Below are 57,671 nucleotides of genomic sequence, written 5' to 3'. Positions count from 1 at the left end.
ATGATGGCAATGGGGTGGGGGCTGTAGACCACCAGCTTATCAGCCTTGTCGGCAGGCGGAGGCAGACTCTCATTTTGGCTGCAGCCCACGAACAGGGCAAGGGCAAAGGCTATGCAAAGGGCAATAGAACCCACTCTGGCAACCATAGTGCATCCTCCCTTGGAAATGTTCAGATACAACACTTAGGAACTATCACGAAATAACTTATGCATCTTGCTTGCCCAAATTCCCATAGGCTGCGTTGTCGTCAGTCGACGTAGCACCGCTACGCCTCCTTCCTTCGCCTTGCCTATGAAAATTTGTTCTACGCCATCTGTACAACTTATTTCGTTCCAGTTCCTTACAACTGGAGTGATTCTAGATATAGGTTGAATTTTCCTTCTTTTAATATCTGTGAATACATGGGCTGTGCCATGACTATTCAAAAGAGCCCCAAGGTCTTGGTCACCAGTATCCACCCGAAAATGGTGAAGCAGGACAGCCCGGTGGTGAAGATGACGCAGTTGCCTGCCAGTTCCGCGTCGCTGCCCATCTGCTGGGCCATGGCAAAGCCCGCCACGGCGCAGGGGGTGGCGAAGATGGCCACCAGGGTCACAAAATCCACTCCCCTGAAGCCCAGGAAGGCGGCCAGGGTCAGCAGGATGGCGGGAGCTATGAGCAGGCGGGCAGCAGTGCAGAAGATGAGTTCCCAGCGGTGGTGGGCGGTAGTGCCCAGGCGGAAGCTGGCGCCCAGGATGATGAGGGCCACGGGAGTGGTGGCGGCGGCTACTTCTCCCAGAGGCTTCAGCACGGGAGCGGGCAGGTGCAGGTCTATGAGCCGCGCCAGCCCTGCGGCAATGGCGCCCAGAATCATGGGATTTTTCAGGATGCCCTTGCAGGTGGGCCAGAGGTCCAGCTTGCCGCCCCGGCAGGTTTCCAGTGCCACCACTGCCAGCACATTGTACATGGGCACGATGAAGGCAATCATCATGGTGGGCACTGCCAGTCCCTCGCTGCCGAAGATATTGCCTATCAGGGGAATGCCGTAGAGGACGAAGTTGCTGCGGAAAATGGCCTGGACTATGGCTCCCCGGCGGATAGGCACTTTCTTCTCAAAGGCATAGGCGGCGCCCATGCCCAGCAGGAAGAGAAAGAGCACACCCAGACAGCCGAAGACTATGAGCTTCGGTCTGAAAGCAGAGGCATAGTCAGCCATATAGAGGTTGTAGAACATCATGATGCAGAAGAAGACTTTGAAAACCATGCGGTTCACATGATTCAGCTCTTCTTCGGTGAGGAGTTTCAACTGCTTCACCATGGCCCCGATGCCAATGAGAATGAACATGGGCACCACGGCGCTTACGGCGATGAAAAAATTATCCAGCATAACAGCACTGCCTTTCTAGTAATCTCTCCCCATTATGCCACAGTCACCAAGCCTTGGAAAGGGCTGATTGACAGAGGGCTTTTCTAATTGCTAGAATAGAGGCAGGGATAGGTTTTTGATACGGGGAGGAAGAGATATGGGAGATATCAAGATTGTCTTTTCGGATATTGACGGCACTTTCCTGAACAAGGAAAGCCAGGTGACTTCCGGGACGGGGAAAGCTGCCAAAGCGCTGGTGGAAAAGCTGCCCTTTGTGCTGGTGTCGGCCAGGATGCCGGAGGCCATCTATCCCATTACGGAGGAAATCGGCATCAAGATACCCATTATCAGCTACAGCGGGGCTTTGGTGCTGACGGAAAAAGAGGAAATTCTCTATGACAAGCGCATGGAGGGGACGGACACGGGCATGGTGCTGGGGGTCATCCAGCGGGACTTCCCCCAGGTGACCCTGAATTATTACGCTGGCCGTCACTGGTATGTGGAGGGCATTGACGAGCGGGTGCAGACGGAAATGGATATCACCAGTGCCACCGCCGAAGTGCGGGATTTCGAGGAAATACTGCTGGCAGAGGAGATGCCCAACAAGATCCTGGTGATGGCTGACCCGGAGGACTGCGAGAGAATGGAAGCGGAGCTGTCGGAGAAATTCCCCTCCCTGCATATCGTGCGTTCCTCCGCCTTCCTGCTGGAAATCATGGACAAGAGCGTCAGCAAGGCCACGGGCATCAAGGTCATGCTGGAGCATTATGGAATTGCGGCAGAAGAATCCCTGGCCTTTGGGGACAATTACAACGATGTGGAAATGCTGGAGCTCTGTGGCAGGAGCGTAGCCATGGGCAATGCCCCGGAGGACATCAAGAAGCTGGCAGATGAAGTGACCCTCAGCAATGATGAAGACGGGCTGGCAGAGTATCTGGTGAAGAATGGGATTATCTGCTAAGGAACTGTTGCTAAGGAATTGTTGCTAAGGCGCTCGGGGCACAGGCATAGCAACGCTTCACTTGGAACTTTACCATAGAATCTAAGCTCCCACTGCGCTTTGCTCTGCGAAGCAGAGCGAAGCTTGCGCTCGCTAAGATCTATGGTAAAATTCCACACGTTCCGCTTATGCTATGCCTGTGCCCCGAGCTTGGTTTAGCTTTGACAGACACAAAATCCCCGCAGGGTGCAGTACCTTGCGGGGATTTTTTCAGGGCGTCATTCAATACTCGTAGAACATCTCTTGGATCCGGCTGCGGTCTGTGGTCTGCATGAGGGCCAGCTGCAGCAGGATGCGGCACTTCTGGGGATTCAGGGAATCCCCATTGAGGAAGCCTGCATCGCTATAGGACTGCTCGGCAGGAATGACCGTGCCGCTGCCTGCCCGGGTGCTGCGGACTACTACGATGCCTGCTTTGGAGGCCCGGGCCAAAGCCTCTTCTGCGTCCTGATGAATGCTGCCGTTGCCGGTGCCGGCGTAGACAATGCCTTGTGCGCCAGCTTTCACAGCAGCGTCAACGAAAAGGGCGTCATCATTGGCATGGCCGTAGATGATTTTCACATAAGGGAGCTTGGCGGCACTCATCACGTCAAACTCGGTGTTTCCTGCGTGCCGGCGGTCAACCGTGTTGTAGAAAGTGGGATGGCCGTCGTTCATGCAGCCTATGGGGCCCAGGGGGGACTTGAAAGTATCCACAGAAGTGGTATGTGTCTTGGTGACGTTGCGGGCGCTGTCAATCTGGTCATTGAGGCAGACCAGTACGCCCCGGTCATAAGCCTGGGGGCAGGCAGCCAGCCGCACAGCGTTCAAGAGGTTCATGGGGCCGTCAGCACTGATAGCCGTGGCGGGGCGCATGGCACCGGTGATGACCACTGGCTTCTTGCTGTGTACGGTGAGGTTCAGGAAGTAGGCTGTTTCTTCCAGAGTGTCGGTGCCGTGGGTGATGACGATGCCGTCCACATCTTCCCTGGCCAGTAGCTCGTTGGCGCGCCTGGCAAGTTTCAGCCAGACCTCATCGCTCATGTCCTTGCTGTCGAGAGCGGCAATCTGCTCGCCTGTGACCTGGGCGTAGTCCCTGATGGCGGGGACGGCCTCCAGGAGCACATCTATGCCAAGGGCGCCTGCCTTGTAGCCTGTGGTAGCGGTGCCCTCGGCTGCGTTGCCGGCAATGGTGCCGCCGGTAGCAAGTATCGTTACATTTGGTTTTTCAGCTGAGCCAGCCAATCTGCATCGTCCTTTCTGTAACTTATCATGTGATAGAGGATTCGTGGTGTTTGCATTGAATAAGAAAAGGGGGAGGTGTGAGTGTGTCCATTATAAACAAATTCATGCACGAGCACAAGCGCTGGCTGCAGGGGGGGCTGCTGCTCCTGCTGGCTGTGCCTGTGATATCATACGGATTCCTGGTTTTCCTGAGCTACCGTGCCGCTGACATCTTCAACTATGTGGCGGAGCATCGTCAGCTTTTCCCGGGCACGGTGACGGTGGAAAGCCTTTCTGCCACGCCTCTGGGAGATGTGAGCTTTGAGAACCTCAGCTGGACGAGCCCGGAGGGGGTGCTGCTGGCAGATATCCCCGTGGGAGAGTTCCATATCAAGCCCTGGGATGTACTTTTGCGGCATGTGGGCACTCGCAGCGTCACTTACGTCAGGACGGAAGGGGCCTATCTTCATCTGATTTTCGATGAAAATATGGAACTGACAGGCTTTCGTCCCCAGGGGGAGCCCAAGGCTGGAAAGAAGAAAAGGGAGCCGGGGCTTTCCATAGTGGGCATGGGGAGCGAGCGTCCCTTCAAGTGCCAGATCGAATTCAAGGGGGGCACCATCGAGATGGAGGCACCCGGCAATAAGAAGACTTCTCCCCGCCGTCACTTCGTCATTGGCCATGCTGACCTGACGGGGAAAATCAACACCAGAGGAAAGACAAATCTGAACCTTACTGGCGGCCAGTTCTCCGGCACGGTGGAGGCAGGGGCTTTTTACCTTACTGGCAATCTTGACTTTGCCCAGGAGGTGCCAACCTATGATTTCTTTTTGAAGCTTGCGGACTGCAACCCCGAGTCCCTGGATGTGGGCATGAAGCTGAAGGATTTTGCCTCTGTGGAGGGAAGGCTGCTGGGTCATTTGCCCCAGCCGGTCTTTGACGGCACCATCAGCTTCGATGAACTGAACCTGCCTGCGCTGAAATTCACTGAAGTGACGGGGGCTTGCCATTATGAAGCGGGCCGCTTCACCGCTCACGATGTGGGGGCAAAGATATTTGGCGGCACAGTGAAGGCTCAGGGCTACTTTGACCTGGAGGAAAAGGCCTGGGGGCTTGAGCTGCAGGGGGAGGGGCTCAAAGGCGGCGCCGCCGTCCGCAACTCAGCTCTCAGGTGCCGGGTGGCCCTGAACCTCAGGATGGAGGAAAACAAACTGCGGCAGACCAAGAGCGTCAGAGGAGATTTCCTTTCCGGGGCAGGCAGCTACCATCTGGTGCCCTTCAACAGTCTGGCAGGGAAGTTTGAGCAGGAAGGCAGGAGCAAGAAAATCACCTTCCGGGATGTGGTCATCAGTCTGGCTACCGGTGATGTGACCACGGATGCCTTTACCATAGAGAAAGGCAAGCTGACTTTGGGGCCCATCTACCTTCGAGAGGGAGATGAAAGTTTAAGGATTAGGTAATCTGGCAATGTCATAAAGAATGGCAAGAGGCCTTCCTTTTGGGAAGGCTTTTTTCTTGCTATAAACTTGCAAATGATAATTATTTGCATTATAATAGCAATGGGGTTAAAAGAGAATAAATTTCAATTAGCTTGCTTTCAGGTGGTGATGATTTGGGCAAAGAAGGGTTTGAGCACATCATGGGCTTTCACGCGGCGCCTCTTCTGACGGGGCTGCGTCCTGCCTGCCTGCTCTCTTTCCAAAAGAGCAGGTTTGAGGATTTTGAGGGATTGCTGGCTTCTTATCTGCCTTGTTTCCAATGCAAGGGCATTTCGGTCTTCCGGCTTTCTGAAGGGTCCGAGTTCGTGCTGCTGCTTTTTTACCGGGCGGCGCTATTGGAAAAAGTCATGCGGCAGCGGGCAGCTCAGGAGATCTTGCTGGAAATGGGCTATCGGGAAGGGGAGAGCCTGGCGGATATGCTGGAGTATCTTCGCTCCCGCATGCAGGTGAGAAAATCCTTTCCCCATGAGGTGGGACTTTTCCTGGGGTATCCCCCGGCTGATGTGAGAGGATTCATTGAGCATCGGGGGCAGGGCTTTGCCTGTGCCGGGTATTGGAAGGTTTACAGCAATGAGAAGCGGGCAAGGGAGCTTTTCAGGCTGTATTCCGAGTGCAGTCATGCCTTCTGCACCAGTTTGGAGAGGGGAGAACCTTTCCCTGAACTGGTGCAGGCAGTTTAGATTATATGGAGGTTATCTTATGAGCAAAATCGCAGTTGTTTACTGGTCCGGTACGGGCAACACAGAGCAGATGGCCAGAGCTGTCAAGGAAGGCGCCCAAAAGGCCGGCGCGGAGGCCAGCCTTTTCGAGGTGGAGCAGTTCGGCGTGGGGGAGATGGATTCTTTTGACGGCTTCGCCTTCGGCTGCCCTGCCATGGGGGATGAAGTATTGGAAGAAGGTTCCTTCGAGCCCTTCTTCGCTGAGGCGGAAGGGAAGCTCTCCGGCATTCCCGTGGCTCTCTTCGGTTCCTACGGCTGGGGCGGCGGTGCCTGGATGGAGTCCTGGGCCGAGCGCACCAAAAATGATGGGGCCAAGCTCATAGGTGAAGGGCTGGCCATAGAGAACGGGCCGACAGATGAAGGCCTGGCCCAGTGCGAGAAACTGGGGGCTGATTTGGTGGCCGCTGTTTGATTTTAAATGCACAAAAAATTCCTCGTTGAGTTGGTTCTCAACGAGGAATTTTTTACGTTAAAATCATATGGTGGAGACAAAGTGCTATGAAACACACCACGGCAGTGCCGAAGGTGAAGTATTCTACGCAGCGCACAGGGTAGGCGTAGTGCAGGGGGATGTCCAGGACTCTTGGCATATTACTGGCCAGCAGGGACACGGCAATGGAAACGTAGAGCATGATGGTGGTGACGGTAAGGTGGCCGATGCCCCCCAGGGCTCTGACGAGCAGGATGATGGCAAAGGCTATGAAAAAGTAGGCTATCTTATCTCCGTGTTTCTGCATGGTGTTCACTTCCTTTTGCATGATGTTTGTTTTGATTTTTGACTATTTCGCCATAGTTATAGGAAAATCCTTCCCATAAGAGGTATAATATCAAAATGGAATGAAAATACGGGAAGGTTGTGAGAGGTTGAGCTGGTCAGGCTGTTTTGGAAAGCTCCTGCTGTTGTTGGTCATGCTGCTGGTTTGTGCAGGTTGTGGCAGGGCGCCCATGGTACAGAAAAGCGAAATTGTCATGGATACGGTGGCCCAGCTCACGGCTGAGGGGACGGAGGCTGAGGCGGCGGTGCAGGAGAGCTTTGTCCGGTTGCAGGAGCTGGAGGGGATTCTCAGCAATTATGAAGAGGGCAGCGATGCGGCCCGGCTGCGGGATTCTGCTGGCAGCGGGGCGTGGGTGAAGGTGAGCCCGGAGATGTATCATTTATTGGAAATATCCCAAAGGTATTCGCAGCTGACAGATGGTGCCTGGGATATCACTGCGGCACCCCTTGTAAAGCTCTGGGGCATTGGCACGGACAAGGCCAGGGTGCCTGAGCCTTCCGAAATCGAACAGGCGCGCGGGAAGGTGGACTGGCACAAGCTGGAGCTTGATGGCAGGGACAGCGCCCGCCTGCTGGTGCCGGGCATGGAGCTTGATATGGGGGGCATTGCCAAGGGCTATGCTCTGGACGAGGTGCGGAAGATTTATGCGAAGCATGGTATAGAGAAAGGGCTTATCAACCTTGGCACAAGTTCCATCTATGGACTGGGAATGAATAAAGAGGGGCAGCCCTGGCGCATCGGCCTCAGGCACCCCCGCAGGGATGACCCCAAAGAATATTTGAAAGTGGAGGAGCTGTCTGATGAGGCCCTGTCCACCTCCGGGGATTACGAGCGCTATTTTGAAGAGGACGGCGTGCGCTATCACCATATCATAGACCCACGCACGGGCTATCCTGCCTGGTGCGGCAGGGAGGTGCCGGCAGGGGAACGGCCTGTGAGCATAGCGGTTATTATTGAGGGCAGGGATGAGGACTGCGGCGTGAAGTCGGATCTGCTGACTACCGCCTTGTTTGTGCTGGGAAAGGAGAAGGGGGCAGAGCTTTTAGAGTCGCTGCAGGCCGAAGGCGTGCGGGGCGAAATCGTGACAGAGGAGAATCTTTAGCTTTCCCTGAGGGGAAGGCTTTTTTTATGGTTCCCCTCGCTCAGCATGACTGATTTTAACAACTATTAAAAATTTTCTTTGAGCAAAAGGTTTTTTTCTCCCTAGCGCGAATAGTAAAGAAAACACTCTTTATACAAATGTGCTTCTATACTATATAGAGAGGGAGGGTATTATCTATGCGACTTAGGGAGAAATTCATTATCCTCACGGCTTTGTCCGGTCTTTTGGTAGCCATTGTCTCTGTTGTAGGCTACTGGAACGCCAGCACGAACCTGGAGGAAAGTGTGGAATCGGAATTGGCAGCTAATGTGGCGGCTCAGGTGAACCAGCTGGAAGGCTGGCTGTCTACTAAAGGCCAGGTGGCCACTGATGCAGCTAATCTGATGACGGCCGCCAAGGGAAATACGGCTATCATCGAATCAAGGGATTCCCTGGCACTGGCAGATGGGGACAAGGACATTCTGGAGTTGGGCATCGGCACGGAGACGGGGTTCTTCCAGGGCCGTCAGGCAGGCAATAAGACCGGGGAAATCGACCCCCGCACCCGCGGCTGGTACAAGCTGGGTCATGAAAAGGGCAAGCTGGCCTTTACTGAGGCTTATGTAGACAAGTTCACCAGCAAGCTGGTGACCTCTGCTGTCTGCCCCTTCCAGGTGAACGGCCAGTTTGGCGGCTCCATCTTCGTAGATATCCTGCTGGAGACTTTGGATACCCAGGTGAAGGATATCAACTATCGGGGCACGGGATATGCCACTATCATGGAACCCTCCGGCGTGATACTTGCCACCACGGGTTCGGCTGAAAAGATGAGCAATTACAAGGACCTGCCTGGCATAGGCGCGCACCTTGATGAGATGGTGAAAACCAAGAATGGTTACTTTGAAGCCGAGAATGTTGGCAATATGGGCGACCTTATCGTAGCTTATGCCACACTGGGAAATTCCGGCTGGATAGTGGCGCTGGAGGTGCCTTATGATGCTGTCATGGGCAACCTGGGCCGCATGAAGATTACCTACGCCATCCTTACTATCTTCGGCATACTTCTCATGGGCTTTATGTGTCGCAAGCTTTCCAATGAGATTACCATACCTGTGGCAGCCCTGGAGCACAATGCTGAGGAATTGGCCAAGGGCAATCTCCGGGTTGATGATATCCCGGTGACTTCTTCTGACGAAATCGGCACCCTCACCAATGCTTTCAATACCATGGGACACAATCTCCGTGACCTGATCAAGCATATGTCCCGCACCTCCGAGCAGGTGGCAGCTTCCTCAGAGGAGCTCACCGCCAGCGCCCATCAGTCAGCCGAGGCTTCTGTCCATGTGGCTGAGACCGTGGGCGAGGTGTCTGCGGGCATGAGCCAGCAGCTTAGCGACATCGACGGTGCCAAGCAGAATGTGGACATGGTGTTCCATGACATCACGGAAATGGCAGGCAAGGCCAGGACGGTGGCCGAGGCTTCCGTGCAGACCGCAGCTGCTGCCAAGACCGGTGCGGATATGATGGAAGGCGCCATCAAGAAGATGGGCACCATCGAGCAGGGGGTCATGGAAAGCGCCGAAGTGGTTAAGAAGCTGGGGGAGAACTCCCAGCAGATCGGCCAGATTGTGGAGGCTATTTCCTCCATCGCCGAGCAGACCAACCTGCTGTCCCTGAACGCCGCCATCGAGGCAGCCCGTGCCGGCGAGCATGGCCGTGGTTTCGCAGTTGTAGCTGAAGAGGTAAGGAAGCTGGCCGCTGAGTCTCAGACCTCCGCTGAGCAGATCAAGGAGCGCATCGCTTCCATCCAGACGGACACCGCCAAGGCCGTAGAGTCCATGCAGCGTGGTTCTGACGGAGTCAAGGAAGGCACCAAGGCCATCCGTGAGGTAGGCGCCCAGTTCTCCGATATCATGAGCATGGTGGAGAGCATCAACAGCCAGATGTCAGAAATCAACAATTCTGTGAAAGTTGTTTCTGACGGAGCGAATAACATTGTCAGTGCAGTTGATTCCATTGACAGTGTCAGCCGCAAGACGGCTGATAATACCCAGACAATATCTTCTGCAACCCAGGAGCAGTCTGCTTCCAATGAAGAGATTGCCGCCGCATCTCAGGCCCTGGCCAAGCTTGCAGGGGATATGCAGGAAGCTGTGGGCAAGTTCCAGGTGTGACGTAGGGGGAATTTCTTATGGGCTTCTTAAACAACATCAAGGTGGCGCAGAAGCTGGCACTGATAGGAGTGCTGGCTTTCATCGCCACGGTTATAGTGGGCATCTTGGGCTACGTATATCTGAAAGAAGGCCAGGAAGATCTGGAGAATCTTTACAGAGACAATACCATGAGCCTCTATCAGTTGGGAGAAGTGCGCTACAACGTCCGGTTCTCACAGATTCAGTGCTCGTTGCAGCCCTATACTATTCAGCCTGATCAGCGCAAGGACCGTATTGAGAAGTTCAACAAGGCTACTGCAGCTGCAGAGGCAGCCATGGCAGAGTATGAGAAACTCAATGCCACCCATCCCCGCCGGGCCGCCCTGGCAGCGGATGCGCGCAAGATTTTTGACCAGTATGTAGTAAACAGCAAGAAGCTGCTGGAAATGAACGCCTTTGCCGAGGGCGGGGATAACCGTGCCCCCATGAACTATTATCAGGAAAATGTCATGCCTTTGGCTGTGAAGATTTCCGATGACTTGGCACAGGCCCAGCAAATAGATCATGAGCGGGCTGAGGAAGCCCTGCTGAAGGGTGAGGATGACATGGCTTCGGCCATCCGCAACATGACCATTTGCTGTTTCCTCATCATTGTGGTGCTGACCTTCGCCGTGGTCATGGTCACCAGAAATATCATGGGGCCCCTGGGGCTGGTGGTGGCTGTCTGCGACAAGCTCTCCAGAGGTGACTTCCGCACCGGCGGTAAGATCGGCACCGATGGCCGCACTGACGAATTCGGCCACATGGAGCAGTGTGTGAAGTCCATGCGCATCACCGTCAACGACCTCATCAAAAAGGTGCTGCACACCACTGAGCAGCTGGCGGCTTCCTCACAGGAGCTCACTGCCAGCGCTCATCAGGCGGCGGAAGCCACGGAAATGGTGGCTCAGTCCGTCACCAACTCCGCCGGGGCAGTGCTGGAGCAGCAGCAGGATGTGGAGGACGCCATGGTCTCCATCGACCATGCCATGACTTCCATCAACAGGCTCAATGATACCGCCAAGGACGTGAACAACAATGTAGTGGAAGCCAACAAGCAGGCTCAGGCGGGCAGCGCCGCCATCGGCAGCGCCGTTTCCAAGATCGTCAGCGTAGAGGAGATCGTGAACAGCTCCACCGCTACCGTGGACAAGCTGGGGCAGCGCTCCCAGGAAATTGGCCAGATCGTGGAGACCATCTCCGGTATTTCCGACCAGACCAATCTGCTGGCTCTGAACGCCGCCATCGAGGCAGCCAGAGCAGGCGAGCATGGCCGTGGCTTTGCCGTGGTAGCTGATGAAGTGCGCAAGCTGGCTGAGGAATCCCAGGTAGCCGCCAAGCGCATCGCCGACCTTATCGGCGGCATCCAGAAGGATACCAGCTCTGCCGTGAGCTCCATGCAGCAGGGCAACGTGGCTGTCAAGGAAGGTACCCAGTCTGTAGGACAGCTGCAGGAATCCTTCGACAAGATCAAGGCATCGTCTGACATGGTAGCCCAGAAGGCCGACGCCATGGGCAAGGACCTGCAGGTCGTGTCCAGCGATACGGACAACATCCGCGCCCGCTCTGCCAAGATTTCCGAAAACAGCCGCAAGGTGGCTGCGGAAATGGAAAGCGTCTCGGCAGCCGCCGAGGAGCAGTCCGCTTCCGCCAGCGAAATCGCCACCGCCTCCGAGGCCCTGGCCCAGCTGGCCCACGGCCTGCAGACGGCAGTGGGAGCATTCAAGGTTTGATTGCCGACAAGTCAATATATGCACGCAAAAGGACGGCCCAAATTGGGCCGTCCTTTTAATTATCCAATGCCAGGGAAACCTTCGTCTCCTCAAAGGTCTTCATATTGTTCAGCGCGCTCAGGGACGCTTCCAGGATGTGCAGGGAGAGGCACCCCGTCAGTCCTCCGGGGGCCTTGATGCCCAGCTGCATGAGCCTTGGCTCAGGGTGCAGGACGTAGGGGCGGATGTCCGGGCAGAGCTGTTCGGTGTACCTGGCGATGATGTCTGTGGCGGGATCGCCGATGAACACCAGGCTGCTGTTGTGGGCGGCGGCCAGGATTGCTCCCATCAGGGCGGCAATGGTGCCGTGGTAGTCTGGGGGCGTGTGCTGCAGGAATTCGTCGGCGGCGTAGGCCAGCTTGCCGTTGCCTGTGAGGAGAGTTTCTGCAAAGGTCTCTGCGGCAGTGCCCAGAGGCTTCCCTTCAAGTTCTCCCATAGTCAGCACCAGGAGGGGCAGGTCGAAGGAGATTTCCTCGGCTTTTTCCCGGCCGAAGTTGAAATAGGCAGTGAGGGGCAGGCCTTCCATGAGTCTTGCCACTACCAGGTCAGACTCGAAGCTGCTGGCGAAGGTGTCGCTTAGGAAGGACTGGGCCTCGGAGAGGGGGCCGGGGGAAATCAGCAGAACCGAGGAGGGCGGGTCATAAGGGGGCAGCGGCTCCCTGACCGCACCGGCAAACTCGGCGGCCAGATCCTCAAGGCTCCCCAGGCTGTATCTGGGCTTAGCCAGGGTGTCCAGCCTGGCTTTGGCGGCCTCGAAGGTTTCCTTGTCCAGGTCCGGCATGGTCTTCAGGTAGAAGTCGAAGGTCTTGTCCGTCACTTCCGGGGCATCGCTGTCCATAAAGGAGATGTGCAACCCGCCTGCCCCCAGGGCAGTCTCATCTATGGGCAGTCCCGTCTCCTCGTCGCTGCCGCCGTCGTAATCCTCATCATCGAAATCCTCATTGACGGCTTCGCCCTGGGAGTTTATGGCCTCCTGATGTTCCTGGGCCCGCTTCAGCAGCAGCAGGGCAGTGCCCAGGAAGCGCAGCAGGATGGAGGAACCGCAGGCCTCCGACAGGTTCAGCCCCAAGGTCAGATAGGGCTTTAAGCCTAATTTTTCAAAAGCATGGCGATGGGATTTCTCCCCCCCCAGGTGGCTGGGGAGCAGGCAGGCGACTACGCGGGGGCAGATGCTCTGGGCCACCAGTGCGGCGGCGGCGGTGTTGGCCCCGTCCAAAATGGTGACCATTCTGAGGGCGGCTCCCCCCAGCATCAGGCCTGCCATGGCGCCGAATTCAAAGCCGCCTACCTTGGCCAGCACATCTATGGCCTTTGCTCCCCGGGGGGAGGCCTTTTCGCTGTTCCTGCCGATGAAGCCGTTGACCGTCAGAGCCGTCCTCACTGCCTGCTGTTTCCGTGCAAGGCGCTCCTCGGAAATGCGGGAGCCCCGGCCTGTGGCTTCCTCAGGTGTCAGGCCACAGAAGACGGCGGCCAGGCAGGCCTGGGCGGTGGTGTTGCTGATGCCCATTTCCCCGGGCAGGAGCACATTCTTTCCCTTGGCGTGGGCCAGCTGGGCCATTTTGATGCCATAAGCTACGGCCAGCATTGCCTGCTCCCTGCTCATGGCAGGGCCTTCGGTGAAGTTCTTGGTGCCACTATCCAGACGGCAGTCGATGATTCCCGGTAGCACAGGCTCTTCCGGCAGGTTCATGCCCATGTCTACAACGTAGAGCTTTGACCCTGCGTAGTCGGAAAAGGCATTGGCAGCGCCGCCCTTGGGCAGCAGGTAGTTCTGGGCCATCTGATAGGTGGTTTCGGGAGGATAGGCGCTGACCCCCTGCCGGGCAATGCCGTGGTCGGCGCAGAAGATGAAGGTGGCGGGCTTCAGTTCCTCAGCCTCGTCTTTGCCACGGGCGGTGAGGTATTCCAACAGCAGCTGCGGCAGGCGTCCCAAGGAGGGGAGCTCTCCCTCCAGTGACTTGTCCAGCTTATCTATGGCCTGCATGGCAGGTTCCATATCCTGAGAGAGAATTTTATCCAGGGTTTCCTGCAAGAGGGCTTCTGCCTCTGCATAGGTGAGCCCTGCTGATATTTCCTGCATGATGTCACTCATTTGCCAGCTCCTCCGGCGGCTTTCTTCCTGTATTCTTCAACCTGCTTCAGGGAAAGGCCGATGCGGCCCCGTTCCTCGTCTACCTTGATGATAACCGTGTCGATATTGTCGCCTACGGACAGCACGTCCAGAGGGTGCTTCACCCGGCGATGGCTCAGCTCGGAGATATGTATGAGACCTGCTTCGTGGAGGCCGATGTCCACAAAGGCGCCGAAGTCAGTGATATTGCGCACAGTGCCTCGCATGATGGTGCCCACCTTCAGGTCAGACAGCTTCACGATGGCCTGGCGGGTGAGAGGGGCAGGCAAATCTTCGCGTGGGTCACGCCCCGGGCGGGTCAGGGCTGCGAGAATGTCCTTGACGGTGGGCTCGCCTGCCTCGAATTTGGCAGCCAGCTTCTTCACGTCAGCCAGTTTGGCTTTGGCGGCAAGGAATTCCAGCTGTTCCTTTTTCAGGAGGTCGGCAGGAGAGAAGCCCAACTCACCCAGGATTTTCTCTGCCAGCTCATAGGACTCCGGATGGACGCTGGTGCTGTCCAGGGGATTCTTGGCGGCCTTGGGTGAAAGGCGCAGGAAGCCTGCACACTGGGTGAAAGCGGCAGGTCCCAGGCGGGGCACCTTCAGCAGCTGGCGGCGGGCGGTGAAACTGCCGTTCGCGTCCCTATAGGCTACGATATTCTTGGCCACGGCGGCAGAAATGCCTGCGATATGGGAAAGAAGGGCCGGGGAGGCGGTGTTCAGGTCTACGCCCACATGGTTCACTGCGTCCTCCACGGTGGCGTCCAAAGTGCCCTGCAGCTGCTTCTGGTTCACGTCATGCTGGTACTGGCCCACGCCGATGGCCTGGGGATCGATCTTCACCAATTCCGCCAGGGGGTCCTGCACCCGGCGGGCAATGGAGGCGGCACCGCGCACCTCCACCCCGTATTCCGGCAGCTCCTGGGCTGCCAGCTTGGAAGCGGAGTAAACGGAGGCCCCGGCCTCGTTGGTGATCAGGTAATTGACGTCAGTGAGCTTGTTGTCCGCAATCAATTTGGCGGCAAACTGCTCAGTTTCATAGCTGGCTGTGCCGTTGCCGATGGAAATGAGGTCTACGCCGTATTTCTTGATCCAGCCTAGAACCGTCTGGGCTGCCTTGGCTTTGGCGCCCTCGCTCTGGGTCACCTGGATGATGCCGTGGTCGAGAATCCTGCCGGTCTTGTCCACCACGGCGCACTTGCAGCCGTTGCGGAAGCCAGGGTCAAGGCCCAGCACTGTATGGCCGGCAAGGGGGGCCTGCAGGAGCAGCTGCTTCAGATTCACCCCGAAGAGCTTGATGGCCTGTGCTTCGGCCTCCTCGGTGAGGGCGGTGCGGATTTCTCTTTCTAAAGCGGGCAACAGCAAACGCTTGTAGCCGTCCTCGATGGCCTCATGGAGAGCTTCGTCAAAGGGAGAAGTGCGGCCCTTCTTCATGACCCGGCGTTCAATGCGGCGCACATTGGCTTCGTGGTCGGTGATGAGGGAAACTTTCAGGCAGTCCTTCTTCTCCCCCCGGTTGATGGCCAGCACGCGATGGGAGGGGAGAGTCCTTACAGGCTCGGAGAACTCGGCGTACATCTGGAAGGTCTTGGCTTCCTCAGGGTCGCCTTTGGGATTCGTCTCAGTGGCCAGCAGGGCGCTTTTCCAGAGGTGGTCGCGCATTTCCTGGCGCAGGGCGGCCTCCTCCATGACCTGCTCGGCCACGATGTCTTTGGCCCCTGCCAGTGCTTCCTCGGCGGTGGCGACTTCTTTTTCCTCGTCAATGAAGGCAGCTGCAGCCTCCAGTGCGGTGCCCTGCACGCCTTCCTGCTTCAGCATCATTTCTGCCAGGGGCGCCAGCCCCTTTTCCCTGGCCACCATGGCCCGGGTGCGCTTCTTTTGCTTATAGGGCAGGTACAGGTCCTCCAGTTCCTGCAGCTTGGCGGCCTTCTCGATGGCAGTCTTCAGCTCTGGGGTGAGCTTGCCCAGTTCCTCAATCTTGGTGAGGATTTCTTCCTGCCGCTTCACGAAGTTTCGCAGATAGGTCAGCCGTTCGGACAGCAGGCGCAGCTGCTCATCGTCAAGCCCTCCTGTGGCCTCCTTGCGGTAGCGGGCGATGAAGGGCACAGTATTGCCCTCATCCAGCAGGGTCATGGTATCTTCAATCTGCTTCGGGGTGACGGAAAGCTCCTTCGCCAGCACCGAGGGGATATCTTTTTCTAACATAATCTATACCAACTTTCTGTAGGTGGTTGTGAAAATACAAAGCATATTCTATATTTTACGTCATACTCTAACGCTTTGCCAGCTGAAAATGGAAGAAGTGGATTTTTGCATCATCTTCCAGGAGTGAGTTTTGGGAAAATACGGTACGGGCAGCGAAAGACAGGCTGGAGAATATTTTATTTCTTTATATAAATGGGGCCGATTGAAGCAGATTCTTCCTTGTGATAAAATAAAAAGGATTTTAAACAAGGATAAGGCAGAGGAAGGGAAGCAATGGAGAAGGTTCTGGCGGATGCACTGGCGGCTCTGGCGGGCAGGAAGGTCTATATTTATGGTGCCCAGCCCATAGCCTATGGGGCGAATCTGGCTCTGCGGTCGTTGGGGGTCAAGCCCGAGGCTTATGTGGTGACCAGCAGGCGGGGCAATCCTGATGCACTGGACGGTGTGGCCGTGAGGACCATCGATGAGGTGCCACGGGACAAGGAGGCAGCATTCCTGCTGTCTGTGCCGGAGTATCTGCACCCGGAGATCAAGGCGGAGCTGGCCGTACGGGAGTTCCAGCAGGTCGTGCCCATGGATTCGCAATTGGAATTTGCCCTGATGAAAAGTTATTACCGCACACGGGGCCTGAAATTTGCCGAAGACTATGCCCCGGCGGGCAAGGCAGAGCCGCTGGAGGTGGAAATCTATGTGGCCCGCTCAGGCGTGGACAAGGCGCTGAGCAATGCCTTCCCCCTGCAGCCCCCTTTTTTCGATGTGCAGGCAGGGGCCGCGCTGGATCGTGTGGCTTTGGATAGTGCCTTTCGTGATGATGAGGGGGAGAATATCTCCGCCATGAACCGTGACTATGCGGAACTTACTGTCACTTATTGGGGCTGGAAGAACCGCAGGGCCGGAATCAAGGGGCTGGCCCACTATCGCCGCTACCTGGTGCTGGGGCAGGAGGATTACAGCCTGCTTGCCTCCGGAACGGTGGATGCCATCCTGCCCACGCCCTACATTGGTTGGCCCGATGCCTCTGCCCAGTACGGCAGGTACAATCATCCCCTGGCCCTTGCGGCTATGGAGCAGGCTCTGAGGGAGTTTTCGCCGGAGGAAGCCGGACGCGCTATGGCAAAGCTGAGGGGGCCCTGGGTCTATAACTACAATATGGTAGTGGCCAGAGAGGCGGTCTTTGATGACTACGCTGCCTGGCTTTTCCCCCGCATGGAGCGGGCCGGAGAGATCTTTGGAGCGGGAGAAGGACCGGGAATGGGACTGGACCGGCCTGTGGGGCATATCGGAGAGCTCCTGACCTCCCTTTATTTCATGCTCCACGATGATTTGAAGATTATGCACGCCAGGAAGGTCTGGCTTACCTGAGGGAAAGGATATTGGGTAATATGGCAGCTAATGAGAAGGTAAAAGTTTTGATATTTGCAGGCGGAGCGGGCCGTCGCATGAATGCCCGCTCCCTGCCCAAGCAATTCCTGCAGGTCTATGGCAAGCCGGTCATCATACATACGCTGGAGCATTTTGAGTATCATGACATGATAGATGAGATTGTCATTGTCTGCCTCAAGAACTGGATCAGTGAGCTCAAGGGCATGCTGAACCGCTTCGGCATCCGCAAGGTCACCATCATCGTGCCCGGCGGCAAGACTGGCCACAAATCCATCTGGGAAGGCCTGAAGGCCATGCGCAGCAGCACCGATGACCAGGATATCGTGCTGATTCATGACGGGGTCAGACCGCTCATCACCGATGAGTTGATTGAAGCCAATATCAATGCAGTGCGTAAGTATGGCAATGCCATCACCTGTGAGGCAGCCCGGGAAAGCGTGGTCATGAGCACTAACGGTGTGGATATCCAGCAGGTGCCGAACCGGGATTTCATGTATGTGGCCAAGGCCCCCCAGTCCTTCCGCTTTGGTGAAGTGTATGGTGCCTACGAGCAGGCGGAGCAGGCGGGATATCAGACCATAGATTCTTCTCACCTGTACGGAATCCAGAAACGGCATATGCATCTCTTGCACAGCACCAGGAATAACATGAAAATAACGGAACCGGCTGACTTCTACATCTACAAGGCTCTCTACGAGGCCATGGAAGCCCAGCAGATATATGGTTTTTAAGCACGAAAAAAGCGGCCTTTTGGGGCCGCCTTTTTCATGCTCATTCGTCTATTTTGGCAAACTTTATTTTTGGCATGTGCTCTATCAGATTCATCTCATGGGCCATGGTATAGAAGGTGCTGAGCCCCTGCAGATAATCTTCCGTCAGGTCCCAGCGCACCGCAGGTCCCAGGTAGTCTGCCAGCTGGTCGTAGGTGAAGGGCTTGTCCTCAAGGGCCGAGCGGATGATGGTCTCCCGGTAGGAAAGACCGCCGGCAGGCCGCGCAGGTCCCGGCAGGGCGTTGCGGATGAAACTCAGGAATGCCCCGTGGACGCGCTCCTGGATGAGCTTTACGCCCTCGGGATTCTTATTGGCAAACTCCCGGCGCACTGCCCAGAGGGCAAAGACCATCTTCTGTCCCGTGAGGTTCTTCCACTCCTGGCCGATGTCGTAGAGGTAGAGGCCTGCAGGTGGGTGATGGTAAAGCCAGAGGGCGTCGTCCCCGATAAAGAGGGAGGCGGTGGCATCTGCCGGTATGGGCTCCTCCGGAGTGATGTTGCGGGTGTAGTAGTTGGGGATGGCCCCGTAGGCTCCCCTGAGGATGATCTTAAGCAGGCAGTGGGAGGTGGCGGATTTCGCCGTAAGTATAACCTTGTCTTTGCCCAAAGCTTCTATGGGTTTCCGCGAAAGCAGGACAATGCTCTGCACCGGCCCGTCAGAAGCTACGCAGACCTTGGGCAGGACCAGGAGTTCTTCTGCGTGGCGGGCATAGGCGATGGAAGAAATCTCTGCCACATCAAGACGCCCGCTGATGAGGTCGCTGTTCAGCACCGAAGGCACGCCCCGGATGATTTCCAGTCCTTCATCACCGCCATTGGCGAAGCTATAAGACAGCGGCAAGGTGTTGAGAAAATTTATATGCCCTACGCGAGGAGCAGAAGTATTCATAAAAAGGAAAACCTCCCACCATGTCGACCAAAGATAACGGATTCCGGGCCATTGAGGCCCCGCTTATTCTATTATAAACTTAATTTTATGGAAAATACAGGAAAAGCGTTGCTCTTATTGACTTTTCTACATCTTCTTGTTAAAATTATTGACAAAAGCAACGTTTGTAATTTTAATCTTTCGACAGGGTGGAGGGTGTTCAGATGGATAATTATGTAAATGCGGGACGTTGGTTCTCCATTCTCTACAGGCGCTCCCAGCAGTTCATTGTGGAGGCCTGCCAGGAGATGGGCCTGACTTTTTCCGAATTTACCCTGCTGCTGCGGATTCATGACACACCGGGAGTGAAGCAGGATGATCTTGCCAAAGTCCTGTTCCTGGACAAGGCAGTGGTTACCCGCACCATCAATGCATTGGAGCAGAAGGGGTTCATCGTGCGCAGCCAGGACAAGCTGGACAAGCGGGTGAAGCATGTTTACCTTTCTGTGGAAGCAGAAAGCTACTATCCCTTCCTGCACAATGTGCTGAAGCGCTGGGTGGATTATCTTTGTGAGGGCATGAAGCAGAAAGACATAGACAAGACGGAAAAACTGTTTCAGCATTTTACGGACCGTGCCTGTGAAGCAGTTCTGCCGGATTTGGCCAAGGGTATATCTGAGGAGTTTTCCAAGGAGGACTGGCAGCATGAGCTTGAGAGGAAAGAGAAGTAAATTCTGGGGGGCAGCAACAGCTGCCCTTTTTATACTAGCAATGACAGCCCTGGTGGGCTGCAGCAAGGAGGAGGACCCTGTCCAGAAGCCCCCTGTGGTCAGGACACAGCAGGCAGGTAAGGCCGGCCTCAGCGCGGAAAGCTATTCCGGCACTGTGCGGGGGCGCTACGAGACAAATCTCTCTTTTCAGGTAGGTGGGCAGATTCTCTCCCGCAACATTGATGCGGGCAGCCGGGTGAAGGCTGGAGACACCCTCATGGTCATCGATGCCCGGGATGCGGTGCAGAAGGCAAACGCCGGGGATGCCCAGGTAAGCCAGGCCCGTGCCCAGCTGAATCTGGCACAGAGCAACCTTGCCCGCTATACGGAACTCTACCATCAGGATGTAGTGCCCAAGGCCACCCTGGACCAGTATCAGACCAACTACGATGCGGCCTTTGCGAATTATCAGGCAGCCCTGGCCCAGTCGGCCCAGGGCCATAATGTGCTGTCATATACCAACCTGGCCGCCGGGGCTGACGGGGTGATTTCCTCTATCAGCGCCGAGGAAGGACAGGTGGTGGCTGCCGGCCAGACGGTGGCGGTATTGGTGCAGACTGACGAGTTGGAGGTGGAGATTGCCGTGCCTGAGGACAGGGTGGCCAGCCTTCAGCCAGGCCAGGAGGCAGATGTCACCTTCTGGGCCTTCAAGGGAAGCGCCAAGGGCGTAGTGCGGGAGATTTCCCCCGCTGCAGATAATGCTTCCAGGACTTATAAAGTACGCGTATCTATTCCCAATCCTCCCCAGGAAATGCAGCTGGGCATGACCGCCAGTGTCAGCTTCGCTGATGCCGGGGCGGCAGAGAAGGCGGAGGTGGAACTGCCCCTCACGGCTATCTACCAGACAGAAGACCAGCCGCAGGTGTGGCTGGTGGAGGACGGGAAAGTCCATCTGAAAAATATCACGGTGACGCGCTTTGGCTCCAGCACTGTGATGGTGGAAGGGCTCTCCCCCAGTGACATTGTGGTCACCGCCGGTGTCCACAAGCTCCGGGAGGGGCAGGAAGTGCGCAGGGAGGGTGAGCCGTGAGGAATCTCAGTGAAGTCTCCTTGAAAAACTCCGTGCTGGTCTGGTATTTCATCATCATGACCGCCATCGGGGGCATCTTCGCCTACCAGCAGCTGGGGCGCATGGAAGACCCCACCTTCACTATCCGCATCATGGTGGTGAATGCCCTCTGGCCTGGTGCCTCTGCTGCAGAAATGCAGGACCAGGTGACGGACAAATTGGAGCGGAAGCTTCAGGATGTGCCGGGGATGTACCGCATTACCAGCAGCACCCGTCCGGGCAATACAGTCATCTACGCCGAACTTGAGGATACCATGCCCAAGGAGGATATACGCACTACCTGGCGGGACCTCAGGAACCTCGTGAATGACCTGAAATCCCAGGGTGAGCTGCCCGATGGCGTCTACGGCCCCTATTTCAATGACCGCTTTGACGACGTCTTTGGCTCCGTCTATGCTGTCACAGGTGACGGCTATTCTTATGAGGAGCTGAGGAAATACGCCGAGGATGCCCGGCGCCTCTTGATGGCCTCCGACCCTTCCATCCAGAAAATCGAGCTGCTGGGTGTGCAGAAGGAGAAAATCTATGTGGAGGTGGCAAGGGACAAGCTGGCCAGTCTGGGCCTGCCGCCCACTGCCATTTCCGATGCTCTGGCCGGGGCTGCTTCCATGATGCCCTCCGGCAAGGTGGAGACTGAATCGGACAACGTGTACCTCCGGGTCACGGGGAATTTCCAAGACGTGGAGGCCATCAGGGAACTGCCAGTGAAAGCCGGCGGCCAGATTTTCCGTCTGGGGGATATTGCCAAAGTGGAGCGCCGCTACAGCGCCCCTCCTGACCCTGAAATGTACTTCAACGGGGAACCTGCCGTGGGGCTGGCCATCTCCATGAAGGATGGCAGCAACATCCTTGAACTGGGCAAAAACCTGAAGAAGACCATAAAAGCCATTTCCGGGGACCTGCCCGTGGGATTGGAGATACATCAGGTTTCTGACCAGCCCCAGGTGGTGGAAGAATCCATCCACGAGTTCATGAAAACTCTCACCGAGGCCATCTTCATCGTGCTTTTGGTGAGCTTTGCCTCCCTGGGCTGGCGCACAGGCTTGGTGGTGGCCTGCTGCATACCGCTGGTGCTGGCCGGTGTCTTTGTGGGCATGTACCTCTTGGGCATTGATTTGCACAAGGTATCCCTGGGTGCGCTGATAATTTCCCTGGGACTGCTGGTGGATGATGCCATCATCGCCATCGAGATGATGAGCGTCCAGCTGGAGCGGGGGCACAGCCGCTTCGAGGCGGCCTGCTACGCCTTCAAGGCCACCGCCAAGCCCATGCTCACAGGAACCCTTATCACCTGCTCCGGCTTCATTCCCGTGGCCTTTTCCAAGGGCATGGCCTCTGAGTTCTGCGGGGCCCTGTTCCCCGTGATACTCATTGCCCTGGTCCTTTCGTGGATTGTCTCCGTCATGGCGGCGCCCCTCTTTGGCACCTATCTTATCCGCGTCAAGGTGCAGCGTGACGAGAATGGCGAGATAGACCCTTATCAGAACAAGTTCTACAAGTGGTTCCGGCAGGTGCTGGAATATTGCCTGCTGCACAGGAAGATGGTGCTGGCCGCCACTGCCGCCATCTTTGTCCTGTCCCTCTATGGCCTGACCTTTGTGAAGCAGGAATTTTTCCCTGGCTCCCTGCGTCCCGAGCTGGTGATGGAAATGAGACTGCCTGAGGGCTCTTCCATGGAGGCCACGGGCAGGGAAATGGAGCGCATGGCCAGCTTCCTGGATGAGCACAAGGACAGGCTGGAGAACTACTCCTATTATGTGGGCAGGTACGCTCCAAGGTTTGTCCTCACCGTGAGTCCCCAGGAAAGCTCAGATAACTTCGGCCAGTTCGTCATTGTGACGAAAAACACGGAGGAGCGGGAAAAGCTCAGGCAGGAGCTCACGGAGGAACTGGCAGAGAATTTCCCGGATGTGCAGCCCAATATCCAGACCATCCAGACAGGCCCCCCTGCTGACTACCCCGTGATGCTGCGGGTCACGGGCCGCACGGTGGAGGAGGCCAAGGACCTGGCGCGCAAGACCGCAGCGCTGGTGGCAGAAGACCCCAATGTCTACAATGTGAATGAGAACTGGGGCTACAAGTCCAGGGTTATGCACCTTGAGCTTGACCAGGACAAGCTGCGGGCTCTGGGGCTTTCCAGCCAGAATGTGGCCAAGATGCTCCATACGGAAATCACTGGTGCCAAGGCAGCCGAGTTTTACACCGGCGACCGCACCATTGACATAGACCTGCGGACGGCGGAGGAGGACAGGCAGAGCCTGGACAAGCTGAAAGACCTGCCCATTTATCTGGGGCAGGCAGGCTATGTGCCCCTGGCCCAGATTGCAAAAATCTCTTATGAGGGTGAGGAGGGGCTGGTCAAGCGCGTGGACCTGCGCCCCACCATTACGGTGCAGGCCAATATCCACAGCGGCACGGCCGTGGATGCCACGAAAAAAGCCTTTGAGGCCACCGCCGGCCTTAGGGAAGACCTGCCTCTGGGAGCTTCCATCAAGCCCGCGGGCTCTTTGGAGGACAGTGCCAAATCCCTCCGGCATCTGGTGAAGCCCATCCCCGCCATGGTGTTCATCATCATGACCCTGCTGATGTTCCAGCTCAGGGACATCAAGCAGATGCTGCTGACTTTGCTGACGGCACCGTTGGGCCTCATAGGCGTGGCCTGGGGCATGCTCCTGACGGGCAAGGCCATGGGCTTTGTGGCCTATCTGGGCGTACTGGCCCTCTTCGGCATGATCATCCGCAACTCGGTCATCCTGATTGACCAGATACAGAAGCATATGGCTGAGGGGGAAAGTCCCTGGGATGCCCTGATAGATTCTGCCATCCTGCGCTTCCGTCCCATCATGCTGACGGCGGCCGCCGCCATACTGGGCATGCTGCCCCTGATGCCCAGCGATTTCTGGGGGCCCATGGCAGTAGCCATCGCCAGTGGCCTGCTGGCGGCTACGGTGCTGACGCTTTTGGTGCTGCCCAGCATGTATGCTGCGGTGTATGGGGTGGAGAAAGAGTAAATATCTAGCAATTTCACATGTCAAAGGGCTCCGCTGCGGCGGGGCTTTTTGCTATGTGCTTTTTTAGACTTAAGAAAAGTCTGCTTATTTACGATAATATTAATAGCAGTTTTATCACTATGTGATTTAAGCCAAGGATGGGGTCCCTTTGGTACGGAATAGATGGAAGGTTAGTGAGGGGTTTTTGCTATGGCTATGACAATCCTGAATAATACAGCGGCGGCGCTGACCTTGGGGGAACTGAATAAGAACGTTTCTGCCCTGGGCAAGCAGCTGAAGAAAGTTGCCACAGGCACCAAGTTTGACAGTGCAGGAGAAGGCGCTTCTGAGTACGTCATTTCCGAGCGGATGCGGGTGAGGAAAAGGGCGCTTGAGCAGGATGCTTCTAATGTCCAGACCGGGCAGTCTATGCTGAAGGTGGCAGAAGGAGCCATTCAGGAACAGCTGGAGATTATGAAGACCATCAAGGCGAAAGTCATTGATGCCAATAATGACACCAATACAGATCTTGACCGCCTTACCATCCAGAAAGAAATCTCCCAGGGCTTCGAGCAGGTGCATGATATCGCTTATGAAACCAATTACAATGGCAAGCTGCTTCTGGTGGGGGATACCAAGGTGGATGAGATATATACCTGGAGAGTGCTTGATCATCCTGAGACGGTGCCGGAAAGCGATGGGTTGAATCTTATTGAGGATCAGTATGCGACCTTGGATAACGAGACAGGGCCCTTTGCGGTGTTGTCTGCTTATTCTACTGAGCAGGTAACCGCAGAAGTGCTTCTGGGCAGTGCGGAAGTGGTCAACCTGTCTGGCGGAGCTGAAGGAACGCCTGAAAAGCCTACGACGTTTACCCTTGATTTCAGCGGCTATACCAACGCTAATGCTGAGGGTCTTGGTTTTTGGGTGGCGGGCACCAACAATGTAAACAGCTCTGTAAAATATGTGTTGACAAATAATCCTAGTGGCAACAATTATCGCTATGGTAATGTCAACTCTGATAATGTGGTGAATGTCAATATAAGCGGTTGCGATACTTCGGCTAAGATAGCTGCTGCAGTCGCAACAGCTATTAAGACCAATAGCAGTGGTGTGGTGGGCAGTGCAAGTGTTGAGGGCAATACGGTTAAGGCAAGTACTAGAACTGGTGGATATCTCTCTAATTACGGCAAGAATGTAACCGTAAAAGGATGGTCGCAAGGTGCAGGGTCAGCACCCGTAACTATTGGTGCCACGCAGAAGCAGTATGGGCGTGATGCTGCTGCCGCTACGGGCTTGGGAAATAAGACGGCCTATGGGTCGGCAGGGTCGCAGGGGACCTGGGTGGATGATAGCTGGGATGAGTATGATCCGGTTACGGATACTACTACTCACCATTCAGCCGGGCATTGGGAAGGACAGACACCTGCTACTGCCGCAAGTTTGCAGCTGGATATTAGTTCTGTAGCGTCTGGCTCAGGCTTTGCTTTACAAGGTCCCTATGGTACCGCTTATGTTCGCTTTGTGGAAGGCAGTTCCATTACGCATGATACATCAACCAAGGGGGTCTATGAGATTGGGAAGAATGCCAGTGGAACAGTTACTCTTGGCACATGGAGTACTACCAATCCTAATAACACATCTACCAGTGGGATAAAGCTGTCAATTTCAGGTGGTCAACTGACTTTGACCACTACTACTACTGGCTCGTCAGCCAGCATAAGACTTACGGACGGTTTTTCATCAGAGGCTGGGGCCGAAGCATCTTCGGGTACTACGCAAACGGTGAATTTTTTGGCAGTTACAGCTTATGATGATAATAAGTTTCAAGTGACTGAGGAGGGCAAAGCAAAGACTACTGGCCCGAGTGCGACCTATGATATTGACCTGACTGACTACGATACAACGGACAGCGATAAGCTTGAGGAGTTTATAGAGAATCTTAAGGGCAAGGCTATCAAGCATAAGTATAAAAATCTTGATGATTATACTTATAGCAATATAGAATTTATTGATAAAAAAGTGCCTTCTTCCATTGATGCTCAGGCTCAGCTTGATGGTTCTACTACGGTGGATTTGAATATTTTGAGGTCTACTGTAGGGGGGAGTACTACCATTGCTGATGCCTTTATCAACTTGATGAAAAATAATTATAGATATAGTGATGTCAGTGCTGAGACGGGGACTAAGACCTTGAGAGTAACGGCTCGAAATGCGGAGCTTGCTGGCAATAATGAGACCCTAAGCATAATAAAGGGGAATATGAGTTCTTACACCATAGACTTCAATTCATATTTTGCAAGCAGTGGCCTGTCGATTCCCGATGACCTGGATGGCAAGGGGTTCCGTCTTTACTGCGCTACTTGCGCTGACCAGTGGTTCAATTTCCAGTTCAAGTCGAAGCTTGACCCATCAGATGCTGATAGGCCGGCTAGTGGCCAGTCTGGGGCTGATCTTAAGACGACTCTGATAGATATCGCCAATGTCACAGATGTAAAATCACTGGTCCAGGCTCTTTATGATCAAGGCAGCGATGCTTTGGAACATATCATGAATGGCCAGCCGCATACGCTGCACTTTGCAGCTGACCCAGATGCGGGTACGCTTACTGTTTATGACAAGAGAATGTATGACCTTCGCGCCAGTGGCAAGCATCCTTATGTTCAGGAGATGGGGGCGAAGCTGGCAGACGGTGTTCTGGACGATGTGCAGAAAGCTACCCGGGGTATCTTTGTCCGTGACCTGGTTATCCACCACACGGACAAAGCCAGCATGAACATCCATCTGCAGATTCCCCAGACCTCCATGGACCATCTTTTCAACTATATCCCAGGGCTTAGCGACTGGACAGATTACAATGTATTGACCAGGGAAAATCGGGAAAAGCTTTTGGGCAACCAAGGGGGGAAGATGTCTGCTACTGGCATCCGCATGGTGAATGAGGATGAGCAGGGCTTGCTGGACCGTGCTATCCAGTACCTGACTGATGCCAATACCTTGGTAGGTGCCCAGCTCAGCCGTCTGGGAACGACTCATGACAACATTATTACCCAGCAGGAAAGCACAACTTCATCCGAATCAACCATACGGGATGCAGATATGGCCAAGGAAATGACAGAATATACTAAGAGCAATGTCCTGGCCCAGGCAGCCCAGTCCATGCTGGCTCAGGCCAACCAGAATAATAGTGCTGTTCTTTCCTTGCTTCAGTAAGCATGAAAAACACCTCCATCGACGCCGTGGCTGGCAGATGGAGGTGCTTGTTTTGTCATGGGTCACATCAATAGCAGCGACAGCCCGCCAATGGTGGGGGTAGCTACAATGGCGAACCTCAGCAAAGGCAGCGGTGCCAGATGTGTGTACTTGGCACCGAACCAGGCGCCTATGGCCTGGCCGGTAAGGGTCTGGATGAAAATCCAGAGATCCAGGTGGCCTGTGAAGAAGTAGCCCAGGCCACCGGCGGCGGACATGGGGAGGATTATCATCATGCAGGTGCCGATGGATTTCAAGAGGGAGACGCCGAACAGCACCATCAGGGTGATCTGGATGAAGGCGGCGGCACCGATGCCAAAGGCCCCGGAGAGGAAGCCGTTGACCATGCCGGTGATGATGCCCAGCCTGTAGAGCTTTCCGCCGGTGAGCAGTTCCTGACGGGGATGGAAGCGGCGGCTGAGCCACTCTGCCTGGTAGACTTTGGTGTAGAGCAGCAGGGCGCTGGCGCAGAGCATGATGGCGGTCATGGTGCGGAGGAAGGGGGCGGGCAGGAGGTTGGACACATTGGCTCCTATAAAGGCCCCCATGACCCCGCCCAAGCCCATGGCAAGGCCCGTAGGCACTTCTACTTCACGCTCACGGAAGTGGCTGTAGGCCCCGGAAAGCATGGTGAAGGTCATGGCGGCCAGGGCCACGGCTACGGCAGTATGGATGGGCACCTGGAAGGCCAGGGTCAGCAGGGCGATGGTGACCCCGGCGCCGCCGGCCCCCACAAAGCCGATGACGGCACCCATGATGAGCATGGCAAGAAAGATCATATTTGCGAAACCTCCCATAAAAAACAACATATGCCTAAGTATAGCAAAATGAACATAAAAGAAAAGGTGTTGTTGACTTTGTCTCTGCTTTAGGCTACAATAGGCGGGTAATCGGGATAATCCCGAGGGAAATCCGGTGTAAGTAAAAACCTGCTGTACCGGTGGTAATGAAAAGCAGAAATGTTTAGCGCAGGCTCTCATCCTGGACGTGAAGGATGAGAGGACGAGGAGAAGGTTGTCGAGAACTCAGCGGATGCCTTCCGGCCGGTCCGGTCGAGAGAAATCTCTTAAATCCCTTTCGTGAGAAAGGAGACAAAGGGGATGGAGGACACAGCAGGTGTACTGTTAGGGGAACTATGCCCTCTTTGTAAGGTTTCGGCTGTTCATTTTCTTTGTCGCAAAGAAAACGAACCAAAAGAAAACGTGGCCTTGCCTTTCATCCATGAAAGCCAACGGCCACGGGACGCCCATCCATGGGCTGAAGTTTGAATGATCTTAGAGGGGCGTAGTGTACCCATTTATAGGAGGTACACATTATGTGCGGTATTGTTGGTTACATTGGCAAACACAAGGCAGATAAGGCTGCGAATGTTCTTTTGGACGGTCTTTCCAAGCTGGAGTATCGCGGCTATGATTCTGCGGGCATTGCAGTGCTGGAGAACGAGAAGATTCGCGTGGAGAAGAGCGTAGGCCGTCTGGCTGCTCTCCGGGACAAGATCAAGGGCAAGATGCCTCAGGGATTTTTGGGCATCGGCCATACCCGCTGGGCTACCCATGGCCGTCCGTCTGACAAGAACTCTCATCCCCATACTGACTGCTCCGGGGATTTCGTCATTGTCCACAACGGCATCATCGAGAACTATCTGACCCTCAAGGAAGAACTTATTGAGGCAGGCCATGAGTTCAAGAGCGAGACTGATACCGAGGTGGTAGCACACCTGCTGGAGGAAGTCTACAACGGCGATTTCGTGGCTTCCGTGCGCACGGTGCTTTCCCGCATCGAGGGCAGCTACGCCCTGGTGTTCATGAGCGCCAAGCATCCGGATATGCTCATCTGCGCCAAGCAGGACAACCCCCTGATCATTGGCCTGGGTGAAGGCGAGAACTTCATCGCCTCCGACGTGCCTGCCATCATCGCCCACACCCGCAAGAACTATGTGCTGGCTGACGGCGAGCTGGCCATTGTCACCGCTGACAGCGTAGAGGTCACCAACCGCAAGGGCGAGAAGGTAGCGAAGAAGGTCTTCGAGGTCACCTGGAACGCCGAGGCTGCCGAGAAGGGCGGCTACGAGCACTTCATGCTCAAGGAAATCAACGAGCAGCCCAAGGCTGTCCGTGACACCATGAGCCAGCGCATCACCTCTGATGGCAAGGCCATCCAGATGGAGGAGCTGAAGTGGGACAAGGAGTATCTGGACAAGTTCACCCGGGTCTACATCGTGGCCTGCGGCACTGCTTATCATGCAGGTCTGGTGGGCAAGTATTATATCGAGAAGCTGGCCCGCATTCCCGTCATGACGGATGTGGCCTCTGAGTTCCGCTATCGCGAGCCTATCATTGACGAGAACACCCTGTTCATCACTGTCTCCCAGTCCGGTGAGACTCTTGATACCCTGGCAGCCATGAAGGAGGCCAAGCGCCTGGGAGCAACTACCCTGGCCATCACCAATGTGGTGGGCTCCTCCATTGCCCGTGAGGCAGACAAGGTGCTCTACACCTGGGCTGGCCCGGAGATTGCCGTGGCCTCCACCAAGGCCTACACCACCCAGATCGTGCTGTTCTTCATGCTGGCCCTCTACATGGCTGAGATGAAGGGCACTGTCACCCAGGAGCGTGCTGCAGAGCTGGTGGGTCTCCTGCATAAGGTTCCCGCCCAGATTTCTGAGACTCTGTCTGACGTTGATCCCATCAAGACCTTTGCCAAGGCTTATGGCTTCAACGAGGATGTGTTCTACATCGGCCGCGGCCTTGACTACAGCGTGTCTCTGGAGGGCGCCCTGAAGCTGAAGGAGATTTCCTACATCCACGCCGAGGCCTATGCCGCAGGCGAGCTGAAGCATGGCACCCTGGCCCTTATCACCGAGGGCATTCCCGTCATCGCCCTGGCTACCCAGAAGAGCGTCTACGAAAAGACTCTCTCCAACATCAAGGAGGTCAAGGCCCGTGACGCTGTGGTCATCGGCATCGCTTCCGAAGGTGATGAGGAACTGGAGAAGTACGTGGACCACGTCATGAAGGTCCCCGCTACCGACGAGCTCCTTTCCCCCATCCTCTCCGTAGTGCCCCTGCAGCTGCTGGCCTACTACGCCGCCATCACCCGCGGCACCGATGTAGACAAGCCCAGGAACTTGGCCAAGTCCGTGACGGTGGAGTAAAGCGAATAGAAAATTTGAGCCATGAGGCCTTAAAAGGGCTTCATGGCTTTTTTGCTTAAGTTTTTTCAAGAATTGCAGTATAATTATAATGATTAAGTATATAAGGGAGGTCTTAATATGCTTTTAGGTGCTATTGCCGTACCCCATCCGCCGTTGATTATCCCGGAAGTAGGCCGGGGGCAGGAGAAGGGGATTCAGCCTATTATTGATGCCTATCGCGAAGCAGCGAAGTGGGTGGTGGAAAAAGCCCCGGAGACGGTGGTTGTCACCAGCCCTCATAGCGTCATGTATGGCGACTACTTCCATATCTCTCCGGGTGAAGGGGCCAGAGGGGATTTTGGCAATTTCCGTGCCCCGGAGGTGAAGGTCACAGTCGAGTATGATGCGGCTTTCCGCAAGCAGCTCTGCGCCCTGGCGGACAAGGAGGACTTCCCTGCAGGCATCATGGGGGAGAAGTCTGCGGCCCTGGATCATGCCACCCTTATCCCTTTGTATTTCCTGCAGGAGGCTGGTTTCAAGGGGAAAGTCATCCGCATAGGCCTGTCCGGGCTATCCCGCCGCCATCACTATCACTTGGGAGAGATGATAGCCCAGACTGCACGGCTCCTGAAGCGCCCCACGGTATTGGTGGCCAGCGGTGACCTCTCCCATAAGTTGCTGGCAGAAGGGCCTTACGGCTTTGACCCGGCCGGGCCTGTCTTTGATGAGCGCATGCAGGAATGCTTCCGTGACGGGGATTTCCTAAAGCTCCTTGCCACCCCCAATGCTTTGGCAGACAGCGCGGCGGAGTGCGGCCTGCGCTCCTTCTGGATTATGGCGGGAGCTATGGACAGGCGGCAGGTTAAGTCCAGGCTGCTGGCCTATGAAGGGCCCTTCGGCGTGGGCTATGGCACAGCCATCTTTGAGCCAGGGGAGCGGGACGAAAGCCGTGCTATCCTTGACCTTTATGAACAGGAACAGCGGGAGAAGATTGCGGCACTCAGGGCAAATGAAGATGCCCATTTGTCTCTGGCCCGGGCTTCCCTGGAATATTTCGTGAAGCACCATGAGTACCTGCCGGTGCCCAAGGACTTGCCGGAGGAACTGCAGGGCCGTCACGGGGCCTTTGTGTCCATCAAAAAGGACGGGGCACTGCGTGGCTGCATCGGCACCTTCCTGCCCACCCGTGACAATCTGGCTCAGGAGATTATCTATAACGCCGTCAGCGCTGGCCTCAATGACCCCCGTTTTTCACAGGTGACAGAAGCGGAACTAGGGGAACTGGTCTATGATGTGGATGTGCTGACCGAGCCGGAGCCTATCGACAGCCCTGCGAAGCTTGATGTGCGCCGCTATGGCGTCATCGTACAGTCAGGCAATCGCCGGGGGCTGCTGCTGCCGGATTTGGAGGGAGTAGATACGGTGGAGCAGCAGGTGTCCATTGCACGCCGCAAGGGCAATATCGGGGAGAAGGAGAAAGTGCAGCTCTACCGCTTTGAGGTGGAAAGGCACGTTTAGGAGATAATTGCCTCTTTGGTTTATGAATAAACAAGTGTATAATAAATAACATATATTGATAAACTGTAGGAGGGGAAATATGGAGGAAGGAAATAAATCCTCGATAGATTATCTGCAGGAGCCATTCAGCCGCATCGGCTATAAGATGCACTTGCTCCTGCAGGTGGGTAAGGCGCTCATGGAGAGCGGGGCGGACACGGACAGGACGGTGCGGGATATGAAGCGGGCGGCGGCCTATATGGGCATACCGCCTGAGCGCATCCACCAGCACACCATGTATACCACCCTGATGCTCAATGTGAATGACGACCAGCACAGTTACACGGAGTTTTGCAAGTGCAGGAATCACGGCATCAATATGACTACTTTGTCGGCGGTGTCCAAGCTAACCTGGAAAGCTCTGGCGCGGAATTATACTTTGGAAAGCTTTGAGCGTCACCTCATGCGCATTCAGGGCATTCCCAAGTCCTATACCGTGGGCCAGACAGCTCTGGGAGCTGGGGCGGCCTGCGGGGGATTTGCCGTGCTGTTCGGCGGCAGTCTGCTGGATTTTTTCCTCACGGCTCTCTGTGCCTGCTTTGGCTTTTACATGCGGCGGCTCTGCAATGCCTATGCTTTCAACCAGTATGCCGCCATCGCCATCACTTCTTTTGCAGCCACTACTTTGGCCTGGGCCACCCAGTTTCCCCTGGGAGAGCTGCACTGGTATCCGCTGATTGCCTGCACCCTCTTTCTGGTGCCGGGCATACCGCTCATCAATGCCATAGACGATTTCCTGAATAATTTCATAGTGTCCGGGCTGACCCGGGCTATCCACACCCTGCTGGTGGTGGGCAGCATGACCTTTGGCATCGTGCTGGCTATCCGGCTGGGGAATGTGGCAGATTTCACGGAGGTGAGCCTGTCTCCCCACAGCCTTTACTTGGCGCAGGCTGTGGCTGCGGCTATTTCCGCCATGGGCTTTTCCATCATCTTCAACATTCCCCGGCGGCTCCTGCCTGTGGTGGGGGTGGGGGGCGTCATCACGGTGATGCTCAGAAACTTCTGCGTCATGGAACTGGGGGCTTCCCAGGCCTTCGGCTCCTTCCTGGGGGCGGCGGTGGTTGGCATCATAGCCCTGAAGGCCATCCATATCTTCCACACCCCCAATGTGGTGCTGACTATCCCTTCTGCCATACCCATGATACCCGGCGTGCTGCTCTACCGCCTGCTCTTTGCCCTGCTGAATATCTCCACCATCACCCCGGCGGCCCTGCTGGACGGCATCAGGAGCGGGGTGGAGGCTATCATCATCATCATAGGCATAGCCGTGGGAGTGGCGATTCCCAATATCTTCAATCACCGCCATATTGAGAAAGTCAAGCAGAAGCGGGTGGCAAGGCTGCTGGCTCTGCGGGACGAGGACTGAATTTGGGAGGCTCCAGGAGAGCCTCTCTTATTTTTTTGTCTAATAGTAAACGTTTAACAAATTATTGACAAAGCAATCAGGAAGGAGTAAAGTTGAATTGTATCAAATAGTAGAGAATTGACTAAAATATAGGTCGATTCATAGAAAATAAGTTCTTTCCCGGAGGTATCATTATGGCAGAAATCAAAAAAGAATCTTTCGGCAAGCTTTCAGACGGGCGTGAGGTATTCCTCTTCACCCTGCGGAATACCAAGGGTACGGAGGTGAAGGTCACTTCCTACGGCGCACGGCTGGTGAGCTATATCGTGCGGGACAAGGACTTCAAGAAGCGTGATATCGTCCTGGGCTATGACAGCGCCGAGGCCTACGAGAAGGACACCACCAGCATGGGCGGTGTAGTGGGACGCCATGCCAACCGCATTGCCGGGGGCAAGGCAGTCATAGGTGGCAAGGAATACCAGCTGGAGCTGAACACCGGCTCTAAGAAGCAGAACCATATCCACGGCGGCTTCAAGGGCTTCCATCTGAACCTCTGGGATTATGAGGTGCTCTTTGAGGGCGTGAAATTCACCTATCATGCCAAGGACGGCGAGGGCGGCTATCCCGGCAACATGACGGTGACGGCTCTCTATTCCCTGTCCAATGACAATGAGCTGTCCATCAAGTACGAGGCAGAGTGCGATGCAGACACTATCTGCAACCTCACCAACCATGCCTATTTCAACCTGGACGGCTACGAGGCAGGCGCAGAAGCTGCCATGAAGCAGAAGATGCAGATTTTTGCCGACAGCTACACCTGGGCTGATGCCGAGTCCCTGCCGGATGGCCGCATCCTGCCTGTGGAGGGCACCCCCATGGACCTGCGTGAGCCTACTCCCATCGGGCTGCACATTGACGATGACTTCGATGAACTGCAGATGGGCCACGGCTATGACCACAACTGGGTGCTCAGAGACGTGCCGGTGGAAATCGAGCTGAAGCCCGGCATGTTCGGCTATGACCCAACTTGCCCCATTGACTACAATGCAGGGGGTCTCAAGAAGGCTGCTTATGTTGAGTCCGAGGAAAGCGGCCTCACCATGACCTGCTTCACCACCCTGCCCGGTATCCAGTTCTACAGCGGCAACCACCTCAGGGGAGATCTTGCGGGCAAGAATGGCGTCACCTTCCCCCGCCGCAGCGGCTTCTGCCTGGAGACCCAATATTTCCCCAATGCCCTGGCTAATCCCTCCTTCCCCCAGCCTATCCTGAAGAAGGGCGAGAAGTATCAGGCGCAGACTATCTACACTGTGGCTCTGAAGGATTGATAAAACTGTTGTTTTTGTATATTATGGGTGGTATAATCAAGGCATAGAATTCTTCGAGTAAACGACACTTACTCACAAACAAAAAGAACCCCCAAGGGAGGGCCTAATCTCCCTTGGGGGCCTTTTTGTTTGAGAGGCTAGATTGCTGCTACTCTAACCATTTGCTTACAAGGTGGACAATCAGAGAAGCCACCAAGCTTGCCAACACTGACATCATGAATTCTTCGAACGACACAAAACTCACCTCCTTCCGTAGAATGAAGGGGCAGCGCCTATAGTATAGCATAATAGTGTGTTGTTGTGTCTGTCATGGTTGGATACCTTTCAATTATTTTTGCCATAAATAAACAAAATGATATTATTGCGCGAAAATAGTGGACAAATTACTGGCAAAGGGGTAAAATTTAACTATGAATTGGGATAAATTAAGATGAAATCCCAGCCTGGAGTTACCCATAAGGGAGGCAGTGCTACATGAACATCCATGAGTATCAGAGCAAGCAGATTCTGAAGTCCTACGGCGTAAAGGTGCCGGAAGGGCTGCCGGCCTTTTCCGTGGAAGAGGCGGTGGAGAATGCCAAGAAACTGGGCACCCCCGTGTGCGTGGTGAAGGCCCAGATCCATGCCGGCGGCCGCGGCAAAGCAGGCGGCGTCAAGGTGGCGAAATCTCTGGACGAGGTCAAGACCTACGCTTCCGAGATTCTGGGCAAGGTGCTGGTGACCCACCAGACCGGCCCCGAGGGCAAGAAAGTAAACCGTCTCCTCATCGAGGCTGGAGCAGATATCAAGAAGGAATATTACCTTTCCTTCGTCATTGACAGGAATACTGCCAGAGTGGTGATGATGGCTTCCACCGAGGGCGGCATGGAAATCGAGAAAGTGGCCGCTGAGACCCCGGAGAAGATTTTCAAGGAAACCATTGACCCGGCTGTAGGGCTGCTGCCCTTCCAGACCAGTCGCATGGCTTACAAGCTGGGCCTGCCCAAAGAGGCTGTACGCCCGGCCCAGAAGCTTATGGGCTGCCTGTATAATGCCTTCGTAGGCAAGGATTGTTCTTTGGCTGAGATCAACCCCATGGTGCTCACCGGGGACAATGATGTCATGGCCCTTGATGCCAAGCTGAACTTTGACGACAGCGCCCTGTTCCGTCATCCGGATATCGTAGAGCTCCGTGACGAGACCGAGGAAGATCCCAAGGAGCTGGAGGCAGCGGCAGCTGACCTGAACTATGTCAACCTGGGCGGCGACGTGGCCTGCATGGTGAACGGCGCAGGCCTGGCCATGGCTACCGTGGACATCATCAAATACTTCGGCGGCGAGCCGGCCAACTTCCTTGATGTAGGTGGCGACTCCAATCCCGAGAAGATTGCCAAGGCTTTCAACATCATGCTGGAGGGCGGCCAGTCCAAGGGCATTTTTGTGAATATCTTCGGCGGCATCAACCGCTGCGACCAGGTGGCTCAGGGCATCCTGGAGGCTGCCAAGATCATCTCCCCGGACGGCAAGAGCCTGCCGGTGCCTGTAGTGGTGCGCCTGGAGGGTACCAACGCCCAGCAGGGTCGTGAAATCCTCAAGAATACGCCCATTGAGAACGTTATCATGGCCCCCACCATGGAGGGCGGCGCAGAGACGATTGTCAAGCTGGTCAAAGAAGCACAGGCGTGAGGGGGTCACATCATCATGGGAGTTTTAGTAAATAAAGATACCAAAGTCATCGTTCAGGGCATTACCGGCAAGCAGGCCGCGTTCCACACCCGCCAGATGCTGGACTACGGCACGAAGATCGTAGGCGGCGTCACCCCGGGCAAGGCAGGCCAGGAAGTGGAGGGCGTGCCCGTCTTCAATACGGTGCAGGACGCTGTGGAGGCTACGGGGGCGACTGCTTCTGTCATCTATGTGCCTGCCCGCTTCGCTGCTGACTCCATCATGGAGGGCGTAGACGCAGGCCTTGACCTGGTGGTCTGCATCACCGAGCACATTCCCGTGGAGGACATGGTGAAAGTCCGCCGCTACATGGAGGGCAAGAAGACCCGCCTCATCGGCCCAAACTGCCCCGGCATCCTCACCACTGACGAAGCCAAGCTGGGCATCATTCCCGGCAATATCCAGAAGAAAGGCCATGTAGGCCTGGTTTCCCGCTCCGGAACCCTCACCTACGAGGCTGCCTTCCAGCTCATGAACGCCGGCATCGGCGTCACCACTGCCATCGGCATCGGCGGCGACCCGGTGAAGGGCACTGACTTCATTGACGCTCTGGCCCTCTTCAAGGAGGACCCCGAGACCAAGGCTGTGCTGATGATTGGCGAAATCGGCGGCAACGCTGAGGAGACTGCTGCTGAGTGGATCAAGGCCAATATGCCGGACAAGCCGGTGACTGCCTTCATCTCTGGCCGTCAGGCGCCTCCGGGCAAACGCATGGGGCACGCCGGCGCCATCATCTCCGGCGGCAAGGGCACCGCTGCTGACAAGATCAAGGCCCTCAACGAAGTGGGCATCGAGGTGGCAGACACTGTAGCCCATATCGGTGATACGGTAGTGGAAACCTTGAAGAAGGCTGGCATCTATGAGGAGTGCCATACCTGCTAAGTTCATAAAAGTGAGAGCCGTTGCGGATGCAGCGGCTCTTTTGCTGTGGAAGCTCAGTCCTCGAGATATCTTTGACGTACGAAAAAGCCCTGCCACACTAGGTGTGACAGGGCTTGCAATTTCAAATGGTGACCCAGGAGGGACTCGAACCCCCGACCCTTTGATTCGTAGTCAAATACTCTAATCCAGCTGAGCTACTGAGTCATGATGATTTATGAAGTTGTCTGGTTGCTACGTTCCCTTAAGAACAGAAATAATTATATCTCAGAGCAATGCTTCTGTCAACATTTTTTTCGAGAAAAATTTCTTGACATTAATATTAAGGAATTGTAATATATGAATATAGAAACAAGAAAGCGCTTCAGGAGGTGATCGGCAAGTATGATTGAAGATAAAGAACAGCTCACTGAGCTGGCGGAGAAGCTGAAGGTCATTGCCCATCCGGTGCGGCTTTGCATCGTGCGGGGGCTGTGGCGGCGCGGCTGCTGCAATGTGACTTTCATGCAGGAATGCCTGGATATTCCCCAGTCCACTGTTTCCCAGCATCTGGGCAAGCTTCGGCAGGCGGGGATCATACAGGGAGAGAGGAATGGACTGGAAATCTGCTATTCACTGAAGGACCCGCTGATAGAAGAGATATTGAAGATAATGTTTGAAGAAAAGAATGTGTGAGGAGGATTTGCTTATGAGCACGAAGGTTATTACCAGTGAGAATTTTGCTGAGGAAGTATTGCAGGCCAAGGGCACGGTGCTGCTGGATTTCTGGGCTGAGTGGTGCGGTCCCTGCCGGGCTCTCGGTCCCATCATCGAGGAAGTGGCCGCTGACCACCCTGAGGTGAAGGTGGGCAAGGTGAATGTGGATGAGCAGCAGGCTTTGGCCCAGCAGTTCGGCATCATGTCCATACCCACTCTGGTGGTGTTCAAGGATGGCAAGAAGGTGAATGAGGCCCTGGGGCTGATGCCCAAGGCACAGGTGGAAAGCCTGCTGGTATAAGGGGGGATCCGGATGGGAAAGGTGATGGTTCTGGGAGCAGGGCCTGCTGGTGTCTCTGCGGCCCTTTATGCCCGACGGGGCGGGGCTGAGGTGATGGTCATTCATAAAGGGCTGAAATCCGGCGCTTTGGGCAAGGCTGAACTGATAGAGAATTACTATGGCCTGGAAACGCCGGTTTCAGGTGCGGAACTTGAGCGCCGCGGCATAGAGGGGGCCAGGGCCCTGGGCGTTGAATTTGTCGAGGATGAGCTGGTGGAGCTGGCTTACGGTGATGACTTCAAGAGCTTCAAGGCCAAATCTCCTCAGGCTGAATATACGGCAGATGCTGTCATCATCGCTGCCGGTGCCTCCCGCAAGACTGTTTCCCTGCCGGGTATCAAAGAGTTCGAGGGCCATGGGGTGAGCTATTGCGCCACCTGTGATGCCTTTTTCTACCGGGGCAGGATTGTGGCTGTGCTGGGGGCGGGGGAATATGCCCTGCACGAGGCGGAGGCCCTGCTGCCCCATGCGGCCAAGGTGTATCTTTTCACCAATGGAGAGGAGCCGGAGGCAGAAAAAATCCCCGCCGGTGTTGAGGTTTGCCGGGAAAGGCTCGCTTCTCTCCAAGGCGGGGACCGGGTGGAAAAAGCTGTATTTGAGGGCGGCAGGGAGCTGCCTTTGGATGGCCTGTTTATCGCTCTGGGCACTGCGGGCAGTACGGAGCTGGCCCGGAAAATGGGAGTGATGCTGGAGAATGGCAGCCTCAAGGCGGATGAGCATGGGGCCACCAATGTTCCCGGCATCTTTGCCGCAGGTGACTGCACGGGCGGGCTCCTGCAGATTGCCAAGGCGGTGTATCAGGGCGCTGAGGCAGGGCTGGGGGCTGTGAAGTATTTGCGCGGCAAGAGCTGAGCGGCATTAAAAAAGCAGATGTACCATTCATCTGGGGGATGATGGTGCATCTGCTTTTTAGTTTAGTGTTCTAAGGCGTTCGGGGCAGGGGCATGACAACGCTTCACTTGGACTCCGGCCTGCGGCCAGATTCCACACGTTCCGCTTATGTCATGCCCCTGTCCCTCACTTACATACGCTTAGTAAAGCATGGCTTAGGCGCTGACCTGCTGCTTTCTGTTCATGCCTGCCAGCAGTGCCCTGGTGTGGGCGGCTACGTCCGTGGGAGTCATGTTGTGGCTTCTTGCAACGCCTGTTTCTATGGCGGCTTTTGCCACGGCCTTGGCTACTGCGGGAGCCACTCTCGGGTCGAAGGGGCTGGTGATGACATGATTGGGAGCAAGCTCCTTCTCGGAAATGAGGCTGGCGATGGCATGGGCGGCTGCCAGTTTCATTTCTTCATTGATTTCCTTGGCACGGACGTCCAAAGCGCCACGGAAGATGCCCGGGAAGGCCAGCAGGTTGTTCACCTGGTTGGGATAGTCGGAGCGGCCTGTGCAGACTATGCGGGCGCCGGCCTTGTGGGCCAGTTCCGGCATGATTTCCGGGGTGGGGTTGGCCATGGCCATGATGATGGGATCATCTGCCATGGAGCGCACCATTTCCTCGGTGACGCAGCCTGCCACGGAGACGCCTACGAAGACGTCGGCGCCTTTCAGCACTTCTGCAAGGCTGCCTTTGTGCATCTGGCGGTTGGTGATCTTGGCGATGTCGTCCTTAAAGGGATTCATGCCCTCGGGACGGCCTTCGTAGATGGCACCCTTGGTGTCGCAGAGCAGGATGTCCTGCACGCCCAGGGAGACCAGCAGGCGGGTGATGGCCTGGCCGGCGGCGCCTGCGCCGTTCACTACTACGCGGATGGCGCCCATGTCCTTCTTCACCACTCTGAGGGCGTTGATGAGGGCAGAAGCTACCACAATGGCGGTGCCGTGCTGGTCATCGTGGAAGACGGGGATATCAAGTCTTTTCTTGAGCTCGTTTTCGATGACGAAGCACTCGGGAGCTTTGATGTCCTCCAGATTGATGCCGCCGAAGGTGGGGGCCATCATTTCCACGGCCCGGATGATTTCCTGGGGGTCTTTGGAGTCAAGGGCGATGGGGACGGAGTCCACACCTGCGAAGCCCTTGAAGAGGATGGCCTTGCCTTCCATGACGGGCAGGCCTGCGCCTGCGCCGATGGCGCCCAGGCCCAGGACGGCAGTGCCGTTGGTGACTACTGCCACCAGATTGCTCTTGGAAGTATAGTCGTAAATCTTCTCTGGCTCGTCTTTGATGGCCAGGCAGGGGGCTGCTACCCCGGGACTGTAGGCCAGGGTCAGGTCGCGCTGGGTGTTCAGGGGCACCTTGCTCATGATTTCGATTTTGCCCTGGCTTTCCTGATGGAGCTCGAGAGAAGCTTGGTTTACATTTTCCTTTTTCATAAGTAACATCCTTTCCGTGTGGCCGGTCCATTCCCGCCAAGGCGTTCGGTTCACAGGTACAGCGACGCTTCACTTGGACTCCGGCCTGCAGCCAGATTCCACACGTTCCGCTTATGCTGTACCTGTGCCCCTCACTCACTTGGGCACAGGATAAAAATTTCTTCTCTGACCGGCAAAATGCTATGATATATGTTACCGGTATATCAACTATGTAAAATAGTGATGTTCCCTATTATAATGATTTTTGACAGAAAGGCCAATATTTAAAAAGAATAGAATGATAACTGTAAACTATAGTTTTTAATAAGAGGACAAAAGTAATCATAAACAATGGGTACATTGACAGAGCAAGAGGGGCAATCTATACTGATTTCATAAGGAGTTTTCGCTAGTTTGCAAGTATGGAAACTTGCTTGTAATAAGTATATTAGTGTGCAAGAGGTAGACAAAATGTTTCAAAAGTTTATGGCAGAGGCTGCAGAGGCGGCAGGTTTGCAGTTAAGTGATAACCAGCTGCAGCAGTTCACCCGTTATTATGAAATGCTCATAGAGTGGAATGAGAAGATGAACCTCACCGCCATCACGGAAGCGCAGGAAGTGGCGGTGAAGCACATGGTGGACAGCCTGACGGCCTTGGAGACGGGGCTCTTTGCAGAGGGGGCAACGGTGATTGATGTGGGCACGGGAGCCGGTTTCCCGGGGCTGCCGCTGAAAATCTACCGGCCTGACCTGAAGCTCACCCTCATGGATTCCCTGCAGAAGCGGGTGGGGTTCCTGGAAGCAGTGGTGGAGGAATTGGGCCTGCAGGAAGTTGCCTGTGTCCATGCCCGGGCTGAGGAGGGGGCGCGGAACAAGGCCTATCGCGAGAAGTTCGACCTTGCCGTAAGCCGCGCCGTGGCGGCCTTGCCTGTTTTGGCAGAGTACACGCTGCCCTTTGTGAAAAAAGGCGGCTTCCTGGTGGCTCTCAAGGGGGCTAAATATGCGGAGGAAGCGGAGGCTGCAGTTCGGGCCCTCGCCCTGCTGGGAGGGTCTGCTTCCAAGTGCCGGGAAGTGGCCCTGCCGGGCCTTGAGGACAAGCGGGCTATTGTGACGGTGAAGAAATTGAAGCTCACGCCGAAGGCCTATCCCAGGAAAGCGGGCACGCCTACGAAAAAACCTCTGTGATTTTTTGAATTTCTTGTAATGCTTTCCTTTCTCAATCGTATAGACTATTGAAGGGGTTTTTATAAAAGGAGCCTTAAGGAACAGTGCCCGGGGCAGGATTTTTTGTTGGTTTTATAGAAATAATCCGGCACACGAAGAGATTGCTCAAGTGAGTTAGGAGGCAATGAGATGAAAAAGAAGGTAACAGCTCTGCTGGCAGGGCTTATGCTGACGGCTTCAGCCTTTTGTGTGGCAAGCGTTTCCAGTGACAGCATCGCCATCGATGGAGTGGCTCCTGGCTCCACCGTAGAATCTGCCAGGGCGAAACTGGGCACTCCTGACGCTGTCGCCGGTGACAAGATCTACTTCCCCAATGGCATTGTAATTGATGTGGCTGACCATAACCCCAATCTGGTGGAGGAAATCGAGACTAATAGTGCAGGCGCTACTCCCGGCGGTGTCACGGTGGGCATGAGCGAAGCTGTGCTGTCTGATGTGTATGGCAGGGCAGACAAGGTAGACCGTGATTACGATGATACGGAGTACGTTTACTACAGCAGCGATTACAGCAAGAAAATGGAATTCAAAGTAGTGAATGGGACTATCGTGAAAATCAAGTGCGAGCTGCGCGATTGATTTTGCATGAAAGCATAGAAAGCCCGAAGGCCTGTGGCGCTTCCTGAGGGGAAGCGGTCCAACAGCCTTCGGGCTATTTTTTCTGTGGAATTGTCATCAGAAGTAGCAGCGCACTTCTCCCAGGAAGCCTCTGGCAGTTCAGCAGGACCTGGTCTATGGGGGGAAGCATGGTCCTGTTCATGGCTCTGGCTGTTATCTGGGCCATTTCATAGCGGGTGAGGAGGCGGTCTCCACGGTAGGTGTCATCGCCATAACCCTCGATGACGTTGTCTGCAGCCAGCTGCTCGACGGCATCGTAGGCCCAGTGCTCCCGGGGAACGTCGGTGAAGGGGTTGCCTGCTGCCAGGTGCCGTGAGGGGCTATCTGGTGATTTTTTTGTTCAGGTCGTCAAAGAAGGACTTGCAGATGCGCCCGAAAATTCCTTTCTGGCCGTGGTGGGAATCGTCCCGCAGACGCAGCTCGTCCCGGGCCATGACTTTCTTCCCCGTCTTGCTGTCAAAGACCTCGAAGCGCAGGCGCACAGTGGAGGTATAGACAGTCTGGGGAGGATGGTAGACCGGTACTTCTGTATAGTAGGTCTCTTCTATTTTCTCTCCGTTGGGCATCCTTTTGGTGCGGGTGGATTTCCGGGTTTCCCAGGAAGTGTAGGCGGGTTTCACATAGGAGTCATCGTGCCATTTCAGAAGCTCTGCCTTGATGTAGACATCAGCTGCCAGCTGGGGATTTTCCGGCGACAGCAGGGCGGCTTTGGCGGCGTCGAGCACCTGGTACTTGGGACGCATGGCATTTTTCCAATAATCCTCCTGCAAGGTCTGCTCCAATAGGTCGCTTTCAAATTCCTCCGTATCCGTCAGCTCGATATCGTAGATAAGGGCCTTCTGGATTTTGTGGAAATCGTAGCTATCGTCCACCCAGTTGGTCTTTTCTGCGCTGGCAGGCAGGGTGGCGGCGAAAATCAGGCACAGGGCCAGCAGGAAGGGACGCAGGCTCAGAAACTTGCGGCTGTTGCTCATGAAAATACCTCCTTCGCGGGAACTTGCGGTTGCTCTTACGGCATAAGTTCGACGGAAGGAGGTATGAATCCTGTCTGAGTTATGACTTATTCTTCTGGAACTCGTCCCAGATCATGCGCTTGGCAATCTTGCCCGTAGAAGTGCGGGGCAGGTGGGGCAGTTCGTGGAATTCGCGGGGAATCTTGTAGAGGGCCAGGTTTTCCTGGAGGAATTTCTTCAGCTCACGGATGTTCACGCTGGCACCTTCGTGAAGGCTGTAGAAGCAGGCGCCTGCCTGGCCTCTCAGCTTGTCTTCAATGCCGATGACGGCTGCCTCGGCGATGCCGGGGAACTGATAGACCACTTCCTCTACCTCACGGGGATAGATGTTCTCGCCCATGGAAATGATCATGTCCTTGATGCGGTCCACGATGTAGACATAGCCATCTTCGTCAATGCGGGCTACATCAGCAGTGTGGAACCAGCCGCCCCTGAGGGCTTCATTTGAGGCTTCGGGCAGGTTCCAGTAACCCAGCATCACATTTTCGCCCCGGCAGATCAGCTCGCCGGGTTCACCCTGGGGCACATCGTTGTTTTGGGGGTCCACGATGCGCACTTCGATGTCATGCACAGGCACGCCGCTGGAGCCCACCTTGGAAGCGCCGGGAGGGTTCATGGTGACAACCGGGGAGGTTTCGGAGAGGCCGTAGCCCTCGCAGATTTCCAGGCCGAACTTCTCCATGAAGTCTTCGGCAATCTTCAAGGGCAGGGTAGTGCCGCCGGAGACCACCAGACGCATGGAGGCCATGTCTTCCTTGGTGGCCAGCTTGGTCAGCAGGGAGCAGATGGAGGGCACCACGTACATATCCGTGACCTTTTCTTCCCGGATGGTCTTGATGGTTTCCTTCGGGGTGAAAGAGTCCAGGATAACCACGGTGGCTCCGGAGTGCAGGGGATAGAGCACGGCGCAGGTCCAGCCGAAGCAGTGGTACATGGGCAGTACGCAGAGCACATTGTGCTCTGACTTGCAGCCCATGTAGACAATCTGCTCGCAGTTGGCTACCAGATTGCGGTGGGAAAGCACTGCGCCCTTGGGGTTGCCGGTGGTGCCTGAGGTGTAGATGATGACGCAGGGAGCGTGCTCATCCAGATGGGAGGGGAAGCTGGGGGCTTCTTCCAGCCCTTCCTTTTTCGTGCCGATGTTCTTGGTGTCGATCTGCTTCAGGCGGATGTCGCAGCGCAGGGCTGCCATGGCATCTACCAGATTGAGGAGTTCATAGGTCACCAGGAAGCGGGCGCCGGCGTCTTTTATAATGTAGGCAATCTCACGGTTGGACAGCTGGAAGTTGATGGGGATGGAGATGGCGCCCAGGGAGGCCACGGCCATGTAGACAAAGACGAACTCCGCGCTGTTGCGGGAGAAGATGGCAACCCGGTCGCCGGGCTTCACGCCCTCAGCGTAGAGGCGGTTGCGGCAATTTTTTACCGCTTCCTGCAATTCGGCATAAGTGAAACGGCGCTCATGATCGATGATGGCAAGATCACTCGCTGCGCCCTGATTGATAAGCTCATGTACCAGCATAGTGCACATCCTTTTCTATAGAAATGGACTTCGAAACATAATAAAATGACTTAAATTGAATTTTATACTAGGTACTAAAGAAAGTCAATGGAAGAATGATGAAAGGAAAAGACTGTCAAGTTTACACTTAATGAAGAAAAAATAGTTATTTTCAGGGAAGATGTAAAAATTTTGGCTGTGTACTTTGGAGAGAGATTTTCTTGCATCATGTGTTGCATTGTAACATGGGCCTGTGCTATAATTACTTCAGCAAAAATCAATAGTCATACGGGTTCGGTCGTGCTCGGGCATCATGGGGCATGATTTTTTATATGTCATCAGATGTACACTGCGAGCGCACAATGTATGATGTTGTAAGGAGAGTGCAGAATGAACAGCCTTAGTAAAGGAGAGCTCCTGGGTGTGGGGCTCATGATGTTTTCCATCTTTTTCGGCGCAGGCAACCTGATTTTCCCGCCGGCGCTGGGACAGGCAGCAGGGGATAATGTGGTGCCCGCCATGGCAGGCTTCCTCATTACCGGCGTGGGCCTGCCCCTTATGGGCATTGCCGCTATCGCCATGCAGGGAGGCAAGTACATTGAGTTTATCTCCCGCATGACCCGCCCGGCTTTCGCTACGGCCCTTTTGGTGATTCTCTATCTCACCATCGGCCCCATGTTTGCCGTGCCCCGCACGGGGGCTGTGTCCTTTGAGATCGGTATCCGCCCCTTCCTCACGGAAGATACCATGACTATGGGACAGGCCATCTACACGGCCTTTTTCTTCGGTGCCACCTACTGGCTGGCTCTGAACCCCAGCAAGCTCATCGACCGGGTGGGCAAGATGCTGACCCCGGTGCTGCTGGTTTTCCTGGTGATTATGTTCCTGCGGGCCTTCGGCGCACCCCTGGGTGACATCATGCCCGCTACCGGTTCCTATGTAGAGTCCGCCTTTGCCCAGGGCTTCCAGGACGGCTATCAGACCATGGACCTCCTGGCTTCCATCGCCATTGGTACTCTCGTGGTCAATGCCGTGCGCGCCCGTGGGGTGGAGGGGTCCAAAGCCCTTGGCCGGGTCTGCCTGATGGCTGGCCTTATCGCCCTGTTCCTCATGACTCTTGTCTATGGTTCTCTGGCTTATCTGGGTGCTACCAGCGCCAGCGTCCTGGGCCATTCTGCCAACGGCGGCCAGTTGCTGGCTGAGGCAGTGGGCATCTTCTTCGGTCCTGCAGGCAACCTCCTGCTGGCAGTCATCATCGGCCTGGCCTGCCTGACCACCAGCTGCGGCGTCATTTCCGGCACTGCCTGGTTCTTCAACAAACTCTTTAATAATAAGGTAACTTATAAGGATCTGCTCCGCTTCGGCGTAGCGTTCAGCTTCGTGGTTTCCAATATCGGTCTAACTCAGATTATCACCCTGGCTGTGCCCTTCCTGGTGGGTATCTATCCGCTGGTGATTGTGATGGTGGTGTTGTCCCTGTTCCATGGCGTTATCGGCGAGCGCCGTACGGTGTATCGCTGGGCCCTTGATTTCACTCTGGCCTTTGCTGTGGTGGATGCCCTGAATGCCGCTGGCTTCCAGCTGCCGGTGCTGAACGGCATCCTTGCCCAGTACGTGCCATTCTACAGCCTGATGCTGGGCTGGCTGATTCCGGCCATCATCGGTGCAGGGATTGGTCTTGGCATTTCCTTTCTGCGGGGAGAAGTAACGGTAAAAAACGACACCCAGGCAGTTGATATGAACTGATATGTTGAACAAAACGCCCGGTGGCACACTTGACGAGTGTGCACACCGGGCGTTTGTGATACGGGCACAAAATTCTTTTGCGCAAAGAAAAAGTCCCTCCTGCACGATCCAGGAGGGACAAACGCTTGGAAGGGATGATAAAGCGTTTGAGAAATGGGATAACAAGGAGGGTGGGATAAACCCCCTTGCAGGGAAATCAACAAGAGTTCCGAATACCTAGGGGATTGACAAGGCATCCCTCTCGCTGACAGGTATTATACTAACAGAGAAATATGAAAAAAATATGTAACCAAGTGCCAAAATGAGCAAAAAGTTTGTTATTATTAAAGATGAATGCGCGGCTGTTTGCTGAGGAGGAGAGAGAATGATGAATGTATTGCTGGTTGGTGTGCTTGTTGCTTTGTGCACACTTTTCGTTTTTGAGATGAAAAGGTCATTGGAGCGCTCATCTTTGACAAATGAGTTAATAAATGAGTACGCAGGCGAAATTCCGGGCCCTAAGAGGCAGGAGCTCATTGCCCGGATATATGCCTACTGTGCCCGTGACCGGAAACTGAAAAAAATCATAAAAAAATATCAGGCTACGGAGGAAGATTTCATGAAAGCCTACAAGAAGCTCTTGCGGGAGGCGGATATGGTGAAGGGCCGCCGCTATGTACCCATATCTTCCTTTTTTTACGTGTACACATTGGAGCACATTTTGGCACACCCTGAGGAGGAGGGCAGGAAGCTGGCCATGAAGTGCCTGAACTTCTTCCACTTTTGATTGAATTCTGGTTTCTTTGTGGTACAATGGGGGCACGGAGGATATGATATGAAAAATCAACTTTCTTTAATAAAGCATAAGGCCCTGTCCCTGTGCCTGGCAGCTCTGATGGGCATGGGAGTGGCGCTGCCTGCTGCCCGGGTGGAGGCAGGCGTAGACCCCTGGGCGGCAGCTGCCCAGGCCCTGGGTGTCTATGCTGCCTACAAATCCAGTCTCAAGAGCGTGCTCTTGCTGGGCAATGATCCCAGGGCCCAGATCAGCGGGCGGATTCAGGATTTGGGGGCCAATGGCAGGGACAGGAATGACCATGACTGGGCCATAGTGAACGAAGTCATGGAGCAGCTGGTGGAGAAGGGGGATTATGCCCTGAAGGCCGATTCCCTGCCTTTCCTGTGGAGCATCAATGACAGCAATGACTTCAATGCTGCCTGCTATCCCACCAATTACATCAGCATCAACCGGGCCTTGGTGCGGGGGCTCCAGTGCGACAGGGATGAGCTGGCGGCGGTGCTGGCCCATGAGATGACTCACGGCCTCAGGCAGCACAGCGCCCACAATTATGCCAAGGCGGTGGCCCAGTACTATGGCATGGCCTTCCTCAATATGGATGCAGGCCTTATGGACTGGAACAAGCTCAACGCGCTGGTGAACTATTCCATTGCCAAGAATGTGACCCTGCCCACGGAGTATGAGGCTGACGAAGGGGGCTTCTACCTCATGGCCTCAGCCGGCTTCAATCCCGGCGGCGGAGCAGCGGCCATGTACCGCATGGGCTATTACCTGACTTATGAAACAAAGAATGTCATGGAGTATCAGGACCTTGACCCCAAGCTCAAGGAGCAGGAGAACTACAACGACCACCCTGATACGGATCTGCGGGAGGCGAAGCTTTCACAGCTCATGAGTGCTTATGGGGCAGGTCATGTGACGGTGCAGGGGCGCAAGGATATCTATATAGATGGAGAATGGCTGCTCACCGTGGACTGGACAGGGGATGAGTTCGACAATACGGCAGAAAATGCCTACTATGTGGCGGGGGCCCTGTCCAGGGCTTTCCATGACTACGACAGCCCGGAGGAGTGGCAGTTCCGCAGCGACGGCAGAGGCGGCGTGACCTGTCTGGAGGACAACCGGGTAAATGAGGTGCTCCATGACTTCCTGGCAAGGACCGGCACTGGCGCCCGCCTGCAGGAAATGGTGACCAAGGCCTACAGAGTGGAAAAGGCCACGGGCTTCCGGGAGCAGATGAAGCTGGCAGAAGCAAAGCGCCGTGAGGAGCTTCAGCAGGAGCAGGCAAAGGCCTTGGCCGCTCCTGCCAAAGTGGTGAAGAAGATGAGGGAAAACGCCGATACCTACAGTGACTATGGCATGGGCAGTGCCGCCCTCTTTCAGATGGAGCGCGCCTTCGCGGCAGAAAATCAGGATAATGCTGCGGAAAACTACGCCATCCGCGGCCGTGCCCGGGCGGTGGAGGGAGACTACGAAGGTGCCCTTGCCGATGCCAACAAGGCCGTGTCCATGGATGACAAGAATATCTACAACTTCCTGAACCGCGCCGATGTCTGCCGCATGAGAGGGGATAGGGAGGCGGCCCTTTCCGACTGCGAGAAGGCAAAGTCCCTGGACAAGAAGAATGCCGTGGCCTGGCTGCTGACGGCGCAGATTTACGAGGAGATGGGAGACGGGGAAAATGCCCTGCTGAATTACAAGGAGCTTTACAGGCTCCGCCCCAAGGCTTTCAGGAGAATCCCCGAGGAGTACCTGAAGGAGATTTCCGAGAAGGATTATAAGGCGCTGAAAAAAGAGCAGGCAGAGGCGAAAAAGGTGGCGGAAGAAAAGGAAATCTAAATATAGTAGGCGCAATATGTTTGAGGCCTTACCTGCCCCGTGAAACGGGGAAGGGGGACCGGCGTAGCCGGTGGAAGGGGCGAGGAGGGAAAGCGGCTTCGAAGGGCATGGTTCGACCACTCATTACCCCTTCCGCCACCTTCGGTGGTCCCCCTCCCACGCAAGCGGTGGAGGTCAATATTTTTTATCGCGGTTAACATAACAGCTATGTTGAACCGTCATTGTTCAGATTTTGTCTGTCGACAAAATTTGAACAACTGCGTTATAACGGGACAAGCCTGTTGAAACGCTAAGCGGAAGTTTTGCCTATGGCAAAACTGGAACAACGGCGTTATAATAAATACGTTATTTATTTGGGAAGGGATGAAAGTTAAGATGGATGACAAGATCAGGGGGCGCCTGCAGGCGCGTATTGATGAGCTGACGCGGCGCATGAGGGTGGATTCCAACGATTTGGATTATGAGAGCCACCTGCGGCAGAAGAGGGAGCTCCAGAGCATACTGGACCATATGAATGGTAATGATGCCGGGGAATAAGTCTTTCAGATATTTTACAAACTGCTTTGTTAGACTAAACATCAAAAGGTCAAAGAGAGGATGAATGATATGTCCCAGCGCATGACTATGGATGAGGTATTGAAGGAATACGGTGTGCCCCAGATCAAGCTGGATATCCACGCCACCCGTACGGAGCTCCTGAAGCTCAGGGAAAAGCTCATGGCCATACGTGACCTTTCCGGCGGCCGGGAACAGGGGTATCTGGATATTGACTGCAAGCTCTACATTGATGTGGATGATATCGACAGGTATCTGTCCGGGGAATTGGACACTGTGGGTGAAATCTACGCTTTTGAAGACGATATCAAATCCTACGAAGGATAACAGTTTCGGCTGTTCATTTTCTTTGGCGCAAAGAAAACGAACCAAAAGGTAAATATGCCAGTGGCATATTTACAACGGCCCCGGTTTGATCCTCAAACACGAAGGGCCGCAGAGGCGTCCATCCATGGACGCCGATACAATTGCTTATATAGACAGAAGGAGAATTTTTTATGGTAAATGCTAGGAAAATCCTTGCTTCGCTGATGATTGGTACGATGATTGCTGTTGCAGCGCCTGCAGGCGTTGCTCTTGATAATCAGGCTGTTTATTCTGTGGCTGCGGCAGCCAAGGGCGGGGCCAAGTTCTCGGCGCCGAAACCGGCACCGAAGCCGGCGGCTCCCAAGGCAAGTTCCCCCAGCAGCAAGGCTTCTGATTCCAAATCCGTGTCCGGTAATGGCAAGGACTACAAGCCGTCCAAGGATGCCAAGAGCCTGGAAAAGGATGCGCCGGGGACTAATGCAGCAGCCAAAAGCAATGCGGCGGCTGCTGGCACCGCTGCCCAAAGCTCTTCTGGCTGGGGCTCTGCTCTGAGGCAGGTGGGCATTCTGGCAGGCGGTATGTTCCTGGGCCACATGTTGGCCAGCCTCATTGGCTCTGGCGGAATTTTGGGGGATATCTTGGGCCTGGTGGCCAATGTCATTCTTTTCGGGGCTTTGATCATGCTCCTTCGCTGGGCCTGGAACAGGTTCCGTGGAAAGGGCAGCAGCCCTTCCTATGACAGGGGCGGCTGGCAGCGTCCTTCCGAGCCGGTGGATGTTACTCCCCGGGATGGTCAGGGACGTCCTGCTTATCAGGATATCAGCCGCATTTCCAGCGGTGAGTACGATGCCAAATCCATGGCTGAGAGATATAGGAACAGGTAAGGAGATATAAATGTCAGTAAAACCAAGTACACTTAAAGCCGTTGATGATCTCATTGAGCGTTATCCTGCTCTTGCCGTCTGCAAGGAGGATATGACAGCTGCAGTGGAGGCAGTATGCGAAAGCTACCGCGCAGGTCACAAGCTCATTGCCTGCGGCAATGGCGGCAGCGCCTCAGATGCAGAGCACGTGGTAGGTGAGCTCATGAAGGGCTTTCTGCTGCCCCGCAAGCTGGACAAGCAGATGGAGCAGCGCTTCCGTGAGGTCTGCCCGGATTCTGCTGATTACTTCATGGAGAATCTGCAGGGGGCCCTGCCTGCCCTTTCCATGGTGAATCAGGTGGCCCTCAACACCGCTTTTGCCAACGACCAGGCGCCGGACCTTTCCTTTGCCCAGCAGCTTCTGGGCATGGGGGATGAGGGTGATGTGCTGCTGGCCATCTCCACCTCCGGCAACTCCACCAATGTCATTTATGCCCTGGACATGGCCCGGGCCAAGGGCGTGAAGTCCATTGCCCTCACCGGTAAATCAGGCGGCAAGATCAAGGCGAAGAACATGGCAGATATCACCATCTGCGTGCCTGAGGACGAGACTTTCAAGATTCAGGAGTATCATCTGCCTGTCTATCACATGCTCTGCATTGCGGCAGAGAATGAATTCTTTGGAGAATAAAACTTTATAAGCAGGATAAAGCCCCCTTGGCGTGGAATTATGATAAACTGTATGAGTAGCAGTAAATCGTAAAAATCATGGTAGGGGGCTTTTTATTATGCTAGTATCTGAAAAAATACTCAAGAAACTTGCCAACGGCAGTGATGTGCGAGGGGTAGCTGTGGAAGGCGTGCCCGATGAGCCGGTGACTCTTTCTGTAGAGGCGGCTAATGTCATTACCGGAGGCTTTTTGGAATTCCTCGCTGAGAAGGCCGACAAGGAGAAGAAGAAGCTGCGTGTGGCGGTGGGACACGATTCCCGTATTTCTGCTCCGGCTCTCAAGAAGGCTGTGCTGGAGGCTCTGACTGCCGCTGGCTGTGTCACTGTGGACTGCGGTATGGCTTCCACCCCTTCCATGTTCATGTCCACGGTGTTCCCGGAAACCAGCATGGATGGCTCCATCATGATTACCGCCAGCCATCTGCCCTATAACCGCAACGGTCTGAAGTTCTTCACCAAGGACGGGGGCGTGGAGCATGAGGATATCGATGCCATTCTCTCTGCTGCTGCCCGCCAGCCGGTAGCCCAGGGCGATCTGTCCAAGGTCCAGCAGTATGATCTGATGGAGCGCTACTGCCATCACCTGCGGAAGAAAATCCGTCAGGCTCTGGGGGCGAGAATGAACCCCTCAAGGGCATGCACGTGGTAGTGGATGCAGGCAATGGCGCAGGCGGCTTCTTCGCCAGCCAGATTCTGGGCCGCCTGGGGGCTGACACCACAGGCAGCATTTACTTGGAGCCGGACGGACATTTCCCCAATCACATTCCCAACCCCGAGAACAAGCAGGCCATGGCCGCCATCAGGGAGGCCGTGCTGAAGAGCAAGGCAGACCTGGGCCTGATTTTCGATACGGACGTGGACCGCATGAGCGCTGTGCTGAAGAATGGCAAGGAAATCAGCCGCAATGCCCTCATTGCCATGATGGCCGCTATTCTGGCACCGGACTATCCCGGCAGCACCATTGTCACGGACTCCGTGACCTCTGACGAGCTCACCACTTTCCTCAAGGAGGAGCTGGGCCTCAAGCATCACCGCTATATGCGCGGCTACAAGAACGTCATTGACGAGTGTGTCCGCCTGAACCACAGCGGCATTGTGTCCCCGCTGGCCATCGAGACTTCCGGCCACGGAGCCCTGTCCGAGAACTACTATCTGGATGACGGCGCCTATCTGGCTGTGAAGCTCCTGATTGCTGCTGCCAAAGCCAAGGCCAAGGGCAAGAAGCTTGAGGGCCTGGTGGCAACGCTGGGCGAGCCGGTGGAGGCGGTGGAATACCGCATGAAGATAGCCCGTGAAGATTTCAAAGAATATGGGCAGAATGTGCTGCAGGCCTTTGAGAACCGCGCGGCAGAGAAGGGCATCAAGGCTGCCAAGCCTTCCTTCGAGGGCGTGCGCCTGGTGTTCCCCCAGGGCTGGGCTCTCCTGCGCCTCTCCCTCCATGACCCCCAGATGCCGCTCAATATCGAGAGCCGCAAGGCTGGCGGTGCCAAGGAGATTGCAGGCCAGGTGCAGGAACTCCTGGCAGGCTTCGATGCACTGGATTTTTCCGTCTTCAATAAATAAGTAAGTGAACGCAAAAGAACCGCCACGGGCAAACCGTGGCGGTTTTATTCTTTCTGTTGTTGTGATATACTGATGATGGTGCTATCGCACGGGATGACGGTTGGCCCTTCTACGGAGGGACTGTGACCCTTCGATGACATAGAAATCCCTTTAGGGAAATATGTACTGAAGGAGGGATGTCGTATGACATTAGAGTCGATGTTGGCCCTTGTGGGCTTTACGGCAGCCATCTTTAGCCTTGGCTATATGATTGGCAAAGACTTGAATAAAAACAGAAATGACCGTCCCTAGTCTCGCAAACTAAACGGTCATTTCTATGGCTACAAAAACGGGGCTGATTTCCCTTGGTGATAGCACTATTTTTGATGTTTTCTATATGAAAATTATAGCAAATTATCCGGGTTTGTCAATGTTTGCAGTTTGTTCATGGGGATGAATCAAGTGGATAAGAAAGTTTTTTTTCAGAAACAGCATAAAGAACTCAGAGATGCCCTGCTCAAGGCTGGGAAGATTGACAGCCGGCTGAGTCTGTGGCGCGCTCTCTCCTTCGTGCTGGCGGTGCTGGCGCTGGCGGCGGGGTATGATGGTTATTTAGCTGGTTACGCTGCGGGAGCGGCCTTGCTGGCATTGTTTGTCCTGCTGATAAGACGGCACGGCAGGTTCAGGCAGGAAATGGCCGCCCTTCAGGAGCGCTTGCAGGCGGTGGAGGCTTTTCTTGCCCGCATGGAGGGTAGCTGGCGGGAGTTGGTTTTGGACGGTGAAGATTTTTTGCAGGAGGAACGGCCCCAGGGACGTGACCTGCACCTCTTTGGCAGGGCCTCGCTTTTTCAGTATCTCTGCCTTGCCCGGACACTGGGGGGCAGGGAGAGGTTGGCGGAGGTGCTCTCTCCCTTTCCTGGCAGCCGGGACGTTATCCTCCTGCGGCAGGAGGCAGTGGCGGAGCTGGCCAAAGAGCCGCAAGGGGCGCTGAAATTGGCCGGCCTGCTGCAGGCGGTGCCGGAGGGGCATGACCTGGGGCCTCTGGCGGAGAAAATAAAGGGGGAGGGGGCAGAGGAAGCCCTGCCCTGCCGAGTCCTTGGTAAACTTCGCTATGTCCTGCCCCTGCTGCCCTGGCTGGCTCTGGCCCTGTCACTGGCGGGCAGGCTGCCCTGGGAAGCTGCTTTTTATCTCTGGGGGCTTAACCTCCTGCTTTCCCTTTGGGCGGCAGGGGCCCATGGGGCAATCCTCTCCCCTTTGCTGGAAATCCAGCAGGCCCTCAGAGGCTATGCGGGGGTCTTTGCCTTTTTGGAAACCAGGGAAAACAAAAGCCTTTACCTAAGAGACCTGCGCCGCCACTTCCTGGGGGAAACAGAGGGCAAGGACAGGGGGATGAAGGCTTCTGAGGGACTGGCAAGGCTGGCAGGGCTGGCGGAGCTGTTCCTTTACCGGCAGAATATCCTGGCCTTCGTGTTGCTCAATGCCCTTTTCCTGATGGACAGCCATCTGACGGCAGGCTTCCTCAGGTGGCAGCGGGGGGCAGGGTGCCAGCTCTCTGGCTGGCTCTCGGCCCTGCAGGAGATGGAAATGCTCTTGTCGCTGGCTGTACCCGCCCTGACCCGTGAGAAAACCGTCCTGCCTGTCCTGCTGGAGGACAGTGCCCCCAGGCTCAGGGCCCGGGGGGCGGAATCCCTGCTGATAGAGGAGGGCAGGGCTGTGGGCAATGGGGCAGACTTCGCAGGTGAGAGCATCATCATCACAGGCTCCAATATGAGCGGCAAGACTACATACTTAAGGACTCTGGCAGGGACAGCGGTGCTGGCCTATGCCGGGGCGGCGGTGCCGGCGGAGAGTTTTGAGGTGTCACTGATGGATATCTACACTTCCATACAGGTGAGCGACGACCTTTCCAAAGGGATCTCCACCTTCTACGCAGAGCTCCTGCGGGTACGCCAGATGGTGGAGGCGGCAGGGCAGGGCCGTCCCATGCTATGTTGCATAGACGAGATTTTCAAGGGCACCAACAGCGCCGACCGCATCGTAGGCGCCAGGGCTGCCATAGAGCACCTGACCCGTCCCCATATCCTGGCCTTCATCACTACCCATGATTTCGAGCTGTGTGAACTGCAAGGCCCGGAGGGCCAGCCCCTCCGCAACTTCCACTTCGAGGAGCACTACGAAGATGACAAGATAAAATTTGACTTCAAACTGAAGGAAGGCCGCTGCACCACCACCAATGCCCAATACCTGCTGAAAATGGCAGGAATAATCTACTGAACCACATTAAAGACAATTCAATCTTCAGCCCATGGATGGGCGTTCTGTGGCCGTTGGCTTTCAAGGATGAAAGGCAAGGCCACGTTTTCTTTCGCTACGAAATCTTGGCTATTTCAAGTCCGAAGGACTTGTAATCGCTTAGATTTCGTGCGAGGGCGAAGGGGCTGTTGCACGTAATCCAAACGTGCAGCAGCCTCATTTTTTATGCAAAAAGATAATCCCGGGACATTCAAGCCCCGGGATTAGGTGTAGAATTTAGGTATGCAAAAACCAAATTCACAGAAAGAGTATACGTCTTTAGGAGAGAATTATCAACTGTTTCTCCCCTTAAATCTTGAATTTCAGGTTAGCAAAGATGACCCCGTCCGCCTGCTTCGCCACTGCATTGGAGGTATGGATATAAAGTCACTGGAGGAGACCTATCAAAGGATAGATCGAAATCTGGCGTCGCCCAGGCAGATGCTGGCCATCCTTGTTTATGCCGGAATGAACCATATTTTCAGCTCACGCAGGATCGAGACTGCCTGCCGAAGGGACATCAACTTCATGTACCTGCTGGAAGGCAAGCCGGCCCCTGACCATGTTACCATCTCAAGATTCCGTTCCAAACATCTGGCCCCCTGCATCAAGGAACTGTTTGCCCAGATGGACTTCCTGCTTGAACAGTTCGGTGTCATTTCCCTTAAAGACATCTTCATTGACGGAACAAAGATTGAGTCTTTCTCCAACAAGTATAAATTTGTCTGGAAGAAGGCTGTCCTTAAAAACAAAGCCAAGCTCATGGCAAAGCTTCCTGCCTTTGTCAGCAAAGCCAGGGAAGCGTTCACGCTTTCTCTGCATTACGGCGATGAAATCCATGTCAGGCACCTCAAAAAGCTCCGCCGCAAGCTCAAGGCATGCCAGAAGGCGCAGGACATCATCTTCGTCAAGGGAACGGGCAAGCGCAAGACTGCCCTGCAGAAAACAATGGAGCAGCTGGACGAGTTCATTGCCCGGCTCAAAAAATACAATACATATCTGCACATTCTAGGCAACCGCAATAGCTTTGCCAAGACAGACACGGATGCCACCTTCATGCGCATGAAGGAAGATGCCATGAAGAACGGCCAGCTTAAGCCCGCCTACAACATCCAGTGCGGTACGGACTCTGAATTCATCACATGGGCATCGGTCGGTCCCCAGCCTACAGATACAACCACACTCATTCCTTTCCTTCAGGATATGGAGAAACATCTGCAGCGCCGCTATCCCAATGTGGTTGCGGATGCAGGATACGAAAGCGAAGAGAACTACCTCTATCTTGAGACCAACGGGCAGCGCGCCTTCATAAAGCCCAGCAATTATGAGAAGAGCAAGACAAGAAAATGGAAAAAGGATATCGGGCGCAGGGAGAATATGACCTATCTGCCAGAAGAAGATGCCTATTTATGCGCCCAGGGCAGGAAGCTTGCAGCTGCAAAGGAATTCGTACGCAGCAGCCGGACAGGATTCAAAAGAAATATAACCCTTTACAGTTCTGCGGATTGCGGCAATTGCCCGCTGAAGAGCCAGTGCATACACGGAAACCATTGCAAGACCCCGCTGGAGGAGAGAACCAAGCACTTTGAAGTATCCAAACAGTTTCTGCGCCAACGTCAGGAAGATTTGGAACGTATAACCTCAAAAGAAGGAGTACAACTGCGCATAAACCGAAGCATACAGGCAGAAGGTGCATTTGCAATGATGAAGGCGGACATGAATTTCCGAAGGTTCCTGAGCCGCGGCACAGCAAATGTCCTTGTTGAGATCATGCTGGTGGCTATGGCTTACAATATTCAAAAGCTGCACTGCAAAATCCAGTCAGACAGAGCAGGCCAGCACCTGTTCCCTGTGAATAACGCAGCCTGAATACAAAATAAGAGCACAAGAAAAAAGGCGATTTTTAGACCGCCTGGTATCTTGTGCTCATTTTTAGTGGATTTTACAACGAATAGGAACTTCTTATACATCAACAAGGAAAAGGGGCTGTGCATAAGTGGAATTACACTCATGCAACAGCCCCGCAGTTTGGTTCGTTTTCTTTGCGCCAAAGAAAATGAACAGCCGAAAATGAAAAAGAAATATAAAATTTTTTTTGAGAAACCTAAAGACAAATGTCCGCAAGTGTGGTAATATAAGAAACATCTTCGAGAGAGGTAAACTAATGTCCGCATATTGTGGACAGTGAGTGTAAACATCATTCTGAGGAGGACAATATGGAAGGACTTATACCTGCACTTGACGCGATTGATTCCTTTATGTGGGGCCCGCCCCTTATCACCCTGCTGGTGGGTACCGGCATTTATCTGACCTTCAGGCTGAAGCTTCTTCAGGTCATGCGCCTGCCCAAGGCTCTGGGCCTCATCTTCAAGGCCAAGAACCACGGCGAGG

General features: G+C 55.0%; 44 protein-coding genes, 1 tRNA gene and 4 pseudogenes (2 of these 49 cut by a window edge). 36 read left to right on the top strand and 13 right to left on the bottom strand.

All coding sequences use genetic code 11. The features are described from left to right. Window positions 1-146 carry the 5' end (the start) of an extracellular solute-binding protein gene (locus P159_RS0118040; RefSeq protein ID WP_051650459.1) on the bottom strand. 904 nt of this gene lie to the left of the window's left edge, so the window shows 146 of its 1,050 coding nt (coding positions 1-146); its start codon is at window positions 144-146; its stop codon lies off the left edge, out of view. 275 nt (window positions 147-421) lie between these two features. After that, the gene (locus tag P159_RS0118035) at window positions 422-1,366 is read right to left on the bottom strand and encodes an AEC family transporter (protein WP_029546340.1); all 945 of its coding nucleotides are present in this window, start codon (window positions 1,364-1,366) and stop codon (window positions 422-424) included. A 136-nt stretch (window positions 1,367-1,502) separates the two neighbouring features. Here P159_RS0118035 and P159_RS0118030 point away from each other — a divergent pair, with 136 nt between their 5' ends. Then, window positions 1,503-2,306 (top strand): Cof-type HAD-IIB family hydrolase, encoded by an 804-nt coding sequence (locus tag P159_RS0118030; RefSeq protein WP_029546338.1) that lies wholly within the window; start codon window positions 1,503-1,505, stop codon window positions 2,304-2,306. A gap of 261 nt (window positions 2,307-2,567) precedes the next feature. On the opposite strand, the gene P159_RS0118025 is transcribed toward P159_RS0118030, so the two are convergent. Next, on the bottom strand, window positions 2,568-3,569 hold the full coding sequence (locus tag P159_RS0118025) for an asparaginase (protein ID WP_029546337.1): 1,002 nt from the start codon (window positions 3,567-3,569) through the stop codon (window positions 2,568-2,570). 83 nt (window positions 3,570-3,652) lie between these two features. Here P159_RS0118025 and P159_RS0118020 point away from each other — a divergent pair, with 83 nt between their 5' ends. The 3 genes from P159_RS0118020 (at window position 3,653) to P159_RS0118010 (ending at window position 6,178) form a co-directional block, all read left to right on the top strand. After that, a complete protein-coding gene (locus tag P159_RS0118020; protein ID WP_051650458.1) occupies window positions 3,653-5,008 on the top strand; it encodes a hypothetical protein in 1,356 nt (451 codons plus the stop codon). A 179-nt stretch (window positions 5,009-5,187) separates the two neighbouring features. Next, window positions 5,188-5,727 carry a DUF3793 family protein gene (locus P159_RS0118015; protein ID WP_029546333.1) on the top strand — a complete coding sequence of 180 codons (540 nt, stop codon included), beginning with the start codon at window positions 5,188-5,190 and terminating at the stop codon, window positions 5,725-5,727. Window positions 5,728-5,746: 19 nt separating this feature from the next. Next, window positions 5,747-6,178: a flavodoxin gene (locus P159_RS0118010; protein ID WP_029546331.1), complete on the top strand. Its 432-nt coding sequence runs from the start codon at window positions 5,747-5,749 to the stop codon at window positions 6,176-6,178. A gap of 52 nt (window positions 6,179-6,230) precedes the next feature. Here the strand turns inward: P159_RS0118010 and P159_RS0118005 are convergent, their stop codons facing one another. Further along, the gene (locus P159_RS0118005; protein WP_029546329.1) at window positions 6,231-6,503 is read right to left on the bottom strand and encodes a hypothetical protein; all 273 of its coding nucleotides are present in this window, start codon (window positions 6,501-6,503) and stop codon (window positions 6,231-6,233) included. Between the two features lie 208 nt (window positions 6,504-6,711). Between P159_RS0118005 and P159_RS0118000 the strand changes: the two genes are divergently transcribed. The 3 genes from P159_RS0118000 (at window position 6,712) to P159_RS0117990 (ending at window position 11,548) form a co-directional block, all read left to right on the top strand. Continuing rightward, a complete protein-coding gene (locus P159_RS0118000) occupies window positions 6,712-7,644 on the top strand; it encodes an FAD:protein FMN transferase (RefSeq protein WP_051650457.1) in 933 nt (310 codons plus the stop codon). Between the two features lie 176 nt (window positions 7,645-7,820). Continuing rightward, a complete protein-coding gene (locus P159_RS0117995; protein WP_029546325.1) occupies window positions 7,821-9,797 on the top strand; it encodes a methyl-accepting chemotaxis protein in 1,977 nt (658 codons plus the stop codon). Window positions 9,798-9,814: 17 nt separating this feature from the next. Beyond that, window positions 9,815-11,548 (top strand): methyl-accepting chemotaxis protein, encoded by a 1,734-nt coding sequence (locus tag P159_RS0117990; RefSeq protein ID WP_029546324.1) that lies wholly within the window; start codon window positions 9,815-9,817, stop codon window positions 11,546-11,548. A 55-nt stretch (window positions 11,549-11,603) separates the two neighbouring features. On the opposite strand, the gene P159_RS18905 is transcribed toward P159_RS0117990, so the two are convergent. Continuing rightward, the gene (locus P159_RS18905; RefSeq protein ID WP_051650456.1) at window positions 11,604-13,679 is read right to left on the bottom strand and encodes a nicotinate-nucleotide--dimethylbenzimidazole phosphoribosyltransferase; all 2,076 of its coding nucleotides are present in this window, start codon (window positions 13,677-13,679) and stop codon (window positions 11,604-11,606) included. Next, window positions 13,676-15,901 carry a Tex family protein gene (locus tag P159_RS0117980; protein WP_029546320.1) on the bottom strand — a complete coding sequence of 742 codons (2,226 nt, stop codon included), beginning with the start codon at window positions 15,899-15,901 and terminating at the stop codon, window positions 13,676-13,678. Before P159_RS0117980 ends, P159_RS18905 begins: the two co-directional genes overlap by 4 nt. Before the next feature lie 273 nt (window positions 15,902-16,174). On the opposite strand from P159_RS0117980, the gene P159_RS0117975 reads away from it, so the two are divergent. Further along, the gene (locus P159_RS0117975) at window positions 16,175-17,263 is read left to right on the top strand and encodes a DUF4422 domain-containing protein (RefSeq protein ID WP_029546315.1); all 1,089 of its coding nucleotides are present in this window, start codon (window positions 16,175-16,177) and stop codon (window positions 17,261-17,263) included. Between the two features lie 20 nt (window positions 17,264-17,283). Beyond that, a complete protein-coding gene (locus P159_RS0117970; protein ID WP_029546314.1) occupies window positions 17,284-18,015 on the top strand; it encodes an IspD/TarI family cytidylyltransferase in 732 nt (243 codons plus the stop codon). A gap of 40 nt (window positions 18,016-18,055) precedes the next feature. Here the strand turns inward: P159_RS0117970 and P159_RS0117965 are convergent, their stop codons facing one another. Further along, window positions 18,056-18,943 carry a menaquinone biosynthesis protein gene (locus P159_RS0117965; protein ID WP_029546313.1) on the bottom strand — a complete coding sequence of 296 codons (888 nt, stop codon included), beginning with the start codon at window positions 18,941-18,943 and terminating at the stop codon, window positions 18,056-18,058. Window positions 18,944-19,146: 203 nt separating this feature from the next. Here P159_RS0117965 and P159_RS0117960 point away from each other — a divergent pair, with 203 nt between their 5' ends. The 5 genes and pseudogenes from P159_RS0117960 to P159_RS21305 all read left to right on the top strand — a co-directional run. Continuing rightward, the gene (locus P159_RS0117960) at window positions 19,147-19,653 is read left to right on the top strand and encodes a MarR family transcriptional regulator (RefSeq protein WP_051650455.1); all 507 of its coding nucleotides are present in this window, start codon (window positions 19,147-19,149) and stop codon (window positions 19,651-19,653) included. Continuing rightward, entirely contained in the window at window positions 19,628-20,722 is a 1,095-nt protein-coding gene (locus P159_RS0117955) for an efflux RND transporter periplasmic adaptor subunit (RefSeq protein WP_080706052.1), read from the top strand. Before P159_RS0117960 ends, P159_RS0117955 begins: the two co-directional genes overlap by 26 nt. Then, window positions 20,719-23,772: an efflux RND transporter permease subunit gene (locus P159_RS0117950; protein WP_029546310.1), complete on the top strand. Its 3,054-nt coding sequence runs from the start codon at window positions 20,719-20,721 to the stop codon at window positions 23,770-23,772. The genes P159_RS0117955 and P159_RS0117950 overlap by 4 nt, the downstream gene beginning before the upstream one ends. Window positions 23,773-23,961: 189 nt before the next feature. Next, window positions 23,962-24,369: pseudogene (locus P159_RS21310) on the top strand (flagellin); the annotation flags it as partial. Window positions 24,370-26,706: 2,337 nt separating this feature from the next. After that, a pseudogene (locus tag P159_RS21305) lies at window positions 26,707-26,964 on the top strand (flagellin); the annotation flags it as partial. A 62-nt stretch (window positions 26,965-27,026) separates the two neighbouring features. Here P159_RS21305 and P159_RS0117940 read toward each other — a convergent pair. Then, complete coding sequence (locus tag P159_RS0117940) at window positions 27,027-27,782, bottom strand: sulfite exporter TauE/SafE family protein (protein WP_029546307.1); 756 nt, start codon at window positions 27,780-27,782, stop codon at window positions 27,027-27,029. Between the two features lie 536 nt (window positions 27,783-28,318). Here P159_RS0117940 and glmS point away from each other — a divergent pair. The 6 genes from glmS to sucD all read left to right on the top strand — a co-directional run bounded on the left by glmS (window position 28,319) and on the right by sucD (window position 36,955). Then, window positions 28,319-30,157: a glutamine--fructose-6-phosphate transaminase (isomerizing) gene (gene glmS, locus P159_RS0117935; RefSeq protein ID WP_029546306.1), complete on the top strand. Its 1,839-nt coding sequence runs from the start codon at window positions 28,319-28,321 to the stop codon at window positions 30,155-30,157. A 117-nt stretch (window positions 30,158-30,274) separates the two neighbouring features. Next, window positions 30,275-31,654 carry an AmmeMemoRadiSam system protein A gene (gene amrA, locus P159_RS0117930; protein WP_029546305.1) on the top strand — a complete coding sequence of 460 codons (1,380 nt, stop codon included), beginning with the start codon at window positions 30,275-30,277 and terminating at the stop codon, window positions 31,652-31,654. 79 nt (window positions 31,655-31,733) lie between these two features. After that, a complete protein-coding gene (locus P159_RS0117925; protein WP_029546304.1) occupies window positions 31,734-33,062 on the top strand; it encodes a threonine/serine exporter family protein in 1,329 nt (442 codons plus the stop codon). 173 nt (window positions 33,063-33,235) lie between these two features. Continuing rightward, window positions 33,236-34,369 (top strand): aldose epimerase family protein, encoded by a 1,134-nt coding sequence (locus P159_RS0117920; RefSeq protein WP_029546303.1) that lies wholly within the window; start codon window positions 33,236-33,238, stop codon window positions 34,367-34,369. A 474-nt stretch (window positions 34,370-34,843) separates the two neighbouring features. After that, window positions 34,844-36,034: an ADP-forming succinate--CoA ligase subunit beta gene (gene sucC, locus P159_RS0117910; protein ID WP_029546302.1), complete on the top strand. Its 1,191-nt coding sequence runs from the start codon at window positions 34,844-34,846 to the stop codon at window positions 36,032-36,034. Window positions 36,035-36,049: 15 nt separating this feature from the next. Beyond that, window positions 36,050-36,955, top strand: coding sequence for a succinate--CoA ligase subunit alpha (gene sucD, locus P159_RS0117905; RefSeq protein ID WP_029546301.1), 906 nt, complete (start codon window positions 36,050-36,052; stop codon window positions 36,953-36,955). A 126-nt stretch (window positions 36,956-37,081) separates the two neighbouring features. On the opposite strand, the gene P159_RS0117900 is transcribed toward sucD, so the two are convergent. Next, window positions 37,082-37,159 (bottom strand) — tRNA-Arg (locus tag P159_RS0117900). 177 nt (window positions 37,160-37,336) lie between these two features. Here P159_RS0117900 and P159_RS0117895 point away from each other — a divergent pair. The 3 genes from P159_RS0117895 to P159_RS0117885 are packed head-to-tail and all read left to right on the top strand — an operon-like array spanning window position 37,337 to window position 38,840. Then, window positions 37,337-37,627, top strand: coding sequence for a metalloregulator ArsR/SmtB family transcription factor (locus tag P159_RS0117895; RefSeq protein ID WP_029546300.1), 291 nt, complete (start codon window positions 37,337-37,339; stop codon window positions 37,625-37,627). 13 nt (window positions 37,628-37,640) lie between these two features. Continuing rightward, window positions 37,641-37,949: a thioredoxin gene (gene trxA / locus P159_RS0117890; RefSeq protein WP_029546297.1), complete on the top strand. Its 309-nt coding sequence runs from the start codon at window positions 37,641-37,643 to the stop codon at window positions 37,947-37,949. A gap of 12 nt (window positions 37,950-37,961) precedes the next feature. After that, window positions 37,962-38,840 (top strand): NAD(P)/FAD-dependent oxidoreductase, encoded by an 879-nt coding sequence (locus P159_RS0117885; RefSeq protein WP_029546296.1) that lies wholly within the window; start codon window positions 37,962-37,964, stop codon window positions 38,838-38,840. A 194-nt stretch (window positions 38,841-39,034) separates the two neighbouring features. On the opposite strand, the gene P159_RS0117880 is transcribed toward P159_RS0117885, so the two are convergent. Next, window positions 39,035-40,309: a malic enzyme-like NAD(P)-binding protein gene (locus P159_RS0117880; RefSeq protein WP_080706051.1), complete on the bottom strand. Its 1,275-nt coding sequence runs from the start codon at window positions 40,307-40,309 to the stop codon at window positions 39,035-39,037. 441 nt (window positions 40,310-40,750) lie between these two features. Between P159_RS0117880 and rsmG the strand changes: the two genes are divergently transcribed. Both rsmG and P159_RS0117870 read left to right on the top strand, forming a co-directional pair. Continuing rightward, on the top strand, window positions 40,751-41,464 hold the full coding sequence (rsmG, locus tag P159_RS0117875; protein WP_029546292.1) for a 16S rRNA (guanine(527)-N(7))-methyltransferase RsmG: 714 nt from the start codon (window positions 40,751-40,753) through the stop codon (window positions 41,462-41,464). A 168-nt stretch (window positions 41,465-41,632) separates the two neighbouring features. Further along, window positions 41,633-42,079: a hypothetical protein gene (locus P159_RS0117870; RefSeq protein ID WP_029546290.1), complete on the top strand. Its 447-nt coding sequence runs from the start codon at window positions 41,633-41,635 to the stop codon at window positions 42,077-42,079. Between the two features lie 136 nt (window positions 42,080-42,215). Here the strand turns inward: P159_RS0117870 and P159_RS20345 are convergent. The 3 genes and pseudogenes from P159_RS20345 to P159_RS0117860 all read right to left on the bottom strand — a co-directional run. Beyond that, window positions 42,216-42,422 (bottom strand): annotated as a pseudogene (locus P159_RS20345) (S-layer homology domain-containing protein); the annotation flags it as partial. A gap of 16 nt (window positions 42,423-42,438) precedes the next feature. Further along, window positions 42,439-43,092 (bottom strand): hypothetical protein, encoded by a 654-nt coding sequence (locus tag P159_RS0117865; RefSeq protein WP_029546289.1) that lies wholly within the window; start codon window positions 43,090-43,092, stop codon window positions 42,439-42,441. A gap of 79 nt (window positions 43,093-43,171) precedes the next feature. Beyond that, window positions 43,172-44,653, bottom strand: coding sequence for a long-chain-fatty-acid--CoA ligase (locus P159_RS0117860; RefSeq protein WP_029546287.1), 1,482 nt, complete (start codon window positions 44,651-44,653; stop codon window positions 43,172-43,174). Window positions 44,654-45,022: 369 nt separating this feature from the next. On the opposite strand from P159_RS0117860, the gene brnQ reads away from it, so the two are divergent. The 11 genes and pseudogenes from brnQ to P159_RS0117800 form a co-directional block, all read left to right on the top strand. Then, complete coding sequence (gene brnQ, locus P159_RS0117855) at window positions 45,023-46,378, top strand: branched-chain amino acid transport system II carrier protein (RefSeq protein ID WP_029546285.1); 1,356 nt, start codon at window positions 45,023-45,025, stop codon at window positions 46,376-46,378. A gap of 364 nt (window positions 46,379-46,742) precedes the next feature. Next, window positions 46,743-47,144 (top strand): hypothetical protein, encoded by a 402-nt coding sequence (locus tag P159_RS0117850; RefSeq protein ID WP_029546283.1) that lies wholly within the window; start codon window positions 46,743-46,745, stop codon window positions 47,142-47,144. A 48-nt stretch (window positions 47,145-47,192) separates the two neighbouring features. Continuing rightward, complete coding sequence (locus P159_RS0117845) at window positions 47,193-48,992, top strand: M48 family metallopeptidase (RefSeq protein WP_185753787.1); 1,800 nt, start codon at window positions 47,193-47,195, stop codon at window positions 48,990-48,992. Between the two features lie 375 nt (window positions 48,993-49,367). Then, window positions 49,368-49,529 carry a hypothetical protein gene (locus tag P159_RS0117840; RefSeq protein WP_029546279.1) on the top strand — a complete coding sequence of 54 codons (162 nt, stop codon included), beginning with the start codon at window positions 49,368-49,370 and terminating at the stop codon, window positions 49,527-49,529. Between the two features lie 69 nt (window positions 49,530-49,598). Beyond that, window positions 49,599-49,874: a hypothetical protein gene (locus P159_RS0117835; RefSeq protein ID WP_029546277.1), complete on the top strand. Its 276-nt coding sequence runs from the start codon at window positions 49,599-49,601 to the stop codon at window positions 49,872-49,874. Window positions 49,875-50,044: 170 nt separating this feature from the next. Continuing rightward, window positions 50,045-50,737 (top strand): hypothetical protein, encoded by a 693-nt coding sequence (locus P159_RS0117830; RefSeq protein ID WP_029546275.1) that lies wholly within the window; start codon window positions 50,045-50,047, stop codon window positions 50,735-50,737. Window positions 50,738-50,747: 10 nt separating this feature from the next. Beyond that, the gene (locus tag P159_RS0117825) at window positions 50,748-51,407 is read left to right on the top strand and encodes an SIS domain-containing protein (RefSeq protein WP_029546273.1); all 660 of its coding nucleotides are present in this window, start codon (window positions 50,748-50,750) and stop codon (window positions 51,405-51,407) included. A gap of 97 nt (window positions 51,408-51,504) precedes the next feature. Then, a pseudogene (locus tag P159_RS18900) lies at window positions 51,505-53,009 on the top strand (phosphomannomutase/phosphoglucomutase). A 441-nt stretch (window positions 53,010-53,450) separates the two neighbouring features. Beyond that, window positions 53,451-55,262: a hypothetical protein gene (locus P159_RS0117810; protein ID WP_051650453.1), complete on the top strand. Its 1,812-nt coding sequence runs from the start codon at window positions 53,451-53,453 to the stop codon at window positions 55,260-55,262. 261 nt (window positions 55,263-55,523) lie between these two features. Then, complete coding sequence (locus tag P159_RS0117805; RefSeq protein ID WP_029542724.1) at window positions 55,524-57,149, top strand: IS1182 family transposase; 1,626 nt, start codon at window positions 55,524-55,526, stop codon at window positions 57,147-57,149. Window positions 57,150-57,496: 347 nt separating this feature from the next. After that, window positions 57,497-57,671, top strand: the beginning of a protein-coding gene (locus P159_RS0117800; protein ID WP_029546269.1) for a sodium:alanine symporter family protein. 1,196 nt of this gene lie beyond the right edge of the window; the window shows 175 of its 1,371 coding nt (coding positions 1-175); it begins with the start codon at window positions 57,497-57,499; the stop codon falls past the right edge of the window.

Origin of the sequence: Selenomonas sp. AB3002, assembly GCF_000702545.1 — a bacterium.
In the GTDB taxonomy this organism is placed as follows: Bacteria; Bacillota; Negativicutes; order Selenomonadales; family Selenomonadaceae; genus Selenomonas_B; species Selenomonas_B ruminantium_A.
The sequence above is the reverse complement of the archived record's forward strand: the minus strand, read 5'-3'. Positions and strand labels throughout refer to the sequence as shown.

Coding starts and splice junctions, on each gene's coding strand:
- P159_RS0118035 (WP_029546340.1), bottom strand. CDS start 1,366: ATGCTGGATAATTTTTTCATCGCCGTAAGCGCCGTGGTGCCCATGTTC.
- P159_RS0118030 (WP_029546338.1), top strand. CDS start 1,503: ATGGGAGATATCAAGATTGTCTTTTCGGATATTGACGGCACTTTCCTG.
- P159_RS0118015 (WP_029546333.1), top strand. CDS start 5,188: ATGGGCTTTCACGCGGCGCCTCTTCTGACGGGGCTGCGTCCTGCCTGC.
- P159_RS0118010 (WP_029546331.1), top strand. CDS start 5,747: ATGAGCAAAATCGCAGTTGTTTACTGGTCCGGTACGGGCAACACAGAG.
- P159_RS0118005 (WP_029546329.1), bottom strand. CDS start 6,503: ATGCAGAAACACGGAGATAAGATAGCCTACTTTTTCATAGCCTTTGCC.
- P159_RS0118000 (WP_051650457.1), top strand. CDS start 6,712: ATGGTACAGAAAAGCGAAATTGTCATGGATACGGTGGCCCAGCTCACG.
- P159_RS0117995 (WP_029546325.1), top strand. CDS start 7,821: ATGCGACTTAGGGAGAAATTCATTATCCTCACGGCTTTGTCCGGTCTT.
- P159_RS0117990 (WP_029546324.1), top strand. CDS start 9,815: ATGGGCTTCTTAAACAACATCAAGGTGGCGCAGAAGCTGGCACTGATA.
- P159_RS18905 (WP_051650456.1), bottom strand. CDS start 13,679: ATGAGTGACATCATGCAGGAAATATCAGCAGGGCTCACCTATGCAGAG.
- P159_RS0117980 (WP_029546320.1), bottom strand. CDS start 15,901: ATGTTAGAAAAAGATATCCCCTCGGTGCTGGCGAAGGAGCTTTCCGTC.
- P159_RS0117975 (WP_029546315.1), top strand. CDS start 16,175: ATGGAGAAGGTTCTGGCGGATGCACTGGCGGCTCTGGCGGGCAGGAAG.
- P159_RS0117970 (WP_029546314.1), top strand. CDS start 17,284: ATGGCAGCTAATGAGAAGGTAAAAGTTTTGATATTTGCAGGCGGAGCG.
- P159_RS0117965 (WP_029546313.1), bottom strand. CDS start 18,943: ATGAATACTTCTGCTCCTCGCGTAGGGCATATAAATTTTCTCAACACC.
- P159_RS0117960 (WP_051650455.1), top strand. CDS start 19,147: ATGGATAATTATGTAAATGCGGGACGTTGGTTCTCCATTCTCTACAGG.
- P159_RS0117955 (WP_080706052.1), top strand. CDS start 19,628: ATGAGCTTGAGAGGAAAGAGAAGTAAATTCTGGGGGGCAGCAACAGCT.
- P159_RS0117940 (WP_029546307.1), bottom strand. CDS start 27,782: ATGATCTTTCTTGCCATGCTCATCATGGGTGCCGTCATCGGCTTTGTG.
- glmS (WP_029546306.1), top strand. CDS start 28,319: ATGTGCGGTATTGTTGGTTACATTGGCAAACACAAGGCAGATAAGGCT.
- amrA (WP_029546305.1), top strand. CDS start 30,275: ATGCTTTTAGGTGCTATTGCCGTACCCCATCCGCCGTTGATTATCCCG.
- P159_RS0117925 (WP_029546304.1), top strand. CDS start 31,734: ATGGAGGAAGGAAATAAATCCTCGATAGATTATCTGCAGGAGCCATTC.
- P159_RS0117920 (WP_029546303.1), top strand. CDS start 33,236: ATGGCAGAAATCAAAAAAGAATCTTTCGGCAAGCTTTCAGACGGGCGT.
- sucC (WP_029546302.1), top strand. CDS start 34,844: ATGAACATCCATGAGTATCAGAGCAAGCAGATTCTGAAGTCCTACGGC.
- sucD (WP_029546301.1), top strand. CDS start 36,050: ATGGGAGTTTTAGTAAATAAAGATACCAAAGTCATCGTTCAGGGCATT.
- P159_RS0117895 (WP_029546300.1), top strand. CDS start 37,337: ATGATTGAAGATAAAGAACAGCTCACTGAGCTGGCGGAGAAGCTGAAG.
- trxA (WP_029546297.1), top strand. CDS start 37,641: ATGAGCACGAAGGTTATTACCAGTGAGAATTTTGCTGAGGAAGTATTG.
- P159_RS0117885 (WP_029546296.1), top strand. CDS start 37,962: ATGGGAAAGGTGATGGTTCTGGGAGCAGGGCCTGCTGGTGTCTCTGCG.
- P159_RS0117880 (WP_080706051.1), bottom strand. CDS start 40,309: ATGTTACTTATGAAAAAGGAAAATGTAAACCAAGCTTCTCTCGAGCTC.
- rsmG (WP_029546292.1), top strand. CDS start 40,751: ATGTTTCAAAAGTTTATGGCAGAGGCTGCAGAGGCGGCAGGTTTGCAG.
- P159_RS0117870 (WP_029546290.1), top strand. CDS start 41,633: ATGAAAAAGAAGGTAACAGCTCTGCTGGCAGGGCTTATGCTGACGGCT.
- P159_RS0117865 (WP_029546289.1), bottom strand. CDS start 43,092: ATGAGCAACAGCCGCAAGTTTCTGAGCCTGCGTCCCTTCCTGCTGGCC.
- P159_RS0117860 (WP_029546287.1), bottom strand. CDS start 44,653: ATGCTGGTACATGAGCTTATCAATCAGGGCGCAGCGAGTGATCTTGCC.
- brnQ (WP_029546285.1), top strand. CDS start 45,023: ATGAACAGCCTTAGTAAAGGAGAGCTCCTGGGTGTGGGGCTCATGATG.
- P159_RS0117850 (WP_029546283.1), top strand. CDS start 46,743: ATGATGAATGTATTGCTGGTTGGTGTGCTTGTTGCTTTGTGCACACTT.
- P159_RS0117845 (WP_185753787.1), top strand. CDS start 47,193: ATGAAAAATCAACTTTCTTTAATAAAGCATAAGGCCCTGTCCCTGTGC.
- P159_RS0117840 (WP_029546279.1), top strand. CDS start 49,368: ATGGATGACAAGATCAGGGGGCGCCTGCAGGCGCGTATTGATGAGCTG.
- P159_RS0117835 (WP_029546277.1), top strand. CDS start 49,599: ATGTCCCAGCGCATGACTATGGATGAGGTATTGAAGGAATACGGTGTG.
- P159_RS0117830 (WP_029546275.1), top strand. CDS start 50,045: ATGGTAAATGCTAGGAAAATCCTTGCTTCGCTGATGATTGGTACGATG.
- P159_RS0117825 (WP_029546273.1), top strand. CDS start 50,748: ATGTCAGTAAAACCAAGTACACTTAAAGCCGTTGATGATCTCATTGAG.
- P159_RS0117805 (WP_029542724.1), top strand. CDS start 55,524: ATGCAAAAACCAAATTCACAGAAAGAGTATACGTCTTTAGGAGAGAAT.